General features: G+C 65.1%; 54 protein-coding genes, 1 pseudogene and 1 riboswitch (1 of these 56 only partly in view). Of the genes and pseudogenes, 33 read left to right on the forward strand and 22 right to left on the reverse strand.

Translation table 11 applies throughout. The features are described 5' to 3' along the window. The 5 genes from ACYVB7_RS11200 to ACYVB7_RS11220 form a co-directional block, all read right to left on the reverse strand. Positions 1-352, reverse strand: partial view of a circularly permuted type 2 ATP-grasp protein gene (locus ACYVB7_RS11200; RefSeq protein WP_460507475.1) — the 5' portion only. It extends 1,088 nt beyond the left edge of the window; only the first 352 of its 1,440 coding nucleotides appear in the window; its start codon is at positions 350-352; its stop codon lies beyond the left edge, outside the window. 93 nt (positions 353-445) lie between these two features. After that, positions 446-1,966 (reverse strand): metallophosphoesterase family protein, encoded by a 1,521-nt coding sequence (locus ACYVB7_RS11205; protein WP_460507477.1) that lies wholly within the window; start codon positions 1,964-1,966, stop codon positions 446-448. Positions 1,967-2,101: 135 nt separating this feature from the next. Then, entirely contained in the window at positions 2,102-2,677 is a 576-nt protein-coding gene (locus ACYVB7_RS11210) for a YceI family protein (RefSeq protein ID WP_460507479.1), read from the reverse strand. 41 nt (positions 2,678-2,718) lie between these two features. Further along, positions 2,719-3,363, reverse strand: coding sequence for a YceI family protein (locus ACYVB7_RS11215; protein ID WP_460507482.1), 645 nt, complete (start codon positions 3,361-3,363; stop codon positions 2,719-2,721). Between the two features lie 36 nt (positions 3,364-3,399). Beyond that, positions 3,400-3,981, reverse strand: a complete 582-nt coding sequence (locus tag ACYVB7_RS11220; RefSeq protein ID WP_460507485.1) for a cytochrome b — start codon at positions 3,979-3,981, stop codon at positions 3,400-3,402. Between the two features lie 501 nt (positions 3,982-4,482). Here ACYVB7_RS11220 and ACYVB7_RS11225 point away from each other — a divergent pair. Beyond that, a complete protein-coding gene (locus ACYVB7_RS11225) occupies positions 4,483-5,034 on the forward strand; it encodes a GNAT family N-acetyltransferase (protein ID WP_460507488.1) in 552 nt (183 codons plus the stop codon). A gap of 340 nt (positions 5,035-5,374) precedes the next feature. Here the strand turns inward: ACYVB7_RS11225 and ACYVB7_RS11230 are convergent, their stop codons facing one another. Then, positions 5,375-6,757: a type II toxin-antitoxin system HipA family toxin gene (locus tag ACYVB7_RS11230; RefSeq protein WP_460507491.1), complete on the reverse strand. Its 1,383-nt coding sequence runs from the start codon at positions 6,755-6,757 to the stop codon at positions 5,375-5,377. Then, entirely contained in the window at positions 6,747-7,097 is a 351-nt protein-coding gene (locus ACYVB7_RS11235; RefSeq protein WP_460507495.1) for a helix-turn-helix transcriptional regulator, read from the reverse strand. Before ACYVB7_RS11235 ends, ACYVB7_RS11230 begins: the two co-directional genes overlap by 11 nt. 221 nt (positions 7,098-7,318) lie before the next feature. On the opposite strand from ACYVB7_RS11235, the gene ACYVB7_RS11240 reads away from it, so the two are divergent. From ACYVB7_RS11240 to ACYVB7_RS11250, 3 genes are all read left to right on the forward strand, one after another. Then, positions 7,319-7,792 (forward strand): HipA domain-containing protein, encoded by a 474-nt coding sequence (locus ACYVB7_RS11240; protein ID WP_460507497.1) that lies wholly within the window; start codon positions 7,319-7,321, stop codon positions 7,790-7,792. Between the two features lie 349 nt (positions 7,793-8,141). Further along, positions 8,142-8,606 carry an ankyrin repeat domain-containing protein gene (locus ACYVB7_RS11245; RefSeq protein WP_460507499.1) on the forward strand — a complete coding sequence of 155 codons (465 nt, stop codon included), beginning with the start codon at positions 8,142-8,144 and terminating at the stop codon, positions 8,604-8,606. An 81-nt stretch (positions 8,607-8,687) separates the two neighbouring features. Beyond that, entirely contained in the window at positions 8,688-9,326 is a 639-nt protein-coding gene (locus ACYVB7_RS11250) for a hypothetical protein (protein WP_460507501.1), read from the forward strand. Between the two features lie 65 nt (positions 9,327-9,391). Here ACYVB7_RS11250 and ACYVB7_RS11255 read toward each other — a convergent pair whose 3' ends face one another. Both ACYVB7_RS11255 and ACYVB7_RS11260 read right to left on the reverse strand, forming a co-directional pair. After that, positions 9,392-10,393: a response regulator gene (locus tag ACYVB7_RS11255; protein ID WP_460507503.1), complete on the reverse strand. Its 1,002-nt coding sequence runs from the start codon at positions 10,391-10,393 to the stop codon at positions 9,392-9,394. Next, positions 10,380-14,174 (reverse strand): ATP-binding protein, encoded by a 3,795-nt coding sequence (locus ACYVB7_RS11260; protein WP_460507505.1) that lies wholly within the window; start codon positions 14,172-14,174, stop codon positions 10,380-10,382. Before ACYVB7_RS11260 ends, ACYVB7_RS11255 begins: the two co-directional genes overlap by 14 nt. Positions 14,175-14,264: 90 nt before the next feature. On the opposite strand from ACYVB7_RS11260, the gene ACYVB7_RS11265 reads away from it, so the two are divergent. From ACYVB7_RS11265 to ureG, 11 genes are all read left to right on the forward strand, one after another. Further along, a complete protein-coding gene (locus tag ACYVB7_RS11265) occupies positions 14,265-14,567 on the forward strand; it encodes an urease subunit gamma (protein ID WP_460507507.1) in 303 nt (100 codons plus the stop codon). 24 nt (positions 14,568-14,591) lie between these two features. After that, the gene (locus ACYVB7_RS11270; protein WP_460507509.1) at positions 14,592-15,110 is read left to right on the forward strand and encodes a HupE/UreJ family protein; all 519 of its coding nucleotides are present in this window, start codon (positions 14,592-14,594) and stop codon (positions 15,108-15,110) included. Between the two features lie 46 nt (positions 15,111-15,156). Then, complete coding sequence (locus ACYVB7_RS11275) at positions 15,157-15,756, forward strand: HupE/UreJ family protein (protein WP_460507512.1); 600 nt, start codon at positions 15,157-15,159, stop codon at positions 15,754-15,756. 6 nt (positions 15,757-15,762) lie between these two features. Beyond that, a complete protein-coding gene (locus ACYVB7_RS11280) occupies positions 15,763-16,071 on the forward strand; it encodes an urease subunit beta (protein WP_460507515.1) in 309 nt (102 codons plus the stop codon). Further along, positions 16,068-17,813 (forward strand): urease subunit alpha, encoded by a 1,746-nt coding sequence (gene ureC, locus ACYVB7_RS11285; protein WP_460507517.1) that lies wholly within the window; start codon positions 16,068-16,070, stop codon positions 17,811-17,813. The genes ACYVB7_RS11280 and ureC overlap by 4 nt, the downstream gene beginning before the upstream one ends. A gap of 80 nt (positions 17,814-17,893) precedes the next feature. After that, the gene (locus ACYVB7_RS11290) at positions 17,894-18,148 is read left to right on the forward strand and encodes a type II toxin-antitoxin system Phd/YefM family antitoxin (RefSeq protein ID WP_460507519.1); all 255 of its coding nucleotides are present in this window, start codon (positions 17,894-17,896) and stop codon (positions 18,146-18,148) included. Continuing rightward, positions 18,145-18,405 (forward strand): type II toxin-antitoxin system YoeB family toxin, encoded by a 261-nt coding sequence (locus ACYVB7_RS11295; RefSeq protein WP_460507521.1) that lies wholly within the window; start codon positions 18,145-18,147, stop codon positions 18,403-18,405. Before ACYVB7_RS11290 ends, ACYVB7_RS11295 begins: the two co-directional genes overlap by 4 nt. Positions 18,406-18,413: 8 nt before the next feature. Further along, the gene (gene ureE / locus ACYVB7_RS11300) at positions 18,414-19,142 is read left to right on the forward strand and encodes an urease accessory protein UreE (RefSeq protein WP_460507523.1); all 729 of its coding nucleotides are present in this window, start codon (positions 18,414-18,416) and stop codon (positions 19,140-19,142) included. A 16-nt stretch (positions 19,143-19,158) separates the two neighbouring features. Continuing rightward, a complete protein-coding gene (locus ACYVB7_RS11305; RefSeq protein WP_460507525.1) occupies positions 19,159-19,878 on the forward strand; it encodes an urease accessory protein UreF in 720 nt (239 codons plus the stop codon). A gap of 68 nt (positions 19,879-19,946) precedes the next feature. Further along, a complete protein-coding gene (locus tag ACYVB7_RS11310) occupies positions 19,947-21,371 on the forward strand; it encodes an ATP-binding protein (RefSeq protein WP_460507528.1) in 1,425 nt (474 codons plus the stop codon). Between the two features lie 61 nt (positions 21,372-21,432). Beyond that, positions 21,433-22,092, forward strand: coding sequence for an urease accessory protein UreG (gene ureG / locus ACYVB7_RS11315; protein WP_460507531.1), 660 nt, complete (start codon positions 21,433-21,435; stop codon positions 22,090-22,092). Here the strand turns inward: ureG and ACYVB7_RS11320 are convergent. The 3 genes from ACYVB7_RS11320 to ACYVB7_RS11330 form a co-directional block, all read right to left on the reverse strand. Next, positions 22,058-22,771, reverse strand: coding sequence for an HNH endonuclease (locus tag ACYVB7_RS11320; RefSeq protein ID WP_460507534.1), 714 nt, complete (start codon positions 22,769-22,771; stop codon positions 22,058-22,060). The genes ureG and ACYVB7_RS11320 overlap by 35 nt on opposite strands. Positions 22,772-22,990: 219 nt before the next feature. Then, a complete protein-coding gene (locus ACYVB7_RS11325; RefSeq protein ID WP_460507536.1) occupies positions 22,991-23,398 on the reverse strand; it encodes a type II toxin-antitoxin system VapC family toxin in 408 nt (135 codons plus the stop codon). Positions 23,399-23,400: 2 nt separating this feature from the next. Then, positions 23,401-23,643 carry a ribbon-helix-helix domain-containing protein gene (locus tag ACYVB7_RS11330; RefSeq protein WP_460507538.1) on the reverse strand — a complete coding sequence of 81 codons (243 nt, stop codon included), beginning with the start codon at positions 23,641-23,643 and terminating at the stop codon, positions 23,401-23,403. 70 nt (positions 23,644-23,713) lie between these two features. Between ACYVB7_RS11330 and ACYVB7_RS11335 the strand changes: the two are divergent. The 3 genes and pseudogenes from ACYVB7_RS11335 to ACYVB7_RS11345 all read left to right on the forward strand — a co-directional run. Beyond that, positions 23,714-23,806: pseudogene (locus ACYVB7_RS11335) on the forward strand (urease accessory protein UreG); the annotation flags it as partial. 155 nt (positions 23,807-23,961) lie between these two features. After that, positions 23,962-24,567, forward strand: coding sequence for a type IV toxin-antitoxin system AbiEi family antitoxin domain-containing protein (locus ACYVB7_RS11340; RefSeq protein WP_460507541.1), 606 nt, complete (start codon positions 23,962-23,964; stop codon positions 24,565-24,567). Continuing rightward, positions 24,564-25,439, forward strand: coding sequence for a nucleotidyl transferase AbiEii/AbiGii toxin family protein (locus ACYVB7_RS11345; RefSeq protein WP_460507544.1), 876 nt, complete (start codon positions 24,564-24,566; stop codon positions 25,437-25,439). The genes ACYVB7_RS11340 and ACYVB7_RS11345 overlap by 4 nt, the downstream gene beginning before the upstream one ends. Before the next feature lie 28 nt (positions 25,440-25,467). On the opposite strand, the gene ACYVB7_RS11350 is transcribed toward ACYVB7_RS11345, so the two are convergent. Beyond that, entirely contained in the window at positions 25,468-26,934 is a 1,467-nt protein-coding gene (locus ACYVB7_RS11350) for an aminotransferase-like domain-containing protein (RefSeq protein ID WP_460507546.1), read from the reverse strand. A gap of 187 nt (positions 26,935-27,121) precedes the next feature. On the opposite strand from ACYVB7_RS11350, the gene ACYVB7_RS11355 reads away from it, so the two are divergent. Continuing rightward, complete coding sequence (locus ACYVB7_RS11355; RefSeq protein WP_460507549.1) at positions 27,122-27,454, forward strand: hypothetical protein; 333 nt, start codon at positions 27,122-27,124, stop codon at positions 27,452-27,454. Here ACYVB7_RS11355 and ACYVB7_RS11360 read toward each other — a convergent pair. Further along, the gene (locus tag ACYVB7_RS11360) at positions 27,440-27,988 is read right to left on the reverse strand and encodes a hypothetical protein (protein ID WP_460507551.1); all 549 of its coding nucleotides are present in this window, start codon (positions 27,986-27,988) and stop codon (positions 27,440-27,442) included. The two genes, ACYVB7_RS11355 and ACYVB7_RS11360, sit on opposite strands and share 15 nt — an antisense overlap. 372 nt (positions 27,989-28,360) lie before the next feature. Here ACYVB7_RS11360 and ACYVB7_RS11365 point away from each other — a divergent pair, with 372 nt between their 5' ends. The 4 genes from ACYVB7_RS11365 (at position 28,361) to ACYVB7_RS11380 (ending at position 31,947) form a co-directional block, all read left to right on the forward strand. Continuing rightward, entirely contained in the window at positions 28,361-29,524 is a 1,164-nt protein-coding gene (locus tag ACYVB7_RS11365) for a GGDEF domain-containing protein (protein WP_460507554.1), read from the forward strand. After that, entirely contained in the window at positions 29,521-30,153 is a 633-nt protein-coding gene (locus ACYVB7_RS11370; protein WP_460507557.1) for a GNAT family N-acetyltransferase, read from the forward strand. Before ACYVB7_RS11365 ends, ACYVB7_RS11370 begins: the two co-directional genes overlap by 4 nt. A 101-nt stretch (positions 30,154-30,254) precedes the next feature. Next, positions 30,255-30,422, forward strand: coding sequence for a LiaI-LiaF-like domain-containing protein (locus ACYVB7_RS11375; RefSeq protein WP_460507559.1), 168 nt, complete (start codon positions 30,255-30,257; stop codon positions 30,420-30,422). A 199-nt stretch (positions 30,423-30,621) separates the two neighbouring features. Beyond that, on the forward strand, positions 30,622-31,947 hold the full coding sequence (locus ACYVB7_RS11380) for an enoyl ACP reductase FabMG family protein (RefSeq protein ID WP_460507562.1): 1,326 nt from the start codon (positions 30,622-30,624) through the stop codon (positions 31,945-31,947). A gap of 40 nt (positions 31,948-31,987) precedes the next feature. Here ACYVB7_RS11380 and ACYVB7_RS11385 read toward each other — a convergent pair whose 3' ends face one another. From ACYVB7_RS11385 to ACYVB7_RS11400, 4 genes are read right to left on the reverse strand one after another with little or no spacing between them, the layout of a single operon-like run. Beyond that, on the reverse strand, positions 31,988-32,686 hold the full coding sequence (locus ACYVB7_RS11385) for a DUF2894 domain-containing protein (protein ID WP_460507564.1): 699 nt from the start codon (positions 32,684-32,686) through the stop codon (positions 31,988-31,990). Then, positions 32,679-33,344: an OmpA family protein gene (locus ACYVB7_RS11390; RefSeq protein WP_460507784.1), complete on the reverse strand. Its 666-nt coding sequence runs from the start codon at positions 33,342-33,344 to the stop codon at positions 32,679-32,681. Before ACYVB7_RS11390 ends, ACYVB7_RS11385 begins: the two co-directional genes overlap by 8 nt. Continuing rightward, a complete protein-coding gene (locus ACYVB7_RS11395; protein WP_460507566.1) occupies positions 33,344-35,500 on the reverse strand; it encodes a DUF802 domain-containing protein in 2,157 nt (718 codons plus the stop codon). Before ACYVB7_RS11395 ends, ACYVB7_RS11390 begins: the two co-directional genes overlap by 1 nt. Continuing rightward, a complete protein-coding gene (locus ACYVB7_RS11400) occupies positions 35,497-36,204 on the reverse strand; it encodes a DUF3348 family protein (RefSeq protein WP_460507568.1) in 708 nt (235 codons plus the stop codon). Before ACYVB7_RS11400 ends, ACYVB7_RS11395 begins: the two co-directional genes overlap by 4 nt. A 109-nt stretch (positions 36,205-36,313) precedes the next feature. On the opposite strand from ACYVB7_RS11400, the gene ACYVB7_RS11405 reads away from it, so the two are divergent. Together ACYVB7_RS11405 and ACYVB7_RS11410 are read left to right on the forward strand one after the other, a co-directional pair. Next, positions 36,314-36,580, forward strand: coding sequence for a hypothetical protein (locus ACYVB7_RS11405; RefSeq protein WP_460507571.1), 267 nt, complete (start codon positions 36,314-36,316; stop codon positions 36,578-36,580). Next, the gene (locus ACYVB7_RS11410) at positions 36,552-37,817 is read left to right on the forward strand and encodes a diguanylate cyclase domain-containing protein (protein WP_460507574.1); all 1,266 of its coding nucleotides are present in this window, start codon (positions 36,552-36,554) and stop codon (positions 37,815-37,817) included. The genes ACYVB7_RS11405 and ACYVB7_RS11410 overlap by 29 nt, the downstream gene beginning before the upstream one ends. Positions 37,818-37,861: 44 nt before the next feature. Here the strand turns inward: ACYVB7_RS11410 and ACYVB7_RS11415 are convergent, their stop codons facing one another. Beyond that, positions 37,862-38,605: an IclR family transcriptional regulator gene (locus ACYVB7_RS11415; RefSeq protein ID WP_460507578.1), complete on the reverse strand. Its 744-nt coding sequence runs from the start codon at positions 38,603-38,605 to the stop codon at positions 37,862-37,864. 80 nt (positions 38,606-38,685) lie between these two features. Between ACYVB7_RS11415 and ACYVB7_RS11420 the strand changes: the two genes are divergently transcribed. From ACYVB7_RS11420 to ACYVB7_RS11445, 6 genes are all read left to right on the forward strand, one after another. Next, positions 38,686-39,618 carry a hydroxymethylglutaryl-CoA lyase gene (locus ACYVB7_RS11420; RefSeq protein ID WP_460507580.1) on the forward strand — a complete coding sequence of 311 codons (933 nt, stop codon included), beginning with the start codon at positions 38,686-38,688 and terminating at the stop codon, positions 39,616-39,618. Beyond that, positions 39,615-40,838, forward strand: a complete 1,224-nt coding sequence (locus tag ACYVB7_RS11425; protein ID WP_460507583.1) for a CaiB/BaiF CoA transferase family protein — start codon at positions 39,615-39,617, stop codon at positions 40,836-40,838. The genes ACYVB7_RS11420 and ACYVB7_RS11425 overlap by 4 nt, the downstream gene beginning before the upstream one ends. Positions 40,839-40,903: 65 nt before the next feature. Continuing rightward, positions 40,904-41,012: riboswitch (TPP riboswitch) on the forward strand. 65 nt (positions 41,013-41,077) lie between these two features. After that, entirely contained in the window at positions 41,078-41,926 is an 849-nt protein-coding gene (gene thiM, locus ACYVB7_RS11430; RefSeq protein WP_460507586.1) for a hydroxyethylthiazole kinase, read from the forward strand. 7 nt (positions 41,927-41,933) lie between these two features. Beyond that, on the forward strand, positions 41,934-42,611 hold the full coding sequence (gene thiE, locus ACYVB7_RS11435; protein ID WP_460507588.1) for a thiamine phosphate synthase: 678 nt from the start codon (positions 41,934-41,936) through the stop codon (positions 42,609-42,611). Continuing rightward, a complete protein-coding gene (gene thiD / locus ACYVB7_RS11440; protein WP_460507591.1) occupies positions 42,608-43,477 on the forward strand; it encodes a bifunctional hydroxymethylpyrimidine kinase/phosphomethylpyrimidine kinase in 870 nt (289 codons plus the stop codon). The genes thiE and thiD overlap by 4 nt, the downstream gene beginning before the upstream one ends. Positions 43,478-43,481: 4 nt before the next feature. After that, complete coding sequence (locus ACYVB7_RS11445) at positions 43,482-44,741, forward strand: purine-cytosine permease family protein (RefSeq protein ID WP_460507594.1); 1,260 nt, start codon at positions 43,482-43,484, stop codon at positions 44,739-44,741. Positions 44,742-44,848: 107 nt separating this feature from the next. On the opposite strand, the gene ACYVB7_RS11450 is transcribed toward ACYVB7_RS11445, so the two are convergent. Further along, complete coding sequence (locus ACYVB7_RS11450; RefSeq protein WP_460507597.1) at positions 44,849-45,931, reverse strand: TRAP transporter substrate-binding protein; 1,083 nt, start codon at positions 45,929-45,931, stop codon at positions 44,849-44,851. 153 nt (positions 45,932-46,084) lie between these two features. Here ACYVB7_RS11450 and ACYVB7_RS11455 point away from each other — a divergent pair, with 153 nt between their 5' ends. Both ACYVB7_RS11455 and ACYVB7_RS11460 read left to right on the forward strand, forming a co-directional pair. Further along, entirely contained in the window at positions 46,085-47,149 is a 1,065-nt protein-coding gene (locus ACYVB7_RS11455) for a type 1 periplasmic-binding domain-containing protein (protein ID WP_460507600.1), read from the forward strand. A gap of 57 nt (positions 47,150-47,206) precedes the next feature. Next, positions 47,207-49,975, forward strand: coding sequence for an EAL domain-containing protein (locus tag ACYVB7_RS11460; protein WP_460507602.1), 2,769 nt, complete (start codon positions 47,207-47,209; stop codon positions 49,973-49,975). Between the two features lie 18 nt (positions 49,976-49,993). Here the strand turns inward: ACYVB7_RS11460 and ACYVB7_RS11465 are convergent, their stop codons facing one another. Then, positions 49,994-53,077 (reverse strand): efflux RND transporter permease subunit, encoded by a 3,084-nt coding sequence (locus ACYVB7_RS11465; protein ID WP_460507604.1) that lies wholly within the window; start codon positions 53,075-53,077, stop codon positions 49,994-49,996. Beyond that, a complete protein-coding gene (locus ACYVB7_RS11470; protein ID WP_460507607.1) occupies positions 53,074-54,276 on the reverse strand; it encodes an efflux RND transporter periplasmic adaptor subunit in 1,203 nt (400 codons plus the stop codon). The genes ACYVB7_RS11465 and ACYVB7_RS11470 overlap by 4 nt, the downstream gene beginning before the upstream one ends. Positions 54,277-54,489 lie beyond the last annotated feature (213 nt).

The raw sequence follows: 54,489 nt of genomic DNA on the forward strand, positions 1-54,489 counted from the left end.
GAACGATGCCGGCCTTGATGATTTCCTGCCCGTGGTACACGTCGTGGATGAAGCGGTTGAGCGCCGTCACGCGCTGCACCAGACCGGCCTCCATGCTTTTCCACTCGTGGGCGGGGATGATGCGGGGGATCAGGTCGAAGGGAATGAGCCGCTCGGTGCCTGCACCGTCTTCGTCCTTGGCCCCGTACACGGCAAACGTGATGCCCACGCGGCGGAAGATCATCTCCGCCTCTTCGCGGCGGGCCCGCATCACATCATCGGGTTGCTCGGCCAGCCAACGCGCGTATTGGGTGTAGTGCGCCCGCACCTGCTCGGGCGAGGCGTGCATTTCGTCAAACTGTTGCAAACGCATGAATCAGCACCTTCGTTGAGACAAGACTCAGGATAGCAATATCCAGGCCATGCTGCTTGCGCGAGGGGCCTTTTCCATGCGTTGGCGCCCCCGTCAACAGGTCCAGACCGGCGTGGTGTTGCCCATGTCGAAAAACGCTTCGGACAGGGAGTTGGCGTCCAGCGTGAGCATGGCAAAACCGTTGGTGGCACGCGGTGCCGTGTGCACCAGGGCCTGGAGCCGCTGGCCGGCGTCCAGCGGGGTGTGGGCGTACCAGTCCACGGCGGGGCAACCGTCCATCCCCGGGGGCACGGCAAACGGCATGGAACTGTGGCCCACACACCGGACTTGCATGCCGCCCGATGCGGCCATGGCGTTGTAGACCATGCCCAGGTGGGTGTGGCCCCAGTACCAGTAGTCCGGCACCAGCTGGCCGGTGTGGGTGACGTCGCTCCACAGCGGATTGTTCAGGCTGCTGCCGTCGGTGCTGATGCCGGTGTGGTGCGACATGAGAATCACCTTTTTGCCCGCTGCCTTCAGCTTCGCCATTTGCTGCAGAAAGGCGTATTGGGGATTGGATGTTTTCCCCAACCCGCCATCCATGTACAGGCCGGATGGGTCGAAATACGCCGAATCAATGCCCGCCAGAATCCAATTGCCAAATTCCAACGCGAAATAACTGCAGCCCTGCTGCGCACTGAACAAGGGATGGGCCAATGCCATGTCAAAGTAGCCATAGGCACCGCCATACATTTCGTGGTTGGAATTCAGCGTAAAGCATTTGCCCGGTTGGGCCACCGTGGGGTATTGAGTCAAAACATCCAACAGGTTTTGCGACTCTTCGCTCTGGGGCGAGCGATTGGCCCCGGTGCCCGAGTAATACGTGTCCCCCAGGTGAACAATGTAGTCGGGCGGGTTGGGCAGCTGGCGCAGCGTGTCCATCACCGCCACCGCCGGGCCTTTCGGGTTGGCCAGGCCATTGAGCTGGTAGGGCCCCGAGCCCCAATCGCCAATGATGGCGATGCGCACCTTGCCATCGGCCCCCGGCTGCAAGGCCACGGGCTGCGACCAGGTGTTGTGCACAAAACTCCGGATGCCACAGCCGTGGCCCATCCACTTGGGCAGGTGGTTCAACAGGTCGTTTTTCAGCGTCCAGGCCCAGCCAATGTCCAGCTGCTCATAGGTGCCAAAGCCATAGATGTCGCCCCACTTGTTGCAATACACCTCCGAGCCCTGGGCCAGGGTCTGCTGAAGGTTTTGGAACTGGCTGGGGGTGAAGGCCGGTTGGGGGGCCACCAGGGCCAGCGAATCCCACAACAGCTTCAGCGCGGGAATGGCGTCGATTTCGGCGCGCAATGCTGGGGGCGGGTTGTGCAGGTGGTACAGCAAAAAGGCCAGCTCGCCATGGCCCTCCCAGTCCTCGCCGGGCTGTTGGGCTTGCAAGGCATTGAGGTGGGCGCTGGCCCCCACATGCTGGCGCTCCAGTTCCGCCAGAATTCCACCCAATTTGCCCGACAGTTCGGCCACCGAAAACTCGGCCACCCCTTCGATCTTGTCGAGAAAAGACGGTAAGTTCTCAAACCCCGACGACAACAATGCGTGCAATTTCGCGCTGTATTCTTCCTGCGTGGCCATGACTTCCTCCTTGAATGAATTGATTCCTCTGCGGCCATGGCATTCAGCCGCATTGAAACCAGTATGGCACACGCACACACAAAAAAGCCCGACCGGTTGCCGGGTCGGGCTTGGATGCGATGGGAAGGGGTCAGATCACTGGCGCACGGCTTCCACCTGCACCACCACGCGCACGTTCTTGGGGAAGCCCCAGTCCACGCCGTAGTTCATGCCCCAGGTGGTGCGGTCGATGGTGGCTTCGAAGTCGCCGCCGCACACTTCGCGCTTGAGCATGGGGTTTTGGTAGCAGTTGAACTGGTTGGCCTTGAGGGTGACGGGGGCGGTTTTGCCCAGCAGCGTCAGGTTGCCGGCCACGGCGGTGACCTTGTCACCGTCGAACGTGAACTTGTCGCCCACGAAGCTGAAGGTGGGGTGCTTGGCGGTGTCGAACAGGTCGGCGCTTTGCAGGTGCTTGTCAAACGCAGGCGTGCCGGTGTTGATGGAGTTGGCTTCGAAGGTCACTTCCACCTTGCCGGTCTTGGCGGCGCGGTCCAGGGTGATGGAGCCGGTTTTCTTGTCGAAACGGCCGCGGTTGGTGCTGGCACCGAAGTGGCCGATTTCAAACGTGGCAAAGGTGTGGGTGGGCTCGACGGCGTAGTTGACGGCTTCGGCCTGGGCCAGCGATGCAGACAGGGCGGCCACGGTGGCCAGGGCAATCACGGAAGAACGCATGGAACAAACTCCTGGTTAGAAAAACACAACAAAAAAAGGAATCAAATCTTGGGCACGCCGGTCAGGGCCAGCTTGAACTTGACCTGCACCTCGTCAGCCACCATGGAGGTGTCGGCCCATTCGTCCTCACCCACCTTGAAGGCCAGGCGCGCAATGGCCAGGGTGCCGGTGGCCGTGGTGGCCAGGGCGGCACCGCTGCCGGTCTGGGCCAGGGTCACGGGCACCACCACGTCGCGGCTGTTGCCCTTGATGCTCAGCTTGCCCGCCACCTCAAACTTGCCCCCGCCCAGCGCCTTGATGCCGCTGGACTGGAACACCGCCTGCGGAAACTTGGGCGCGTTGAACCACACGGGTTTGGGCATCTCGGCGTCGGCTTCCTTGGAGCCCATGGTGGCGCTGCCCACGTCCACCGTGAAGCCAATGCGGCTGGTGGCCAGCTTGGCGGGGTCGAACTGCACCTGCGCATCGAACTTGCGGAACTGCCCTTCCACCGGCACCCCCATCTGCTTGATGACAAAGGCCACGCTGCTTTGCGCGGGCACCAGCTTTTGCGCGGAGGCCGCAGCGGTCTGGGCCTGGGCGGGTGCCGTCAACGTGGCCAACCCCAGCGACAGGCCCCAGACCGCAGCGGCCACAGACGCCGACGACAAGCCACGGCGCAACGGAGAAAAAGAATGGTTCCACATGGTCAACACCTCTGAAATTCGGTCAAAACAAACGGGTCAGCGCCCCGGCCACATGCGTTGCAGCAGGCCGTCGCGGTCAATGAGTTGGTGCTTGAGCGCCGCGGCCACATGCAGGGCCACCAGGGCCACCAGGGCAAACGCACTCAGCTTGTGAAAGGGCTTGAGGGCCTGCGCCAGATCGGGGCTGGGCGACACCCAATCGGGCAGGGGCAACACCCCAAACCACACCACCGGGAACCCGGCCGCCGAGCTGTAGGCCCAGCCCAGCAGGGGCACGGCGGCCATCAGCCCATACAGGCCCGCGTGGGTGGCATGGTGGGCCAGGCGCTGCCAGGCGGGCATGGCCGCCTGCATGCCCAAAGGCAGCGCGGGAGGGGGACTGAACCAGCGCCACAGCGCCCGCAGCACCAGCAGGGCCAACAGCGTCATGCCCGCCCACTTGTGCCAGTTGTAGTACTTGAGGCGGGTGGGCGAAAACGGCAGATCGGTCATGTACACACCAAAAACGATCAGGCCCAGCAGGCCCAGCGCCATGACCCAGTGCAGGCCCATGGCCAGCAGGCTGTAGCGCTGCACCGAGGCCCCGTGGGCATTGGAAGCAGGAATTGTTTGCGACATGCCCGGCAGTCTAGGCAGCGCACCATTCACGAAAATTGATTGAATTTGTTGATTGGATTCAAATTTTTTGTGAAACCAATCCAGCGGAGCGAACACCGCCGGGGTGCGTCAGCGGGAGGACGGAGCCCAGGCGGGGCAAGCTGAGAGGCGGCGGCGCGGCCATGTGGGCCGTGATTGAGGCCTGGCCGCGGGCGGGCGTTTTCATGGGGCGGGCGTTGCCCTGTTGATGGGCGCGGAACTTTGGATCAAAAACGGCTATAGCGCTTGTATTGAAAGCGTGAACAGCTATGAGATTTGAACCATTCACTGAAAGCCTGAAACGGGCAACCAGTGCGGCAGAATGGTGCCGAGTTTGCAGGTCTTTTATTCAGCTGTCGGTGCTGCATACCGCTGACAAGCGGTTGATTTTCAAGAAAAAAACAGGAGGAAGTCGTGACCAGAATATCTCGCACTGTCCGGGATACATAGAGTGTTTGGCATCACAGAACAAGCGCCGTCACTATGCCAACAGCCGACGAATACATCACCCGCCGCTTCGTACCGGAAGATGCAGGCCCCTTCCTCGCAGCAGTACGCGCATCCCTGCCAGACTTGGCTCACTGGATGCCATGGTGCAAAGCCGACTACTCGCTTGAAGACGCCGTCGCCTGGATTACCTTCACGCAAGCAGCCTGGTCCGAACGCACCGAGTTTCCGCTGGGGATCTTCGACCGAAACTCTGGTTCTGTAGTTGGCGGAACTGGAATCAACCAGATCAATTGGATTCATTCAATCGGCAACATTGGCTACTGGGTCAGCACACCTCACACAGGACGTGGAGTCGCCAAATTTGCAGCAAAGCAGGCGGCGCTCATGGGCTTTGGCGAGCTTGGTCTTTCGAGACTCGAGATCGTTGCCCTGACAAGCAATCTCGCTAGCCAACGTGTGGCTCAGGGTATTGGCGCAACTTTTGAATGCACGGCACGAAATCGGCTGCACTTCCAAGGCAAGCCACATGACGCTGCCGTTTACTCGCTGACCCTACAAGACACAGAGCGTTGGCAACGCGAGTGATGCCCAACCCCCTCGCATATGGACTCCCCCACAAGGGCAAGAAACTGACTGATGTTTTGGCTGTAGGGGAAACGCCTGCAATCGCATATCCGGCATCTGATGTGGACTCTGTTGTGGTCAGTGCCAGCATGGAGTCTGCGGGACCGGCGCGCCAAACAATACAAGCGGCTGCGGATGAGCCGGAAGAGTTATCAGCGTCAGACGGTCTGAGGCGTGCCCGGTTGGCCATGTGGGTCCATCAATCTCGTCGCAAACGGCGTGGGTGAACGGTTTTCTTTTCTGGTGACGCGCCCGGGCAATTCCCACAGTACCACCCCTGTCTGCACCAAGGGCGGAATCCCTACATGGCGCGCAACTCGGCTTGCAGCATGGGGCTGGCCAAGTCGCTCAAGCGGCGAATGGCCCCAGTGAGGTAACGCATGTCCAGATCCGAGGCCCCGAACCGCTCGAAATGCCGCATCCAGTCTCGCGTGCTCACCCAGACCCGGTGCACCACCGCCAAAGCGTCCTGCCTTGACGTGAAAAACGCAGGCCACTTGGACAGGGCGTTGTCCAGCGTTGCCAGTCGCCCCTGCGCTCCCACGTTCAGGTGCAAAAACCGCTCTGTGGCCACCGTGTTCATCGGCAGGACATCGTAGAGGGGGCTCAGCCGCCAACCCTTCTGCGCGGTGTCGTACACGAACGCGTGGTTGCGCAAGTGATCGTCGTTGTTGTGGGTGATGATGTTCAGGATCATCCGAGCAAACACTTCCTCGATGTCCCGCTCGATGAAGCGGTGGATGCAGCGCTTGCGAATGGCCTCGGCGATGGCCGCATACGAACTGTTCCTCGCGTCGCGCTCGTCCATGCCCAGCAGCGTCAGGGCGGAGCAAAGCCCGATTCGGCCTTCGGTCTGCCCCAGCTGATCGTCGGGTTCAACCGCCCAGCTTTCCTGCCCTGTCGGCAGGATGTCCCCCGCAGGTGCCCAGTAGCGGTCAAACCGTCGAATGAGCAAGACCTTCTGGCTCCCGACCGTGCGGACTTGGATCGGTGGAACCCGGATGCCAGCGGTGCGGGCCATCTCCAATGCCCCGCCCTCCAAGATCGCGTTGCAGGCCTTGTCCTTCTGAGCGGGAAACTTGGCCAGCCAAAGCACCCCGCGCTCATCCCGAACGCTGGCCTTTGGTCGTGCGCCGCCCGCGGTGCCCAGGCCGTTGAAATACGGAACAAACTCGTCTGGCACGACCTCGTTCGATTCAATCTTGTCGGCCAGTGCCATCAGGCGCTCCAGGTCCACCACCGAATGGGCAGGCTGCGTCGGCAAGCTGGTCAAGGCAAGGCGAACGTCCAACGCACCCACGCGGTCGCTTCCTGCTTCGAGCAGGTAAGCGATTTCGGGAAGGTCCGTCCCTGCGGCCTTGAGCTTGTTCTCGATGACCCGCCGACCCCAGGCATCGGGGGCGGCATCTCGAATGCCACCAAACTCATCCAGCCCCACATGCACTTCGCGGGGAATGCCGCCCTCCTCCGCGGCCAACGGCAAGGCAACGGGGTCGATTTCGACCGGGTGTGCCCGCTGCACATAGCGCCGACCGTAGGTGAATGTGGCGTCCCGCCCTTTGTCGAGGTGTTCCAGCAAGCCTGCGGGAACGAACTGATGCAGCCCCCCGTCGGCCACATGCGCAAACACGGCCACCGATGTGGGCGGCTTGGCATAGGGGTGGTGTTTCGGCTTAGAAGTCATACCGCTCGGCCTCGGTAAGGTCGCGGGCCGTGGACGACCGGATCCGCTTTGGCACGGCCTGCGCTTGAGCAATGCGCAGCGCGGGCACATCACCCGACAGCAGGCTCAGCAGCGTGGTGCCGCTGGAAATGGCATCCAGGTAGCGCAGCACTTGGGCCAGGGTCCGGCTGGGGTCACCGGCTTCAATCAACACCGCTGTTGATCGGGAAACCCCCGCACGCGCCGCCACTTCGGCCTGCGTCATCCGCTTGGCTTTGCGCAGCACCGCCAGCTTGCGGCCGACTTCGGCAGCTTCGTCCACGCGCAGCTGTGGTGTGCGATGCGTTTCGTCATACTTCATGCCCGAAGGGTAGCAAATTCATGTCGCCAAAGACAGTCCATATTCACTTTAACGACTGTTATTGGATACATTTTCAGCGAAATCTGCACACAACGCTCCAAAAACCATGGCGCACATGGGTATCGACTTCATCCTGACCAAGGCCAAGGGTGGGAACAGGTGATTTTGTGAAGAAAAAATGGCTCTGGCGCTTTTTTAGAAAGCGTGAGCAGCTATGAATTTTGAACCGACCCGCACCGGCCATCCGCTGCCCCCCCCCAGCGCCACCTGTTTGCCAGCAAGACCTGCACGAACTGTGGCGGCGCATGACCTGCAACGCCGTGGTGGGCAACCGCGACGACCACCCCCGCAACCACGGTCTGCTGCACGACGGCACGGGTTGGCGCTTGTCCAAAGCCTTCGACATCACGCCCCCGCCCACCTTCACGGCCCGCAACCTGCTGGGCTCTGCACCCCATTTCGGCCTGGACCTGCACGATGCGGCCACCTGGCTGGGCCATGCCGCCCGGCGTGTGGCCGAACAATGGCAGCCAACACTTCAGTCTGTGGGTGTTCCCGCTGGCCACACAACTCCGTTCGAGCCCGCATTTGCCTTGGCCTCCGAGTGGGCCAACGCCCCTCAACGCCTGGATGAAGCCATCACGGACATCGAGCAAACCCAACGAGCGGGCCGAAAGCGCCGAAAAGGCATTTGAATTTGATGGCGGCTCACCATGGCCGCAGCCGCGGTGCGGACGTGCATGAACTGCACTTTGGGCAAGGGTGGGGGAAGGTTGATTTTATGGAGAAAAAATGACTCTAGCGCTTTCATATAAAGCGTGAGCAGCTATGAATTTTGAACTGCCGACGGGTGACTTGAAGCAGGCAGGCAATGCGGCAGAATGGTGCCGGATTTGCAGGTCTTTTCATTGAGCTGACGGCGCGGCAGGCTGCTGACAGGTGATTGATTGACAAGAGAAAACAGGAGGAAGTCGTGAACAGAATATCCCGCAACGTCCGTTTTATACCGCAGGGTTTGCGGGATACATTGAGTTGGATGCTTTGATGTCCCCAGAACTACTGAGATTCTTTGAACAGGCAAAAGACTTGCTACTGCTCGAATCACCAAGCCTCGATAACATAAATGCGATCAACTGCGAGGGCGAAAATGCGCTGCATCTTGCCATTCACCAGAACAACATCGAGATTGCAAGGCAACTGATCAAATCGGGCATCAATGTCAATCAGCCTGGTGATCTCGGCCATACACCGCTGCACGAAGCCTGCTCGCTAGGGAATCTTGAACTAATCAAATTGCTGCTCGATGCGGGGGCTGACCCATTCGCTTTGACTGAAGGAAAACCACCGTTTACCTTGGCACGCTACGGAGGCCATGATGAGGTATGCAACTTCTTGGCCGTCGAGATGAAGAAGCGCCAAGACCAAGATCCAAAGATTTGGATTCGAGCTCGCATTCAGCAGTTGCGTATGGAAATCGACCGACTGGAAAGAAGGTTGAGCCAAGAGTGAACCCCGACCCTAACATTCCATCTAGAAGGACTGCCTGCAAGCTCCACTTGCTGGCCCCCTTCATTCATTCGTTAGGCACAGATGACATACATTCTTCTTTTTTGGACCGTCCTACTTCTCACACCAATTGCCGTTGGTGCAGGACTTATTTACACACTTTTCCAAGCCCACAAAAGACTTTCACGCAGCAATTTCCTGATTTTGGTTTTTGCTCTCGTAGCAATCCCGTATGCCGCATTCAAAAACTGGGAGTCAAACCGCATGCTGAGCGTCGTCCCAGATGCGCTTAACGTTTCGTCAATTTCGTACACACTAGAAGAGTCGTGGGGCTTTGGCCCCGGGGGAAACGAAGCAGGCATAAGAACCTACCCTCTACCAGGATCGATCGCAAACGACATATCGAAACGGGGAATTGATTTCTTCATCAACATGCCGCCAAATCAAAACCAAAACAGTAGAGAATGGCGCGGGATTTATGGCGATTGGACATCAACACCCATAAGGCCAAATGATCAATGGAAATGGAATGAAAAAAATGCCCGCATGGAAATTTATGACTACATCTGCGCGTACGGCTTTTGCATCGACATCAAACCAGAGGTGACCGAGGAAGCAAATGCAATCATCAATAGCACTGGAAGCTATTATGCACATGGAAGAGTTGGCATCATTGTCGTGTGCCCCAGCAAGAAATTAGTTCTCTATTTTTATAATGGTTGATTCCATGCCTAGCTGTCGCGTCCCAAACGCCCCCACCCCAACCCATATCCTCTCCCCGCAACCCCTCAAGGCTGCAACATCCGCACCCGATTGATCGCCATGGCCGCCGCGGCGGTGCGGGTTTCCACGCCCAGCTTGGGCAGGATGCGTTCCAGGTGTTTTTTCACCGTGGCGGGGCTGGAGCCCACGATGTCGGCAATGTCGCGGTTGATCTTGCCCTGCACCACCCAGTAAAGCACCTCGGCCTCGCGGGCGGTCAGGCCAAAGGCCTGCACCAGCGCCTCGATGACGCTGGCGTCGTTGGTCTCTTGCATCACCACCAGCCACTCGCCTTCGGCGGGGTCGTTCTCGCCGTTGTCGCCGCCCTCGCCCACCTGGCTGTGCAGCCTGAAGGTGAGGCGGCGGGGGCCTTGCTCCAGCGTCAGGCGTGGGGGTTCGGCCCCTTGCCACGCGCCTTCGGCCCATTGGGCGGTGACGCGTTGCAGCCAGTGCAGCACGGCTTGGGGGGCGTGGGCGCTTGGGGGGCCTTCGCTGCCGTAGCGTTGCAGCAGCTCGCGGGCCAGCGGGGTTTGCCACAGCAGCTTGCCGTCGCGCACGCGCACGGTGATGCTGGCGTAGCCAAAGGCGTCCAGCGCGTTGCGCACCTGGCTGCCTTCGCGTTCGCCTTCGGTGGTGCGGCGGGCGGTGTGGATGTGCACGCCCATGCGGGCCATCACCTCGCGGGGTTTGACGGGTTTGGTCACGTAGTCCACCCCACCCGCTTCCAGCGCGGCTTCGAGGTGTTCGGTTTCGGTGAGCCCGGTCATGAAGATGATGGGGATGGCGGCGGTGTCGGGGTTGGCCTTGAGCAGGCGGGCCACTTCAAAGCCGTCCATGCCGGGCATGACGGCGTCGAGCAGCACCACGTCGGGCCGGGCCTGGGTGGCGCGGCGCAGGGCGCTTTCGCCGTCCAGCGCCACCAGCACGGTGTAGCCGGCTTCGTCCAGGGCGTCGTGCAGCAGGGCCACGTTGTCGGGCACGTCGTCCACCAGCAGCACCACGGTGTCTTGGGGGTCAGTTCGGGGCATGGGCGGGGTCTCCAACGGCGGCGGGGGTGTCAGGCCCGGCCTGAACCCAGCGTTCCAGCTCGGCCAGGCGGAAGGCCTTGAGCAGCGAGCGGGCGTGGGCGATGAACCCGGCGCAGGCCGGGTGGGTTTGGGCCAACACCTCCAGCTGCTGGCCCACGCCTTTCACATGGCCCAGTTGCAGGCTGTGCAGCAGGGGTTGCAGGGCGTGTGCGGGCGGCCAGGTGGCCACGGGCTGGGGCGCGGGGATGGGCGGCAGGGCCTCGCCCCGCACCCATTGCAGCGAGAGGCGGCGGCCCAGCCAGTCCAGCAGGTCGTCGCGGCGCACGGGTTTGACCAGGAAGTCTGCCGGGGTGATGCCTGCGTCGTTGTCCTGCCCGTGGTCGAAGGCATTGGCCGACACCACGGCGCAGGCCATGGCGGGTTCGGTCACGCCGGGGCCGCCGCGCAGGCCCAGGGCGGCGATGCGGCGCAGGGTTTCCCAGCCGTCGATGCCGGGCATGGCCAGGTCCATGAACACCACCCGGGGCCGCAGGCCCTGGTGCAGCAGGCGCAAGGCGTCTTCGCCGTGGGTGGCCAGCACCACGTCAAAGCCCAGGGGCTCCAGCCAGCGTTGCAGCAGCACGCGGTCGGACTCTTCGTTGTCCACCACCAGCACTTGCAACCGGGGGCCTTGGTAGCCGGTGCGGGGGGCTTGCTCGGCGGGCAAGGCTGGCAAGGCGGACACGGTGGGGGCTGCGCCCCGGCGGCCTGTGGCGTCCAGCGCCACCTCGGGCAGAAACAGTTTCACCTTGAAGGTGGTGCCCTGCCCCGGCGTGCTGTGCACCGAGAGTTCGCCGCCCATCAGGTCGGTCAGCATCTTGGCGATGGTGAGCCCCAGCCCCGTGCCCTGGGGCTGCCCGGCGGCGGTGCTGCCGCGGGCAAAGGGTTCAAACACGCGCTCGATGTCGGTGGCCGACATGCCGGGGCCGGAGTCGATCACCTCGAACAGCGCCATTTCGCGGGCGTGGGCCACGCGCAGCACCACGCTGCCGCGCTGGGTGAACTTGACGGCGTTGCCCAGCAGGTTGATGAGGATTTGGCGCACCCGCTTTTCGTCGGCGCGCACCCAGGGCGGCAGGTGGCCGGTGGCCTCGAAGCGAAAGCCCAGGCCCTTGGCGCGGGCCTGCAACTCGAACATGCCCGCCAGCTCGTCCAGCAGCGTGGCCAGCGCCAGCGGCTTGACGTTGAGGGTGAGCTTGCCCGACTCGATGCGGGCCACGTCCAGCGTGCCTTCGATGAGCGACAGCAGGTGCTCGCCCCCGCGGTGGATGACCTGGATGGCCTGCGCCCGGTGTGGGGGCAGTTCGGTGCCGCCGCGGGTTTCTTCGTGCAGCAGCTGGGCATAGCCCAGGATGCTGTTGAGCGGTGTGCGCAGCTCGTGGCTGATGGTGCTGATGTAGCGCGTCTTGGCCTGGTTGGCCTGGTCGGCCAGGGCGCGGGCCTGTTCGGCGGCTTCGCGGGCGCGTTCGGCCACCTCGCGGGCTTGTTGCAACTGTTCGTCGGTGCGGCGGTGGGACTCGATTTCCTGCATCAGCAGCTCGGTCTGGCGGTTGGATTCCTGCTGGGCCACCTCGCGGCTTTTGTGGGCCAGCACCAGCCACCACGCCACCAGCCCGGCCACCAGCATCAGCACCGCATACACCCGCAAAAAGCTGGTGCCCAGCACCTGGGCCCAGGCGGTGCCCACCGGCCCGCCCAGCGCTGCGGGGGCGGGGGGCACGTCGGCCATCAAGCCCTGGGAGGCGGCCAGCAGGCCCTGCACGTCCTGCCGGTACAGCAGGCCCAACACGGCGGCCAGCAGCGGGGCGATGACGGCCATCAGCAACAGGTAGTGGGCCAGCCCGGCCTCCAGGTAGGGGGCCACCGAGCGGGGCAACACCCGCCGCAGCAGCGCCGCCCACTGCACCAGCAGCCGGGCCTGGGGTTTGCACAGGTCGCCGCAGCGGGCGTCCAGTGTGCAGCACAGCGAGCAGATGGCCCCCTGGTAAGCGGGGCAATGGGCCATGTCCGGCCCCTCGTACTCGCGCTCGCAAATCACGCAGCGTTGCAGGCGCTGGCCGAGGTAGCAACCGGGGTCCGAGCCAGCGCAGGGCCGTCCCAAGCTGGCGAGCGCCCCCTCGGGGGGCAGCGCAGCCCCACCAGGGGCAAGCGTGGGGGCCACGACGTCTCTGGCGATGTAATAACGCCCGCCCGTGGCCCAGGCCAGCAGGGGCGACACCACCAGCGCCGTGACCAGCGCAATCAGCGCCGAAAACGCCTGGGCCGTGGGGCCCATCAGCCCCAAATGGGCCACGAACGACAGCACCGACGCCGCGCCCATGGCCCCCACGCCCACGGGGTTGATGTCGTACAAATGGGCGCGTTTGAACTCGATGCCCGGGGGCGACAGCCCCAGCGGCTTGTTGATGACCAAATCGGCCACCACCGCCATGATCCAGGCAATGGCCAGGTTGGAGTACAGCCCCAGCACCTGCCCCAGGGCCTGGAACACGTTCATTTCCATCAACAAGAAGGCAATGAGGGTGTTGAACACCACCCACACCACCCGCCCCGGGTGGCTGTGGGTGAGGCGCGAGAAGAAGTTGCTCCACGCCAGTGAACCAGCATAGGCGTTGGTGACGTTGATCTTGAGCTGGCTCACCACCACAAACACCGCGGTGGCCGCCACCGCCCAGCCGTAGTGGCTGAACACGTATTCGTAGGCGGCCAGGTACATCTGGTTGGGGTCCACCGCCCGGGCCACCGGCACCATGTGGGTGATGGCCAGGTGCGCCAGCACCGCGCCGCCCAGCATCTTCAGCACGCCCGGCACCACCCAGCCCGGCCCGCCGGTGACCACCGCCGCCCACCAGCGCCAGCGCTCGCGGCGGGACACCTGCCCTTGCGCGTCGGGCACCGGGGCGGGCAGAAAACGCAGGTAGTCGGCCTGCTCCCCCATTTGGGTGATGAGGGCAATGCCCACGGTCAATGCGGCACCAAACAAGTGCACATCAAACACCGTTCCGCGCCCCGATTCACCTCCGTAGTGCAAAACGCTGACAAATGCACCAGGCTCGTGCCAGGCCACGGCCACGTAGGGCACCACCAGCATCAGCAGCCACAGCGGCTGCGTCCACACCTGCAAGCGCCCGATGACCGACACCCCGTGCGTGACCAGCGGCAGCACCACCAGCGCACACACCAGGTAGCCCCAGGCGGGCGGGATGCTGAAGGCCAGCTCCAGCGCGTAGGCCATGACGGCGGCCTCCAGCGCAAAAAAGATGAAGGTGAAGCTGGCGTAGATGAGCGAGGTGAGCGTGGACCCGATGTACCCAAACCCCGCCCCGCGGGTGAGCAGGTCCATGTCCACCCCATGGCGGGCGGCGTACACGCTGATGGGCAGCCCGGCCAGAAAAATCACCAGCCCCGTGGCCAGGATGGCCCACAGCGCGTTGACAAAGCCGTACTGCACCAGCAGCGTGGCCCCCACGGCCTCCAAGATCAAGAACGACGACGCCCCGCCCAGCGCCGTGTTGGCCATGCGCCAGGCCGACCAGCGCCGAAACCGCTGCGGGGTGAAGCGCAGCGCATAGTCCTCCATGGTTTCACTGGCCACCCAGGCGTTGTAGTCGCGCCGCACCTTCACGATGCGCTGCACCGGCGCACGGGGGTGTACGCCATTGGGCGCATGGTCAGGCGGGGTGGGTTGGGTTGAAATGCAGGCGTCGGTCACGACGGTGTCAGGGTGCAGTTTCCGTGCCATGGCAGCATGCATGGCACACGGCTTGCTGCACGCTGGCCGTCACGCCTGCCCGCCACCGTTCGCCCCCTGTTCGCCGCATCTGAGGCCCCCATGGAACTGACCCCCCGCGAAAAAGACAAGCTCCTCATCTTCACCGCCGCCCTGCTGGCCGAACGGCGCAAGGCGCGCGGGCTCAAGCTCAACGTGCCCGAGGCCATTGCCCTCATCACCGCCGCGGTGATGGAAGGTGCTCGTGACGGCAAGACCGTGGCCCAGTTGATGAGCGAAGGCCGCCGCGTGCTGACCCGCGACGACGTGATGGACGGCGTGGCCGACATGATTCCCGACATTCAGGTGGAAGCCACCTTTCCCGACGGCACCAAGCTGGTGACCGTGCACCAGCCCATTGCCTGAACCGCAGAAAGGGCCAACCGCGTGATGACCGGACTCTCCCTGTTTGGCGTGGGCCATTTCATGACCATGCTGGCCGTGGGCGTGTGGGGAGCCCTGGCCACGCGCCCGCAAACGCCCGCGCAAATCCGCCAGCGGATCTGGCAGGCCCCGCTCACCATGGCCAGCGTGATGTGGCTGGGCACCCTGGTGGGCCGCGCTGGCTGGCAGTTGCCGGGGGTGGAGCCACTCACGGCCTTGTCGGTGCTGGCCGTGGGCCTGCTCATTGCGTTGTCGCGTGGCATGGCGCTGGTGAGCATGGTCACGCTGGTGGGGCTGTACGCGTTTATCCGGGGCATGGCGTTTGTGACCGACCTCCCCCACGCCACCCAGCCACGCATGGACGTGGCGATGCTGCTGGTGCTCACCGCCGCGCTGCAAGTGACGGGCATGGCCCTGGGCCACACGCTGCGCCAGCAGTTTGTGCAGCGCCGCATGTTGATGCAGCAGGCCGTGGGCAGCGGTGTGGCCGCCTTGGGCGTGTACACCCTGCTGCACACTTGGTGAAGTGACCGTTTTCGCCCCGTTTTCACTCATTTTTCAGGAGCAAACCATGCAATCAAATCAAGCGGCAAAGCGCATTTTGGCTTTTGTTTTGTTGGCCACGGGATCGGCCCTGGCGCTGGCCCACACGGGCGAAGGCACGCCGCACGACCACGGCGCGTTCCTCGACGGGTTGCTGCACCCCGTGTCCGGCCTGGACCACCTGGTGGCCATGCTGGCCGTGGGCGTGTGGAGCGCGGTGGCCCTGCCCAACAAAATCTGGCAGCCGCCGCTGGCCTTTGTGGCCATGCTGACGGTGGGCACGCTGGTGGGCTTCACCGGTTTCGAGCCCATGGGCATGGAGGTGATGGTGGCGGGATCGCTGCTGGCCTTCGGTTTGATGATTGCCTTGGCCCGGGGCCTGAACCTGTGGGCCATGCTGGGTGTGATTGGCGTGTTTGCCTTCTTCCACGGCGTGGCGCACGGTGCTGAACTGCCTGCCCAGCAAGGCTTGCTGGCCATGGCGGGCATGGTCCTCACCACCTCGGCCCTGCACCTGGCGGGCATGGGTGTGGGCCACTTGGTGCTGCGCCAGCGCAAAGTGTTGCAGCAGCTGGTGGGCGCCGGGGTCACCCTGCTGGGTGGTTATTTGGTCAGCCAAGCACTGTGAGCCACCATGACCCCCGGTGAATACCTTGTTGACGACGGCGAGCTGACCCTGAACCCCGGCCGCCCCACCCTCACGCTGGTGGTGGTGAACACGGGCGACCGGCCCATTCAGGTGGGCTCGCACTACCACTTTGCCGAAACCAACCCCGCCCTGGGTTTTGACCGCGCCGCCGCCCGCGGCATGCGGCTCAACATTGGCAGCGGGCTGGCCGTGCGCTTCGAGCCCGGGCAGCAACGCACCGTGGAACTGGTGCCGCTGGCCGGGGGCCGTGCGGTGTACGGCTTTCGTGGCGACGTGATGGGAGCCCTGGAATGAGCACGATCAGCAAAAAAGCCTACGCCGAAATTTATGGCCCCACCGTGGGCGACCGCGTGCGCCTGGCCGACACCAGCCTGCTGGTGGAGGTGGAGGCCGACTACACCCTGCGCGCCGGGGGCTACGGTGAAGAGGCCAAGTTTGGCGGCGGCAAATCCATCCGCGACGGCATGGCCCAAAGCCAACGCACCCGAGCCGAAGGTGCGGTGGACACGGTGCTGACCAACGCCCTCATCATCGACCACTGGGGCATCGTCAAGGCCGACATTGGCCTGAAGGACCACCGCATCGTGGCCATTGGCAAGGCGGGCAACCCGGACACGCAGCCGGGCGTGGACATCGTCATCGGGCCGGGCACGGAAATCATCAGCTGCGAGGGCAGCATCGTCACCTCCGGGGGCATGGACAGCCACATCCACTTCATCTGCCCGCAGCAGATCGACGAGGCCCTGGCCAGCGGCGTCACCACCATGGTGGGCGGCGGCACCGGCCCGGCCACCGGCACCTTTGCCACCACCTGCACGCCCGGCCCCTGGCACATCGAACAGATGCTGCGCGCCGCCGATGCCTTCCCCATGAACCTGGGTTTTCTGGGCAAGGGCAACGCCAGCCTGCCCGCCGCGCTGCACGAGCAGATCAACGCCGGGGCCATTGGCCTGAAGCTGCATGAAGACTGGGGCACCACCCCCGCCGCCATCGACTGCTGCCTGACCGTGGCCGACGAAACCGACACCCAGGTGGCCATCCACACCGACACGCTGAACGAGTCGGGTTTTGTGGAAGACACCATTGCCGCCATCAAAGGCCGCTGCATCCACACCTTCCACACCGAAGGCGCGGGCGGCGGCCACGCCCCCGACATTCTGAAAATGGTGGGCGAGCCCTATGTGCTGCCCAGCAGCACCAACCCCACGCGCCCCTACACCCGCAACACGCTGGACGAGCACGTGGACATGCTGATGGTCTGCCACCACCTCGACCCGGCCATTGCCGAAGACCTGGCCTTTGCCGAAAGCCGCATCCGCAAAGAAACCATTGCCGCCGAAGACGTGCTTCACGACCTGGGTGCCATCAGCATCATGAGCAGCGACAGCCAGGCCATGGGCCGCGTGGGCGAGGTGCTGATCCGCACCTGGCAAACGGCCGACAAAATGAAGCAGCAGCGCGGCTGGCTGCCCCCCGCCGCCGGGCGGACGGAAGCCACCGAGGCCAACCCGCGCAACGACAACTACCGCGTCAAACGCTACATCGCCAAATACACCATCAACCCCGCGCTGGCCCACGGCATGGCGCACGAAATCGGCTCGGTGGAAGTGGGCAAGTGGGCCGACCTGGTGGTGTGGAAACCCGCCTTCTTTGGCGTGAAGCCCTCACTGGTGCTGAAGGGCGGCACCATCGCCCTGGCCGCCATGGGCGACCCCAACGCCAGCATTCCCACGCCGCAGCCGGTGCACTTCCGCCCCATGTTCGGCAGTTTTGGCGGCAGCCTCACGCAAAGCAGCATCACCTTTGTGTCAAAAGCGGCCCTTGCGCTTGATGTGAAAGGGAAGTTTGCTCTCAAAAAGCAAGTGTCCGTGGTGAAGGACATTCGCCAGGTGAAAAAGGCCGACATGGTGCACAACGGCACCGCCCCGGCCATGAGCATCAACGCCCAAAGCTACGAAGTGCGCGCCGACGGCGAGCTGCTCACCTGCGAAGCGGCCACGGTGCTGCCCATGGCGCAGCGGTACTTCTTGTTTTGAGGGGTGGTGCCCTGAACCCTGGCAAACGTACAATTCAATGTACGTACAAAATTCTGTACGCGCACTGATGTGAGCCTGCCATGCAAACCCTCAGCTACTCGGAAGCCCGCGCCAACCTGTCCAGCCTGATGGACAAGGTGAACGACGACCACGCCCCCATGCTGGTCACCCGCCAGCGGGGCCGCCCCGTGGTGGTGATGAGCCTGGACGACTTCACCGCCTGGGAAGAAACCACCTACCTGCTGCGCAGCCCCGCCAACGCGCAGCGGCTGACCCAGGCCATGGCCGCACTGGACGGCGGTGCAGGCCAGGTCCGTGAACTGGTGGAACCATGAGCCTGCCACTGCGGTTTGCTCCGCAGGCCTGGGATGACTACCTGCACTGGCAAGCCACTGACAAGGCCCTGGTGAGGCGCATCAACGAGTTGATCAAGGCCATTCAGCGCGAGCCGTTTGCAGGCGTGGGCAAGCCCGAGCCGCTGAAGCATCATCTGGCTGGCTGGTGGTCTCGCCGCATCAACGACGAACACCGCATCGTTTACCGCATCCACGATGGCACGCTGGACATTGCCCAGCTTCGCTATCACTACTGAAACACCCCATGCTCACCTGCTCCAAACTCATCCCCCAAGGCCAGGGCCTGGCCGCCGTGCTGCTCAAACGCGCCGCCACCGTGCAACTGGACTGGGACGTGCGCCAGAAAAGCCGCTTTGACGCCACCGACAGCCAGGGCCGCCACCTGGGCGTGTTTTTGCCCCGCGGCACCGTGGTGCGCGGGGGCGACGTGCTGGTGGCCGAAGACGGCTCCATGGTGCGCGTGGAAGCCGCGCCGCAAACCGTGCTGCGCATCACCGCGTGCAGCCAGCACGGCTCGCCCTTCGACCTCACCCGCGCCGCCTACCACCTGGGCAACCGGCACGTGCCCATCGAACTGCAACCCGACCACCTGAAGATCGAGCCCGACCACGTGCTGGCCGACATGCTGCGCCGCATGCACCTCACGGTGATCGAAACGCAAGAAGGCTTTGAGCCCGAAGGCGGTGCCTACGGTGCAGGCTCGGGAACCGAAGGCCACGGCCACCACGGGCATGGCCACGACCACGGGCACCAGCACGACCATTCTCACGAGCATGACCACACGCATGAGCACGGCCACAACCATGAGCACGGCGAATGCTGCGGCCATGACCACAGCCATGACCAACACAGCCACGCCGCCCCAGCGGCAGCACCCGCACGCGGCAAGCCCTTGTCGGTGCCCGTGAAGGCCGCGCCCGCCGCGGCGGAGCCGCATGTGCATGGCCCCGGCTGCGGTCACCACCACCACTGAGCCCGGGTCCCGCCCCATGAACCCCACGCCCCCGGGAGATGACCGTTTCAACGCCAGCCTGAGCCAGCTGCAACTGATGTGGCTGGCCTCGCCCGCGCTGCCCGTGGGCGGGTTCTCGTACTCCGAAGGACTGGAAGCCGCGGTGGACGCCGGGCTGGTCACCCACGACGCCCAGGCCGCCGACTGGCTGGCCGACCAGCTCTGGCTGGGCCAGGCCCGCAGTGACCTGGCCGTGCTGGCCCAGGCCATCCCCGCGTGGCGGGCGGGCGACTTGGCCCGCGCCCGCGAGCTCAACGACTGGGTGCTGCACACCCGCGAAACCTCCGAGCTGCGCCAGCAAACCCTGCAAACCGGGCGCTCGCTACTGGAGTGGCTGCGGCAACTGCCGGGCACGCCCCCGGCGGTGCTGGAACACATCCGCGCCCTGCAGCCCTGGCCCCCCACCTGGCCCGTGGCCTTTGGGCTGGCCGCGGCGCAAACCGCCGCCCCGGTGCGCGACTGCCTGCTGGCCTGCGCATTCGGCTGGGCCGAGAACATGGCGCAGGCCGCCATCAAATCGGTGCCGCTGGGCCAGACCGCGGGCCAGCGCATCCTGGCCCGGCTGGTGCAGGAAATCCCCGGTGCGGTGGACCACGCCATGGGCCTGACGGACGACCAGCGCCAAGCCTTCACCCCCATGCTGGCCATTTTGTCGGCCCGGCACGAAACGCAGTATTCGCGGCTGTTCCGCTCCTAAAACAAGATCAATCGATTGATCTTGTTTGATCTATGATGAAGCCAAGTTCAATCGATTGATCTTTCATCATGCTTGCCATTGCCAAAGACGACATCCTGGCCCGACTGGCGTTTGACAACCCATGGTGGGACACCCAGTCCCAACGCCCCATTGCCTTTGAAGAGCAGCCCAGACGCAGCTACTTCGAGCCCTTTTACCGCACGGTGACCAACCACAGCCTGCGCCGTGCCGTGGTGCTGATGGGACCGCGACGGGTGGGAAAGACCGTGATGGTCTACCACTGCATCAAGGCCTTGCTGGACAGTGGTGTTTCACCCCAATCCATCTTCTACGTCTCGTTGGAAACCCCGATCTACACCGGGCTGCCACTGGAAAAGCTCCTGAACCATTTTCACGAGCTGTTTGGTCACGGACGTGATGCCCCCCTGTATGTGTTCTTTGACGAGGTGCAATACCTTCGGCAGTGGGAAATCCACCTCAAATCCCTGGTGGATTCGTACCCCAGCCACCGCTTTGTCGCCACAGGGTCAGCCGCCGCCGCGTTGCGACTGAAAAGCCAGGAATCAGGGGCAGGCCGCTTCACCGACCAGGTGCTGCCCCCCCTGACGTTTGCCGAATACCTGCGTTTCATTGGCCGGGAAGCTGAGCTGGTCGAGCGGACCGATGACCGGCAAGCTCACCCACTGAGCCGCCGGGTTCGCGACATCGACCAACTCAACCACGAGTTCGTCAACTACCTGAACTACGGCGGCTACCCAGAGGCGGTGTTCTCCCGAACCGTGCGGGCCGATCCGGGCCAGTACATCAAAAGCGACATCATCGACAAGGTGCTGCTGCGTGACCTGCCCAGCCTGTATGGCATCACCGACATTCAGGAACTCAACCGGCTGTTCACCACGCTGGCCTACAACACCGGCAATGAAGTCAGCCTGGACGAACTGTCCAAAACATCCGGTGTGGCCAAAAACACCATCCGCCGTTACCTGGAATACCTGGAAGCCGCTTTCCTCATTCGGCGGGTGGAACGCATCGACCAAAACGCCAAGCGCTTCAAACGCGCCACCGCGTTCAAGGTGTATTTGAACAACCCATCCATGCGGGCCGCACTGTTTGGCACCATCCAGCCCGACTCGCCCGCCATGGGGGCGTTGACCGAAACAGCCATTTACAGCCAATGGCAACACCACCAACAAGCCGAGCTCTATTACGCCCGCTGGAACACCGGCGAGGTGGACATTGTTCACCTGGGGGGGCCAGAACTCCGCCCACAGTGGGCAGTGGAAGTGAAATGGAGCGACCGCCCCTACCAGTCGCGGGGAGAGCTGGACAACTGCGTGGAATTTGCCGCCAAGCACCCCGCCATCAAAACCCCGATGCTGATCACCAGCAAAACCGTGACCGATCCACTGGTGTCCTACAAAGGCATGAACTTCAAATTTGCCCCCGCCAGCCTGTACGCCTACGTGTTGGGTGCCAACCTCGTTCTCGGTTGAATCACTTTCAGCAAAAACAGCCTCTACCGCTTTTTATACAAACACAACCAGCTATCAAAAAATGACCGCTTTGCACCACATTCCAAACCGCACCAAAAAGCTCCCCCCGCTGCGCGTGGGCATTGGCGGCCCCGTGGGTTCGGGCAAGACCACCCTGCTGGAAATGCTGTGCAAGACCATGCGCGAGCGTTACGACCTGGTGGCCATCACCAACGACATCTACACCAAGGAAGACCAGCGCCTGCTGACCGTGAGCGGCGCGCTGCCCGCCGAACGCATCATGGGCGTGGAGACGGGCGGCTGCCCGCACACCGCCATCCGCGAAGACGCTTCCATCAACCTGGAAGCCATTGACCGCATGCTGGAGCAGTTCCCCAACGCCGATGTGGTGTTTGTGGAAAGCGGCGGTGACAACCTGGCCGCCACCTTCAGCCCCGAGCTGAGCGACCTGACCATTTACGTGATCGACGTGGCCGCGGGCGAAAAAATCCCCCGCAAAGGCGGCCCCGGCATCACCAAGAGCGACCTGTTCGTCATCAACAAGACCGACCTGGCCCCCCACGTGGGCGCTGACCTGGCCGTGATGGAAGCCGACACCATCCGCATGCGCACCACGCCCCAGGGCCTGAAGCCCTACGTGATGACCAACCTGAAAACCCTGGCCGGGGTGGAACAGGTGGTGAAGTTCATCGAGCAGCGGGGGATGTTGGGGGTGGGGTGAGGGAATGGGGAACCCCAGCGAGCATGGCCTTAACCTCTTCTATGGAGCGGGGTGGCGTGACACTGTGAATCACGGCATGGCAGTTCGGACACACGGGCACCAGGTCCTCAATCGGATTGACTTCGTGCCGGGCCTTCACGGACGCCAGCGTCTTGAGGTGATGAACATGGATGAATCCTTCCATGGCTGAACCGTAGGCAAGGCCAAAGTCGAACGTACAGGCCGCACATCTATATCCATGGGCCCTTATGCACCTGGCCCGTGCATCAAGATCCCTCTCATAAATGTTGGCTGTGACTTGGCGCACTGCGCCTTCGACCAACACATCGGATTCACCCCCTTCGTGGGGCGTTGCCAGACCCGCAACAACCTCGTCACGCAGTTGCCAAACGAATCCCCGGCCTTTTGTGAACTTGCCTGTGGCAATGACATGCCACCACTCATATTCCCCATCTGCAAGCCCATCAGGGTGTGCACCGAACACAGCACGCACTCTGCGCCCGACATAGCCAACGACCGCATTGACCTGGACAACAGACCGCACCCCAAGCACGGCTTTGAGCTCACCCGCACTCGCAGCATGATTTTCAGCGGCAAAAAGTGCGTCCAGCACACGCCTCTGAGAAGGCTCCAGTTCACGGACGACAGTTTCAATACTCTCAATGAACTTCGTTCTCATGGTGGCCCCGGTGAATGAAAGGAACTTCCCCGCCCCGAGAGCTCAACGCGGAGACGACATTCGGTCACTGTCGCATCCAATCGCTCGTTGACAGAGAAGGAAGAAATCCATGGCCATTCTCAGCATCGACATCGATTTCGGAAACAACGTCTTCACCATGCATGCCATAGGTACCACTACCTGATCCCAAGCACATGACTGGGACACGGTAGCGCCATCTCACCCCACCTCATGCCAATTCACCCACTGCAACCCCGCCACCCGCGAAAACTCCCGCACATTGCGGGTCACCAGCGTGGCTTGGTGGCGCAGTGCGGTGGCGGCAATCAGGGTGTCGTGCGGGCCGATGGGGTGGCCCGCGGCCTCCAGCTCGGCACGCAGGCGTGCGGCGATGGCGGCGCACTCGCTGTCAAACGGCAGCATCTGCATGGGGCGCAGCAGCTGCGCCAACGCCGCCAGGCGTGGGGCTGAAGCCTCGGGTGGCAGGCGCAGCAGGCCGTAGCGCAACTCGTATTCCACGATGGCAGGCACGCCCAGATCGGCGGGGCGCAGCGCTTGCAACTGCGGCACCACCGCCGGGTCGCCCCTGAAGTAATAGCTGATGGTGTTGCTGTCCAGCACCAGCATGCTCAAAACCCCAGCCTGGGCACGTCAGCCGCCATGGGGCCTGCGCCATTGGCATCACCTGCATCACGCAGAGGAAAGTCGGCAAAGCGCCCGGCCAGCGCCAGGCAGTCTTGCGGCCACTCGTGGGCGGCGTACTTGCGAATGATGTCGGCCACCCAGCGGCTTTTGGACAGGCCATGGGCCTTGGCGGCCTGGTCCACCAGGGCTTGGGTGTCATCGTCGAGATAAAGCGTGATTTGTGCCATCCCAGCACTCCTTGGGCGCAAAGCAAAAGCGCCAAACAATTATATGTACAAGTATATTTTTCGAACATGAAAAACGGGTGGCTGCCCGCAGACCGCCATCTGCGAAGACGCCTCCATCCACGGGGAAGCCTTCGACCGCTTGCTGGAGCAGTTCCCCAATGCCGTTTTTTTATAGAAAAAAGGTTTATACCGCTTGATATGCAAGCGGTGTTTGCTATTCATTTTGGTTATTTCTTGAACCGACCCCATCCTGGGCTCAGTGTTCCGTTTTGTCGTTCATAAGTTGCATTCAACGAAAAAACGGAACATACTCCGCCCATGCTCTCCAGCACCCACCATCAGCGCGTCCTTGATCTGGCCAGCCAGAAGGGGCTGCTGCGCGCCAGCGATCTGGACGCCATCCACGCGCCTCGGGTTGTTCTGACGCGACTGACCGCTGCGGGTCTGCTACAGAGGGTGGAGCGTGGCCTGTACCGCCTGCCGGATGCACAGGTTTCGGAGTTCGAGAGCCTTGGCACCGTCGCCACCAAGGTGCCTCAAGCGGTGTTCTGCCTGCTGACGGCGCTGCAGTTTCATGAGCTGACCACGCAGCTGCCGCGTCAAATCTGGATCGCCATGCCAAGGGGCAGCCACCCGCCCCGTGTGGATTACCCGCCCGTCAAGATGGTGCAGTTTACAGGTGATGCCTACTCGGCAGGGGTTGAAGAAGTCGAACGCGACGGTGTCAGGCTCCGGGTGTACAGCGTGGCCAAGACCGTGGCGGACTGCTTCAAGCACCGCAACAAAATCGGGCTGGATGTGGCGTTGGAGGCGCTGAAGGACGCCCGGGCACGCAGCAAGGCCTCCATCGACGACATCTGGCGTTTCGCCCAGATAGGCCGTGTGGCCAACGTGATGCGCCCCTACCTGGAGAGCATTGGATGAGCCCGGCCACCCCGAATGTCGCTGCGTCCGTCCGTGCGCGTCTGCTCAATGTGGCCAAGGCGCAAAGCGTCGATTTCAATCAGGTTCTGGTGCGCTTTGCCTTGGAGCGCATCCTCTATCGGCTGACCCAGTCGCCGCACGCGGACCGTTTTCTGCTCAAAGGGGCGTTGCTGTTCACGCTGTGGTACGACATGCCCCACCGGGCCACACGCGATGCCGATTTGTTGGGTTTCGGTGCCAGCGATCTGGAGTCCGTGGCCCAAGCATTCCGGGACATCTCAGCCGTATCGGTTGACGACGGCATCGTGTTCGACCCAGCATCCGTCACGGTCGAGGAAATTCGCAAAGAGGCTGGCTACGGTGGCGTTCGCGTGATGATTGCGGGCGATCTGGCCCGAGCACGCTGCAAGACCCAGATTGACGTCGGCTTCGGCGACGCCGTCACCCCGGCACCTGTTGAATCGGTCTACCCAGTGCTGCTGGCAGACATGCCCGCACCACGACTGCGGGCCTATCCAACGTACACCGTCATCGCAGAAAAGCTCCACGCCATCGCCTTGCTGGGCATGACCAACAGCCGCCTGAAGGACTATTTCGACCTGTCGGTGCTGTTGGAACGGGAAACGCTGGACACCGATCTGCTGGCCCAGGCGATCAAGGCCACGTTCGAAAGACGGGGCATGGCGGTTCGGGACGCGCTGCGCGGAGGGTGGTTGATGGGCCTGACGGACGAGTTTGCGCACGACGCTTCGCGCCAGGCGCTGTGGCGGGCATTTCTCAAGAACAACGAACTTCCGCCCGAACCCCTGCCCGACATCGTGGGTCGCTTGCGCGTGGCATTGGCACCCGTGTTGAACACCGTCATTCGTTGAACGGCCCTTCAAGAGGGCATGTCAATGCTCACGGGGCTGCGCCATTTTTGCCATCCTCATCCCCCAAAGCCCCACACAGCTGCCCAAGGCGCTTCACGGCCTGGTCGATTTCCGGGCTGTAGGGCCAGCCGCAGTTCAGGCGGACGAAGTGCGCAAAGCGGTTCGAGTTGGAAAACATGATGCCCGGCGCAATCAGGATGCCTTCGGCCAGCGCCGCGTCGAACAACCGGGCCGATGACAGCTGGCCGGGCAGCTCCACCCAAAGTGAGAGCCCGCCCCGGGGCTGGTTGAGCCGGGTGCCCGTGGGAAAGTGGTTGACAACGGCCGCCGCCGCTTGTTCGCGCTGGTTCGAAAGCGCCACCCGAAGCCGCCTCAGGTGCCGGTCGTAGCCGCCCGAGCCCATGAAGTGGCTGGCCGCTTGCTGCGACAGTTCTTCGTTGTTACGACTCTGCACGTGCTTGAGCATTTCCACCCGCCCCTGCCAGCGGCCCGCGCTCATCCAGCCCAGGCGCAGGCCGGGGGCCAGCACCTTGTGCAGCGAAGCGCAGTGGATGACGTTGCCGGTCTTGTCCCACGATTTGAGGGCCTTGAGCGGAGCGTCTCCGTCGGCCAATGCGCTGTAGGTGTCGTCTTCGATCAAGGGGATGCCATGGCGGGCACAAAACTCGACCAGCCGGGCCTGATGGGCCTCGGGCATGATGCTGCCCAGCGGGTTTTGCAGGTGCGGCACCACCACCAGCGCGGCAATGGACTCGTGGGTTTGCGTTGCCAGCTCCAGCGCCTCCAGCGAAATGCCGGTTTGCGGGCTGGTCGGGATTTCCAGGGCGCGCAGGCCTTGGCTTTCCAGGACCTGCAACAAGCCGTGGAAGGTGGGTGATTCCACCGCCACGATGTCGCCCGGCTGGGTGACCGCGCGCAGCGCCAGGTTGAGCGCCTCAATGCAGCCCTGGGTGACCACGATGTCTTCAGCGGCAATCAGCATGCCGTTGACCATGGCGCGGCGGGCCAGCACGTTGCGAAACGCCAGGTTGCCGTTGTGGGGCGACACCTTCACCATCAAATCGGGGTCTTGCCGCAGCGCACGGGTGGCGGCGTTTTTCAGGGCCTCGCCGGGGTAGAGCGAGGGCGCACACCGGGCCCCCGACAGGTTGACCTTGACCTGAGCTTGCCGCCCCCGGGCAATGAACTCGGACACTCGGGCGTTGATCCCGACGTATTGGGCCGGGTCCAGCGCCTGGCCGGGCGGGGGTTCCGACAAGGCGTTTCGGCGGCCCCGCAGCGGCTGGCGCACGAAGTTGCCCGAGCGGGGGCGGGCTTCCAGCCAACCATCGCTTTCCAGTTGTCGGCACACCTGCACGGCGGTGGACAGGCTGATGTCGTGGCGGGTCATCAGCGCACGCATCGACGGAAAGCGGTCGCCAGTGGCAAGGGTGCCCGCTTCGATGGCTTCCCGGTAATGGCTGGCCAGGCGGCGGTAGAGGGGGGTGGGGTCCATGCCCTATCTTCACCCGGCACAGGGGTGTGGCAGCAGATACAGATGGCCGATTTTTTCACCAGAACAACGGCTCACAGGCGCATCTGCTTCGGTGCAGACAGGCTGGTTCTGCGTCTGTTTCAACGGGGCGTTGCTTCCTACCATTTTTCCACCGCCCCGCATCGGGGCCACTCGATGGAGAAAGACCATGGTGGATCAGCGTTTGATGAAGCTCGTGCTGGGCAAAAGTGAGTCGCAAAGGGTTCTGGTGGAAGCCAGGAGCACCGTGCTGGTGGTGTCCGGGCAACTGGTGCTGCGCGGCCCCCTGGCCTGGCAGGCTGAAAACATGATCGCCCTGGAGCACACGCTGTGCGCCGAAGAATCGCTGCTGGTCGAGGATGGCGGCTGGATCGACCTGCGTGCCCGCGATCGCGTCGAGCTGATGCTGCTGCCCCCCGAGCCCAGTGCGTTTTGGCGGCAGGTGGGGCGCTGCCTCGGCAAGCTGACGGCACCACCCCCCAAGGCCTCAAACCTGACGTGATGCCCCACACCCACCCGCTTGCTGGGTGTGATTGGGGAGGGAGTCGGGGGCTTGTGGTGAGCGCTCGGGTTCCTGCAACCAGCGATTGAGCACCTCTGGCGCGGCGAGAACGTTCACCGCGAACGTGTCGTGGTTGACCAACACCAGCTTGTTCACTGAAACAAGTGCAGACCTTGGAATGGCGAAATGCAGGCTGCGCACGTACTCGCACTTGGTGTTGAACAGCCTGACACGCGGGAGGTTGACCCACACATGGACTTCGGCGGTGCCATCGGGTGCCATGGTGAGGATCGGATTCGGCACGAATCCTGGCGCGTGGAAGACCTCCAACTTCTCAACGTGCAGCGCTCCAGCCTGCATGTACGTGTGCACTTCAAACGAGGCGTTCGCCGGCGAATCCGACGGAGGCGAAGCGCTGAAGTCCGTCAGTTCTGTTCCTGCGGCAGCTTCAACGGGCGCTGGTGCGTCCAAACTGACGAAATACGCAGCCGTCGGGAGGACAACGGCGCAAGTGGCAAGGAGGATGCGTCGCAATGCAGTGCCTAACGAACTTCAAACAAAAAACAGGCTCTACCGCCTTATTTGAAAGCGGTAGATGCTATTGATTTTGACATACCTCGGGACAGCCTCATGCTGAGCTTGGTTCGCCAGCACCACCCCACATCGACCTGAGCATTTCCAGGTCCATCCTTGAGGTACGGAAGTACGTGGTGGTGGAAATCTGAGTGAGACGACGGATGCCCGTTTGCTTCATCGCAGAGATGATGTGGGCCATGCCATGCATGATCGGTCAGTGTCTCCGCACCCTCATGCGGTTGGCACCCAGTGCACGGGTGTGTGCCTCCGAACCTGGGCGGATCGAAGGCCACGAGGTACTCCTACCACCCATCCGTATGATCGTCACCCATGAAGATCGTTGAGACGCTGCGCCGCTGGGCCAGTGAAGATGCGCAGGTGCAGGCCGCCGCGGCCCGGCGCAACCTGCATGTGCTGGGGGTGGCGGCCTGGGTGCTGTTGGCGTTGAATGGGGTGCATGTGCTCGTGTTCAGCCTGCTGCGGTTCGACCTGCCGCAGCAAACCGCCTGGGCACACCAGATTGCCTGGGCGCACGCCTCCATGGCCGTGTTGATGGTCGCGGTGGGTGGCCTGACCCGCCGGGCGCAAGCCCAGCCGGAGGTGGGGAACCTGGGGCGTTGGCTGCCCGAGGTGACCTCCCTGGGGGTGTTGCTGTGGGCGGTGGCGCTCACGCTGATGGACCAGGCCATTGGCAGTGGCATCAGCGCCTTCATCAACGCCTCGCTGGCCGTGGGCATGGTGCTGTTGCTGCGCCCCCGCACCACGCTGCTGCTGCAGCTCTCAGCCTGGCTGGTCTTGGCCTTGCTGCTGGGCTGGACCACCGACGATCCCGCCCGCCTCACCACCCTGCGCATGAACGCCGCCACGGCCTGCGCCCTGGCCCTGCTGGTCAGCACATTGCTGTGGCGGCGTTATGTGCAGGCCGAACTGCTGCAACGCGCCCTGGCCGACACCAACCGCCAGCTGGAGCAGCAACGGGCCGAACTGGAGACCCTGGCCACCCGCGACCCACTGACCGGCGTGTTCAACCGCCGCGAGTTTGTGCACCGCGCCCAGCAGGCGCTGGCCCAGGCCCAAAGGCACGGGCACGAGCTGGCGGTGCTGATGGTGGACCTGGACCATTTCAAATCCGTCAACGACCGTTTCGGCCACCCGGTGGGCGACGAGGTGCTGCGGCAGGTGACGCGCCTGATGCTGCAAAACGTGCGCCAAACCGACTGCCTGGCCCGCCTGGGCGGGGAGGAATTTGCGCTGCTGCTGCCCTGCACCCCCGCCAGCAACGCCCTGCACCTGGCCGACAAGCTGCGCCAGAAGCTGGCCGACACCCCCATCGAGCCGCTGGGCGAGCCCATCACCGCCAGCCTGGGCCTGTCCTGCCTGACCGCCGGACAGCAACTGACGCTGGACACCCTGCTGCAACGCGCCGACCAGGCGCTGTACCGCGCCAAGGAGCTGGGCCGCAACCGCACCGAGGTTTGGACCGACACCCCATGAACACCCCTCCCCTTCCCCTGATCCGACCGGCCACCGAGGCCGACTGCGCCAGCCTGGCGCTGGTGAACGACGCCGCCACACGCAGGCTGGCATCTTTCCTGTGGGCGCAGTCGGCCGCGGTGGGCCAGTCGCCTTTCGAGGTGGGGCGGTCGCTGATCCGGCACGAGCGGGAGCACTTTTCCCACTTCTCCAACTGGGTGGTGGCCGAGGTGAATGGTCAGGTGGCCGGGGCCATGAACACCTGGCGCTTGCCCGCCGAGGTGCCTGCCGACTACATCGCCCGCAGTCACCCGGTGTTGCAGCCGCTGAACACGCTCAAGGTGGTGGCTGGGGGCACCTGGTATGTGGTGGCGGTGTCGGTGTTTCCCGAATGGCGTGGGCACGGCGTGGCGCAGGCGCTGCTGGCCGAAGCGCAAGCGCAGGCCCAGGCGCAGGGCATTTCGCGGCTGACGCTGATGGTGGGCAGCTTCAACACCGGGGCGCGGCGCTTGTACGCGCACCTGGGGTTTGAGGAATGGGATCGCCGCCCGTTCACGCCGTTTCCGGGTTCCGACCCGGCGGGCGACTGGCTGCTGATGCGCAAGGACCTGGTGCCCCAACACCCCGCCCACGCCGCCCACACCCCTTGAACGGCGTTTGGCGACGCCAGCGGGCGCTTGGTCGCACAGCGCTGTGCGCAGCGCCCAGGCGTGGGCACAGTGAGGCCATCGACATTCACTTGGAGCCTCACATGAAACCCGTTTTCCGCTTCTTCCCCGTGGCCCTGATCGTGGTGGGTCTCGTGCTGCTGCTTGCCCAGCAAGGCCTGATCACCCTGCCCAGCTTCAAAGGCTGGTGGCCCTTGGTGCTGGTGGCCGTGGGCGTGCAGGGCCTGTGGCGTCGCCTGCCGACATGCTGAATCAAAATAGCACCTAGCGCTTTATTGTCGTCATTTTTTGCTTCTTTTTACATAGCATCTGACACCCTGACGCGTGGAGCCACCCGGCCCAGCGCCTGGGGTGTGGTGGGTGGCAGGCCCCCTGGGGGCGGCACACAGGCGTTGAGCACCGCTAAACTGCCGGGCTTTAGCCAACTGTGGGCGCCACTTGCAAGTCAACATGAACCATCTGCCGTCTCTGAATCAACTGCCATCCGCTGACCAAGCCAAGTTCTTCCGTCAGGGTGATGTGTTTGTGCTCTTTGGCGAACTTTTCGGGCGCGGTTACGCCACCGGCCTCATCAGCGAAGCCCGCAAGGCGGGCATGCAGATCATCGGCATCACCGTGGGCCGCCGCGAGAAGGACAACACGCTGCGCCCGCTGACCGACGAGGAACTGGCCGCCGCCGAAGCCAACCTGGGCGGCAAGATCATCAACGTGCCGCTGATGGCCGGTTTCGACCTGGACGCCCCCGCGGGCGAGCCCACCCCCACCGACCTGCTGGGCGGCATGACGCTGCAGAACTGGACCACCAGCACCATCGACTGGGCGCACGTTGAAAAATGCCGCCAGATCGGCGTCAAGCGCTTCCAGGACGGTGTGGCCGAGGTCATGGCCACGCTGAACGGGCTGATTCCCGACGGGGCCAACGTGTTTTTTGCCCACACCATGGCCGGTGGCATCCCCAAGGCCAAGGTGTTCCTGGCCATTGCCAACCGCATCTACAAGGGCCGGGGCGACCGCCACATGTCGTCGCAGGTGCTGCTGGACAGCGACCTGGGCAAGCTCATCCTGCAGAACTTCGACGAGGTGTCGGCCAACACCTTCGGCCACCTGATCGAAGGCAGCGCCGCCATCCGCGCCCGTGTGCAGGCCAGCGGCGGCCAGGTTCGTTATTCGGCCTACGGCTACCACGGCACCGCCGTGCTGGTGAACGGCGAATACGTGTGGCAGACCTACACCAACTACACCCAGGGCTACGCCAAGATGCGCCTGGAGCGCATTGCCCGCGAGGCGTGGGACCGCGGCATCCAGGCCACGGTGTTCAACTGCCCGGAAATCCGCACCAACTCGTCGGACGTGTTTGCCGGCGTGGAGCTGCCACTGTTCGCCCTGCTCAACGCCCTGCAAAAGGAAAACGGCGGGGCCTGGGCGCAGGCCCAGTGGCAAGCCTGCCGCGACCTGCTGAACGACGGCGTGACGCTGGAAAGCGTGCTGCAGACGGTGGAGCACTTCCACCAGAGCGAGGTGATGAAGACCTTCCGCAACTTTGAAGCCTGGCCCATGGCCAACGCGCCCGAGCAGGCCGAGCTGACCATTGGCACGTCCGACGACATCGTGCGCCAGCACAAGGACGGCAAGGCCCTCATCACCGATCTGCTGAGCGCCCTGGTGGTCGAATCCACCGGCAACCTGATGTTTGGCACCATGGCCCAGCCGCAAGGCCCAGTGCTGTGGCTGAACCACGACATCATTGCCCGCCAGCTGAACCAGGCCCACGCCTGAGGTTCATCCCGCCACGGCTCAGCTGCCGGTCGGTCGCCGATCAGCCGCCCTTGCGGGAGCGGCGCAGCGGGCGGCGGTCGGGCGGCGTTTGCTCCAGCCACAACAACGTGTCCACCTGCGACAGGAAACGGCGCAGGTAGTCGGGCGACAGGTCGCGCATCAGGCTGAGGGCGCGCAGCATCAGCCGGTGCGAGTTGAGCGGACCGGCGTTTTCCGGGCCACGGTCCAGGGCGCGGTCCACCTGCTGCTGCGCCGACACCTTGGCCCACACCTCCCCAAAACGCCGCACGCTGCCCAGCTCGGACAGGCTGGCACCGTCGTCCTGCGCCAGCAGCGGGGCTGGGGCCTGTGCCGCCTTGGTGAGCCCCTGGGCCGCTGGGGCTGCCCCTGTGGGTTGGCCGCTGGGTTGAAGCTCGCGCAGCAGTTGCGCCAACGGTCCCCCCTGGGCGGCGGGTGCCACCGAGGGTGAGGCCGCGGGCTTGCCCCGCACGCTGTGGGCGTGGCGCTCGCCATCCGCTTGAACCTGCGCCACCCGTTGGGCCAGGCGCTGGGCCAGCACCCGTTGCACCGCCGGGGTTTGCTCGGGCAAGCGGCGGGCCAGCACCTCCAGGTGGTGAAACCGCACCGGGTCCCACCGCTCTGCCCCCAGCGCCCGCAGGGCGTCCAGGTCTGACAACGCAGACACCTCGGGCGTCGCGGACGCCACGGGGGTGGAAGGCAGCGCCAGCACGTCAGTCATGACCAGGGGTAGCGGGCCGGGGCACGGGGGCCATTTCCACCCGGCGGTTCTGGGCGCGACCTTCTTCGCTGGTGTTGGAGGCCACAGGCTGCTCGGCCCCGAATGCGGCGGCAAACACCTGGGCCGAGGGCATGCCCTCGTCAATCAGGGCGCGGGTGACCGTCAGCGCCCGCTGGGCCGACAGTTCCAGGTTGTCGGCAAAGCGCGGGCTGAAGCCCTGACGCAGGGGCTTGTTGTCGGTGAAGCCGCTGACCATCAGCATTTCGTGGCGTTCGCCCAGGTACACCCGCAGCGGGGGCACCAGGCTTTGCAGCAGTTGGCGGCCTTCGGGGCGCAGTTCGTCCGAGCCGGGCGCAAACAACACGCTGCCGCTGATGCCGATGCGCCCGTTGATCACCGTCACCCGGCCACTGGCCAGCGGGATGGCCAGGGCTTTTTCCAGGGCCATGCGGCGCTGTTCTTCCTGCTGGCGCTTGGCCACCTCCTGCTTGAGGCTGGTGACCAGCTCCATCTGCACCACCAGCACGCCCACCAGCACCAGCACAAAGGCACCCAGCAGGCCGGCCATCAGGTCGCCGAACACGGCCCAAACGGTCGCGGTTTCGGGGGCGGTGTCGGTGGCCTCGGCCAGGTCGGCGGCCTCTTCCTCCAGCACCATCATGCGGCCACCCCTTGGGCGGCCTGGCTGTGCAGGCGGCGCAGGTCTTCCACAATGCCCTGCTGGGCGGTGATGCTGAGGTCGATGACCTCACGCGCCTGGGCCACGTAGTAGGCCAGTTGCTCGTCGCTGCGGGCCAGCGATTGGCCCAGCGCCGATTCAATGCGTTGCAGGCTGTCCACCAGCTTGTCGTTGCCCGCGTTGAACAGGCCCACGCCGTGGCTGAAGGCTTCGCCCAGGCTGGAGAGTTCAACGGCACTGGCCGCGCCCAGCGTGGCCGATTCCTGCACCGTCTGGAGCAGGTCCCGCAGTTGTTCGGCCAGCGCGGTGCGCTCGGCCAGGGCCTGGTTGTCGCGCTCGGCCAGTGCGGTCATTTCGTGCTTGAGGCGGGCAATGACTTCGGCGGCGGCCTGCGGCACGTCGGACGCGGTTTGCAGCATGCGGGTCATGGGCGCTTCGAGCGAGCTGCCCAATTGCCCCAGGTGCTGCGCCACCGCGGCTTGCAAGCGGTCCAGGTGCTGGGCCATGGCGGTTTGCAGGGCATCGAGCCGGTCCACGGCGGCCTGGCCGCGCTGGGCCTCGGCGTCGCGCAAGGTGTTGAGTTCGGTGCGCCACACCCCGGCCAGCTGGTCCATGCGCTCGCGCTGGGCCTGCACCCATTGGGCCTCGGACGCCATGCGGGTGTGCACCAGGGCTTCGGACTGTTCCAGCAGGCGGCTCACACCCAGCAGGGTCTGACCCACGTGTTCCCCGGCGTGTTGGGTGATCTGGCCTGCGGCGGTTTCCAGCGCACGCAGCACGGTCTGTTGCTGGTCCAGGGTCTGCTGCCCCACGCGCTGCCATTCGGTGGCCAGGGTGTCGGCGGACGCGGCCATGCGCTGATGCCAGGCGTCCAGGCGCTGCTGGTCGGCCTGGGTTTGCTGCGCCTGCGCCTGTTCGGCGGCCTGTTGCAGTTGCGCCAGCACGGCCTGGGAATGCTGCTCCAGCGTGAGGTTGAAGCCCGCCAGGCTGCGCTCCAGCCCCTGCACCAGGGCCGTTTGGGTCTGTTCGTGCTGGTGCAGGGCCTGGGTCCAGGTGTCGGACACGGCCTGGGCGGTGCCCGACCACTGGGCGGTGAGACCCTGCGACACGTCTTGCCACTGCGCGGCCAGGCTGTGGGACAGGCCCTGCCACTGCGCCTGCATGCCTTGCGACAGCCCGGTCCATTGCGCCTGTGCGGTGTCGGCCAACTGCTGGTGGGCCTGGGCAGACGCCTGGGTCAGGCTGGCCATGGCCTGCTCCACCATGGGGCGCAGGGTGTCGCTGGCCTGCCGGGCGCTGGCGGCCAGGCTGTGCTCCAGCGAGCTGCCCACGCGCTCGGCCAACTGGGTGTAGGCCGCCGTGGCGTCGCGGTGAAACGTGTGTTGCTGCACCAGCAGCTGGTCGTTGAGCTGGGCGTGGCGGCGTTCCAGGCCGTCCATCAGCGCTTGCAGGCGCTCGGCAATCAGCGGCAGGGCCTGGGCCTGGGTTTGCAGGGCCAGCAGGGTGTCCTGGCGCTGCTGCGCGGGTGAGAACGGGCGCAACTGGCTGCCCATGCGGGCGTCCAGCAGGCGCACGGCCAACAAGCGCTCGCGGCGGCACAGGGCCGACAGCAGGCCCAGCATGGCGGACGTGGCCACCCCCGCCACCGAGGTGCCAAACGCCAACCCCAGCCCTTTGATGGGGGCGGCCAGCGCGGCACGGATGGCGTCCAGGTCGGTGGAGCCTTCCAGCGCAAACACCGCGCCCTTGAAGGTGGCCACCATGCCCAGGAAGGTGCCCAGCATGCCCAGCATGACCAGCAGCCCCACCAAGTAGGGGGTGAGGGTGGGCCCGGGCAGTGCCCCGCGGTCGCCGCCAATGCGCTGGCGCACGGGGCTTTGCAGGGCCTGCGGCAGGCGGGACAGCCAGGCGTCCAGGTCGGTCAGGGGCTGGGGCATGTCGGCCAGGGCGGCGCTCAGACCCACCGTGGCCGCCCGGTGCTGCCACAGCTCAACGGCCCCCAGCACATAGACCCCGGCCATGACCACGGTCATCAGCAAGGCCATGGGGCTGGTGGCGACAAAACCCCAGCCCACCCAGGCCAGCGCGGCCAGGCCCAGGGCAAAAACTAGGGTGTGGAGGTGCTTGTGGTTCATGCGGTTTCCAAATTCGGGTGCGCGGGGCGGCGGCCCAGCGCGTGCTGCGCGGCTTCCACCAAGCCCACGATGGGTTGCAGGCGCGCTTGCAGCTCGGCGTGCAGCAGGGTCCGCAGGTCGTGCGTCAGGGCCGACGGTGCGCCCCCGGCCGCCTGGCGCTGGGCCAGGTGAGCGGGCAGGCTGCCCCACAGCCGGGGTTCGCGGGCCGACAGCAGCATCTGTTCCATCACCGCGTCCAGGGAGGCCAGGCGGCGCAGGTCGGGCGAGGCCTGCGCCAGCTGCTGGCGCACCAGGCTGCGCAAGGCCCCCAGCCGTTGGGTGAAGGCCCGCTGCACGCCCTGGTAGCGCTGGTTCAGCAGGGCTTGGTCGATGGTGGGGTCGGTGCCATCCAGGTCGTCGGCGGTGGCGGCGGCCACCAGGGCTTGCAGTTCGGCCTGCACCCGAGCCACGGCCTGGGCCAGGGCGTCGGGGTCCAACCGGGCGCGGGCCGCCGGGGCCATGCTGATGGGGGCCGCGCTCGCCGGGGCGGGCGTGGCCTCCAGGGCACGCAGCGAGGCGTTGAACCGATCGGCATCCAAGGCCCCCAGCCAGGGGCTCAGGCGCTGCGCCACGTCCTGCCGGGCCGCAGGCTCGTGGGCGGACTGCCGCCATTGCTGGAGCAGCAGGACCAATCGAGAGCGGTTGAGGCGGTGGTGCAGTGTCATCCCTGAAAGCAATCCGCCTGCGGCGGGCAAAACCGCGTATTTTCCTTCAGAAGCGCTGAAGCCCGGTCTGCGCCCCCGCCACGCGCTCCCTCCAGCACGGACCTAGGAAATGCCTTACACCAAGATCGGCACATCCCGATGGAGCTTTCCCGCACTTTGGCTCAACATGACGCTGCAGCAGACCCTGCTGTCTGGATCACGGGCCACCACCATGGCTGACCGCCGCATCACCTTTCATCTCGGCAAAACCGAGTCTGATGGCTACCATTGGTTGTGTGCTGTGCCGCGGCACAGCATTCCCCTCACACTTCCCGCAGACGTTCGCGCGCCCGTGCGGGCTGTAACCCATGACCCGGATTGCCCACTGGTTCCGTGACCTGCCCATTGAGCACAAGCTCAGCACCATCACCAACTGCGTGGTGCTGGCTGCCTTGCTGCCGTTTGCAGGCATCACCCTGGCCTATGAATACCTCACCGTGCGGCGGGCCAAGGTGCAAGAGGTGCAAATCCAGGCCAACATCATCCGGGACAACACCGCCGCGGCCCTGGCGTTTCGGGATGCGTCTTCCGCCCGCGAAGTGCTGGACACGCTGCGGGCGTCTCCCGGCATTGTCCAGGCGGTGCTGACGCTGCCGGATGGCAGCGTTCTGGCCCACTACGTGCGCGAACCCGCTGCCCATGACCGCGCAGCGCCTGCGCTGCGCCATGTGGAACAGGCACTGGTCACCAGCACCGCCATCCAGGTGGAGCGGCAGGTGGAACTCAAAGGCCAGGTGGTGGGCTGGCTGCTGCTGGAGAGCAACCTCGACGCCTTGCACGAACGCATCAACCTGTATGCGCTGTTCATCGCCCTGAGCAGCCTGGCCGCGCTGGGGCTGGCGCATGGTTTGTCCCGCCGCCTGATCGGCAGCATCACCCGCCCGCTGTCGCGCCTGGTCAAGTTGACCCACGATGTGGCCCGCCAAGGCGACTACACCCTGCGCGAGACGGTGGACAGCCGGGACGAAATCGGGGATTTGTCGCATGCCTTCAACACCATGCTGTCGCACATCCACGACCGTGACGTGCGCTTGCACCAGTTGGCCTACCGGGACAACGTCACGGGCCTGACCAACCGGCACTTCTTCAAGGAACGGGCTGAAGAGGCCATCAGCCGCGCCCAAAGCACCGGCAGCCGGTGCGGCCTGATGTTCATTGACCTGGACCGGTTCAAGGCGGTCAACGACACGCTGGGGCACGACATCGGGGACGAACTGCTGCAAGTGGTGGCCTTGCGGCTGAGCGCGCTGCTGCGCAGCAGCGACGTGATCTGCCGCATTGGCGGTGACGAGTTCGCGGTGATCCTCGAAAACATCCACGACCTGGCGTTTGTGTCCTCCCTGGCCGAGAAGATGGTGGTGGCAGCCACCGAAACGGTGCTGCTGCGGGGGCACAGCATCGGGGTGGGGGCCAGCATCGGCATCAGCGTCTGTCCTGACCATGCCACCACCATGTCCGACCTGCTGCGCTGTGCCGACCAGGCCATGTACCAGGCCAAAGCGCAGGGACGCGGCCAATACTGCGTGTATGGCGGCCCTGCCGTTCCTGCTGGGGCGAACATGGCCGCCCACTGAAGACCTTAAGGTTTTTTGGCCTCCCGCGCTTTCATTGCTTGGTCTTATTGCTCTGATTTTTGATATTCCGCAGGCACCACGCCACCCAGCTGGTGCGTGAGCTGCGTGGCGGCTTGGCGCAACGCGTCCACCTGCGAGGGCTGCATGCGCGGCTCGGGCACCGTGAGGGTGAGCGCCCCCACCAGCTGCCCCCCCGCGTCCCACACCGGAGCCGAAATGCCCACCAGCCCGGGCACGCGGTCACCTGTCAACACCAGGTGGCCCTGGCGGCGGATCTGGTCGTACAAATGCCCCGCCGCCCCTGAAAACGCCAGCAGCACCCGCCCCCCGGCACCACGGTCCAGCGGCAGCACGTCGCCCGCGCGGACGTGGTCACGCAGCAGCTGGGGCGAATCCACCCGGTACAGCACCAGCCGCTGATCGCCCTGGCGCACGTGCAGCGCCACGCTTTCCTGGGTGCGTTCCACCAGCGCCCGCATGACGGGCAAGGCCACCGCCTCCAACGAAAACGAGGCGGTGTACAGCGCCGCCAACCGAGCCACCTCGGCCCCCAAGGCCCAGCGCCCATCCGCCGTGCGCTGCACCAAACGCCCGTGCGCCAGCGACGCCAGCAGGCGCAGGGCCGTGCTTTTGTGCAAGCGGGTGCGCTGCGCCAGTTCGGTGACGGACAGAGCGGCATCCCCCAGGCGGAACGCCGCCAGCAGGCTGACGGCACGGTCCACCGCCGCCGCGCCCCCCGGGCTGGCGTGTTCGTCGGCCACCGACGTTTGGGCTGATTTTTTGGGCATGGCAGGGTTTGACGACGACACCCCAACCGCCTTACGATTGAGTCATCTTACAGAATTGAGTTCCATCTTACAGAACAACCATGACTTTGCACACCCCCACAGCCCCGGTGCGCATCAGCGAAGTGGGCCCGCGCGACGGGCTGCAGAGCATCTCCACGGCCATGCCCACCGCCCACAAACTCGCTTGGATCGACGCCTTGCACGCCGCGGGCCTGCGGGAAATCGAGGTGGGCTCCTTCGTCCCGGCCCAGCTTCTACCCCAGATGGCCGACACGGCAGACGTGGTGCGCCACGCCCTCACCCTGCCCGGCCTGACCGTGATGGCCCTGGTGCCCAACCTGCGCGGGGCCCAGGCCGCCTTGGCCGCCGGGGTGCACAAGCTCACCCTGCCGGTGTCGGCCAGTGCGGCCCACTCGCTGGCCAACGTGCGCAAAACCGTGGCCGACATGGTGGCCGAGGTGGCCCGGGTGGTGGCCTGGTGCCGCGAACAGGCCCCGCAGGTGCAGGTGGAAGTGGGCATTTCCACCGCCTTTGGCTGCACCTTGCAAGGGGCGGTGCCCGAGGACGACGTGGTGCGCCTGGCCGCAGCCCTGGCCCAAGCCGGGGTGCACGAAGTGGGCCTGTCCGACACCACCGGCATGGCCAACCCGGCGCAAGTGCGCCGCCTGTTCCAGCGGGTGCGGGCGGAAATCGGCCCCCTCACCGGGGCGGCCCACATGCACAACACCCGGGGGCTGGGCCTGGCCAACTGCCTGGCCGCCCACGACGTGGGGGTGCACACCTTCGACGCCTCGCTGGGCGGGCTGGGCGGCTGCCCCTACGCCCCCGGCGCCAGCGGCAACGTGGTGACCGAAGACCTGGTGTTCATGTTCGAGTCCATGGGCATCCCCACCGGGGTGGACCTGCCCCAACTGCTGCTGGCCCGCATGCCCCTGCAAGCCGGACTGCCCGGCGAGCCGCTGTACGGCATGACGCCCGAGGCCGGGCTGCCCCCACACTGGAGACCCGCTTGAACGCCCCCACCCCAACACCCCACGCGCCATCGGCAGCCAACGCCCCCACCCTGCCCTATGCGGGCATCCGGGTGGTGGAGTTCACCCACATGGTCATGGGCCCCACCTGCGGCATGGTGCTGGCCGACCTGGGGGCCGAGGTCATCAAGGTCGAGCCGGTGGGCCACGGACGGCATGGTGACGCCACGCGCGAGCTGCTGGGTTCGGGCGCGGGCTTCTTCCCCATGTTCAACCGCAACAAGAAAAGCGTGGCGCTGGACCTACAAACCCCACAGGGCAAGGAGGCCGCGCTGCGCCTGATCGCCACCGCCGACGTGGTGAGCGAGAACTTCAAGCCCGGCACCATGGCCAAGCTGGGGCTGGACCACGCCACGCTCAAGGCCCTCAACCCGCGGCTGATCTACGTCAGCCACAAGGGTTTTCTGCCCGGCCCCTACGAGCACCGCACCGCGCTGGACGAGGTGGTGCAGATGATGGGCGGCCTGGCCTACATGACCGGCCGCCCTGGCGACCCGCTGCGGGCGGGCACCAGCGTGAACGACATCATGGGCGGCCTGTTCGGGGCGCTGGGCGCCATGGCGGCACTGGCCCAGCGCGACAAGACCGGCCTGGGCCAGGAGGTGCAAAGCGCCCTGTTCGAAAACAACGTGTTCCTGGTGGCGCAGCACATGATGCAGTACGCCGTCACCGGCCAACCCGCAGCCCCCATGCCGGCACGCATTTCGGCCTGGGCCATCTACGACGTGTTCCAGGTGAAGGATGGCGAACAGATCTTCCTGGCCGTGGTCAGCAACGCGGCCTGGGACGTGTTCTGCCAGGCCTTCGGGTTTGACGACCTGCACAGCGACCCGCAACTGCAAACCAACAACGACCGCGTGCGCGCCCGCGCCTGGATGATGCCGCTGCTGCGCGAGCGCATGGCCTCCTTCAGCGCCGCCCACATCGCCAGCGTGTTCGAACAGCACGGTCTGCCTTTTGCGCCCATCACCCAGCCCCACGAGCTGTTCGACGACCCGCACCTACAGGCCACGGGCGGCCTGGCCCCCATCACCCTGCCCGATGGCCGCCCGTCTCAGGTGGTGCTGATGCCGCTGACGCTGGACGGCCAGCGCCCCGGCGTGCGCCTGTCGCCCCCGAAGTTGGGCGAACACACCGCCGAGGTGCTGCGCGAACTGGGCTACGACGACGCGGCCATTGAGGCCTTTCTGGCCGTGGGTTGATCACCCCCACGGCCACCCGCGCCGCGCCCGGCCTCATTACAATCCGTCGCGCACGGCCCGCCGCCGTGCACCGCTGGGGGTGTTGACCCCGGTCCCAGACCGGAGGCCGACTGAGAAAGTCCCTTTGAACCTGATTGAGGTAATCCTCGCGCAGGGAAGCTGACCAGCCCATTGCCGACCCGGCCCCGTCGGCGCACGGCCACGTCCTGCCCCCTGCCATTCCGTCTTGAAAGCACGCAATGGCCCAGTCCCAACCCTGTTCCGTCTCCGCCAACGACCTGTGGACCGACATCGAAGCGGTCCGCGCCCAAGCCCCCCTGGTGCACAGCATCACCAACTTCGTGGTCATGGCGTTCAACGCCAACGTGCTGCTGGCCGCCGGGGCCTCGCCCGTGATGGCCCATGCCCATGAGGAAGTGGCGGCCATGGCGGGCATTGCCCAGTCGCTGGCGCTCAACATCGGCACGCTGGACCCGTATTGGGTGCAGAGCATGACGCTGGCCCTCCAGACCGCCAACGCCCGGGGCATTCCCGTGGTGCTGGACCCGGTGGGCGCGGGGGCCACGCCCTACCGCAACCAGACGCTGGAGGCCCTGCTGACCGCGGGCACACCCACAGTGATCCGGGGCAATGGCTCGGAAATCATGAGCACCGCCGGGGCCGCCATCCAGACCAAAGGGGTGGACAGCAGCGCCGCCGCCAGCGACGCCCTGGGAGCCGCCCGCGCCCTGGCCGAGCGCACCGGGGGCACGGTGTGTGTGAGTGGTGAGACCGACCACATCCTGGACGCCGCCGGACGTCACGCCACGCTGCACAACGGCCATGTGTGGATGACCCGCATCACCGGCGTGGGCTGCTCGCTCACCGCCCTGGTGGGCGCGTTCTGCGCCGTGCAGCCCGACGCCTGGCGCGCCACCCTGGCCGCCGCCGCGCTGATGAGCGTGGCCGGTGAACTGGCCGCCGAACAGGCCCAGGCCCAGGGCCGCGGCGTGGGCACCATGGCCGCGCTGCTGATCGACGGGCTGCAACTGCTCACCCAGGAAGAGTTCCTGTCCCGTGTGCGCCTGAACACGGTCCCCCTGGCCTGAACACCCCATGACCGCCTGGACCCCGCCCGCCCTGCGCCGGGCGTTGCGCGTGTATTTGGTGACCGACCACGGCCTCACCCTCGGACGCCCGCTGGAACAGGTGGTGCACGCCGCCGTGCGCGGCGGGGCCACCTGTGTGCAACTGCGCGAAAAACACCTGCCCACCCGCGACTTTGTGGCCCGCGCACGCGCCCTGAAGGCGCTGCTGGGCCCGCTGGGGGTGCCCCTGGTCATCAACGACCGGGTGGACGTGGCCCTGGCCTGCAACGCCGACGGCGTGCACCTGGGCCAGAGCGACATGGACGTGGAAGACGCCCGCCGCCTGCTGCCGCCACAGGTCTTCATCGGCTGGTCGGTGGAAACCCCGGCCGACGTGGCCCGCGCCGCCCGCCTGCCCGTGGACTGCCTGGGCGTGAGCCCGGTGTTTGCCACCCCCACCAAGACCGACACCCACACCCCCTGGGGGCTGGACGGGCTGCGCCAGGTGCGCACCGCCACCGCCCTGCCACTGGTGGCCATTGGCGGCATCCACGCGGGCAATGCCACCGCGGTGTTGCGCCACGGGGCCGACGGCCTGGCCGTGGTCAGCGCCCTCTGCTCGGCCCCCGACCCGCAGGCCGCCGCGGCTGAACTGGCGGCGCTCTGTGCAGCCCACTTTGCGTCCCCGTTCAAGGACACCCCATGACCCCGCCCCCCTTCACCCACCGCTACCCGCGTGTGCTGTCCATCGCCGGATCGGACAGCGGCGGTGGTGCCGGCATCCAGGCCGACCTGAAAACCTTTGCCGCCCTGGGCTGCTTTGGCATGACCGCCATCACCGCCCTCACGGCCCAGAACACCACCGGCGTGCGCGCCATCCACGGCGTGCCGCCCCAGATGCTGCGCGACCAGATCGACGCCGTGGTGGAAGACATCGGCACCGACGCCGTGAAGATCGGCATGCTGCACGCCCCCGACATCGTGCACACCGTGGCCCAGGCCATCGACCACCACCGGCTGGCCCAGGTGGTGCTGGACCCGGTGATGATCGCCACCAGCGGCGCGGTGCTGATCGCCCAGGACGCCGTGCAGGCCCTGGTGCAGCAGCTGTTCCCGCGCGCGGTGCTGGTCACCCCCAACCTGGACGAAGCAGGCTTTCTGGTGGGGCGCACGCTGTCCACCGAGGCCGACATGCAGGCCGCCGCCCACGAGCTGCTGGCCCGGGGTGCCCGGGCCGTGCTCGTCAAAGGCGGGCACCTGGCGGGCGACCAGGTCAGCGACCTGTTCCAGACCGCTGAAGGCGAGGCACCCGGCCAAAGCTTCTGGCTGCATGCCCCGCGCATTGCCACCGCCAACACCCACGGCACGGGGTGCACCCTCTCCTCGGCCATTGCCGCCCACCTGGCGCTGGGGCATGAGCTGCCGCAAGCCGTCCGGCTGGCCCATGCCTATGTGCGCCAGGCCCTGCAGGCCGGTGCCCCGGTGCGCACCGGCAAAGGCAGCGGCCCGCTGAACCACAGCGCCGCACCCGTGGCCATGCAAACCATCCCCCTGCCCTCTTCCAATGCCTGAACCCATGCCTCAGAACCACTCCCCCTCCGTTGCCTTGCAACCCGTGCCCGCCGACCAGCGGGTGTTTTCTGGCTGGTCTCATGCCTCGCTGTGGTTCAGCCTGGGCGTGGGCCTGCTGGTGATGCAGGTGGGCGCTTACCTGGTGCCCGCCGTGGGCACGCGCGATGCGCTGTGGGCCATCGTCATCGGCTCGGTGCTGGGCTCGGGCCTGCTGGCCTGGACCGCCCGGGTGGGTTGCGACACCGGCCTGTCCAGCGCGGGCCTGATGCACCGGGTGTACGGCAGCGCGTTCGGGCATTTGCCTGTGCTGCTCAACATCGTGCAGCTGGTGGGCTGGACCACGTTCGAACTGGTGGTCATGCGCGAAGGCATGCAGGCCATCGTCAAGCAGGTCACTGGCACCGAGGTGCCGCTGCTGGTGGCCACGCTGCTGTGGGGCGGCGTGCTGACGCTGCTGATGACCGGCTCCATGCTCACGCTGGTGCGCCGCTTTGTCAGCCGCATCGGGCTGCCGCTGGTGATCGGCTCGCTGCTGTGGCTGACCTGGCACTTTGTGGGCGTGGCCCAGGCCCAAGGCTGGCAGGCCTTCATGGACGCCCCGGGCGACGGCAGCATGGGCTTCCCCTCGGCCATCGACCTGGTGATGGCCATGCCCGTGTCGTGGCTGCCGCTGGTGGCCGACTATGCGCGCCATGGCCGCTCGGGCGGGTCCACCTTGCGCGGCACCTGGCTGGGCTACACGCTGGCCAACATCTGGTGTTACGCGCTGGGCGTGCTGGTGGCCCGCGTGTCGGCCCCCGGCACCGAGTTGCTGACCGCCCTGTTGCTGGCCCAAGGCGGCCTGCTGGCGCTGGGCCTGATCCTGCTGGACGAGCTGGACAACGCCTATGGCGATGCCTACTCCGCCGCCGTGTCGGCCAACTCCATGCTGCCGCGCTGGAGCCTGCGGCAGTGGGGGGTGGGCGGGGCCTTGCTGTGCACGGCGCTGGCCTGCGTGCTGCCCATGCACAGCCTGGAGCCCTTCCTGCTGATGCTCAGCTCGGTGTTCGTGCCGCTGTTCGGCGTGATCCTGGGCCGCCTGGGCTGGAAACTCGCCGCCCTGGACAGCGCAAGCGCCTCCCGCAAGGTGGACGCCACGGCGGTGGTCATCTGGGTGGTGGGCATTGCGGTCTTCCATGGCCTGGCCACCTGGGCCCCGCAGTTCGGCTCGGCCCTGCCCAGCCTGGCCCTGACCTTGGCCCTGGGTGCACTGACGCGGCGGTGAGTGCCCATGGCCCGCCCCCGCACACGGGCCATGATGGGGCAAAAGTTAAGAATATTTTTGGCACCTACCGCTTTAAATGCCTAGATAGTTTGCTATGAATTCAGAAGTCAGATCTTGGCGTTGCTGATGTAGCTGTCGTAGCGCCACTCCGAGAAGCGGTTCCACAGGATTTGCTCCCGCTGGAATGCACGCATGTCCTGGTGGATCTTCTTGAACTCGGGTGACTTGGCCTCGTGGGCGGCAAACACCTCCATCGAGGCGTTGAAGCCAGCGTCCATCACCTCTTTGGTGAAGGCGGTCAGCTTGGTGCCTGCGGCCACCAGGCGCTTGAGGGCGGCGGGGTTTTGGGCGTCGTATTTGGCGGTCATGTCACGGGCCGCCACAGCACCCGCGGCGCGGACGATGGCCTTGTTCTCTGCCGACAAGGCGTCAAACGCCTTCTTGTTGATGAAGAACTCCAGCTCGGCGCCACCCTCCCACCAACCGGGGTAGTGGTAGAACGGGGCCACCTTGTGGAAGCCCAGCTTCTCGTCGTCAAACGGCCCCACGAACTCGGTGGCGTCCAAGGTGCCTTTTTCCAGCGCCTGGTACACCTCGCCCGCGGGCATGTTCTGGGCCACCACACCCAGCTTGGCCATGGCCTCGCCGAACAGGCCGCCGCCCATGCGCATCTTCAGGCCCTTGAGGTCGGCCACGGTCTTGATGGGCTTGCGGTACCAGCCGCCCATCTGGGTGCCGGTATTGCCGCAGCTCATGGAGACGATGTTGTACTTGGCATAAAACTCGTCCAGCAGCTTGCGGCCGTTGCCGTGTTCCATCCAGGCGTCCATGTGGCGGGCGGTCAGGCCAAAGGGCACGGCACAGCCAAACGCAAAAATGGGGTCCTTGCCGGTGAAGTAGTAAGACGCGGTCTGCGCCATCTCCACGGTGTCGGCTTGCAGGGCGTCCACCACACCAAAGGGGGGCATCAGCTCGCCACCGGCGTGCACAGACACCTCAAATTTGCCGCCCGACAGCGCCTTGACGGTTTCGGAGAACTTCTCAGCCGCCCCAAAGATGGTGGGCAATGCCTTGGGAAAGCTGGAAGCCAGACGCCAGCGAATGGCGGCCTGGGCATGCACCGCAGGGGCAACGCCCGCGGCCAGAACACCGGCCAAGCCAGCGTTTTTGATCAAGGAACGACGATCCATGGGAAAACTCCTCATAAGGCGATATTAGGGAAAACCATAACAGATCAAACTTGCCCGCACCCTACGGCACCGTCACCCAGGTTGCACCAGCAGGCCTGATTTGGTTCAATGGGCATTCCGTGCGCGTCACTTCGCCAACGTGGGTGCTCCAACATGAAGATGCCGGGTCGCCGCCTGTGTTCATTCCTGCTCTGCGTGGCGCTGGGGTGGGTGGCGTCGTTGGCCCATGGCGCCAACGCCCTTCCCAACGCCGCCTCGACCTTCCCTGTCAACGTCCCACGGGTGATCCCGGGGCACAGCGTGGTCTTTGTGTCGGTGGACTACCGCAACGGTGGCGCCATGGGGGTGTTCAGGGGGCTGTCGGAGGCGGCACACGCCGTGGGCTGGAAGGTCACGGCGCTCGATGGCCAGGGTTCCATGGCGCGGATTTGCACCCTGTTGGCACAACCTCGCACCCTGGCCGCTGACGCGGTGGTGTTGGGCGGCTTTGACCCCGACACTTGCGAAACGCAACTGCGCACCCTGAGACAGCGCAACGTGGTGCTGGTGGGTTGGCACGCAGGCAGTGATGCCCATGTGCCGGGGTTGTACTTCAATGTGGCCACTTCGCCCATCGAAGTGGCGCGATTGGCCTTGGCCGAGGTGATGCGTGATGCCCTCGAACGCCAACGCCCGGTGGGGGTGGTGATTTTCAACGACGGGCGCTTTGACATTGCCAACGCCAAGACCCAGGCCATGGCCGATGGCGTCACGCGTTGCGCCCCCGGCCTGCGGTGCGAATTGCTGGCGGTGGTGGACGTGCCCATTTCAGATGCCGCACAACAAATGCCGCAGCAGGTGCAAACGCAGCTGGCCCGATGGGGTGAGCGGTGGACCTACGCCATGGCCATCAACGATGTGTATTTCGATCACATGGAAATCCCGCTGCAGTTGGCCCGTCGCAAAGACCTGGCCAACGTGGCCGCGGGGGACGGTTCGGTCAAGGCCCTGTCCCGGGTGCGTTCAGGGCGAGCGGCCCAGATCGCCACCATCGGCGAACCCCTGGACCTTCAGGGCTACCAATTGCTGGATGAAATCCAACGCGCCCTCAACGGCAGCCCCCCCAGTGGCTTCATCCAGGAACCGCTGGTCCTGAATACCCGCAGCTTGCAGCATTCCGGCGGAAACCCGTCCCGGGAAGCGCTCAAGCGCTGGTACCATGACCGCTGGCTGAAATAGCGTTGCACGTGACCCGAAGCAGGAGCACCAGTGCAGGAACCCCTCGCATTCCACCGCATGCATCAGGCCCGTGCACTGGCCGGGACGATGCTGGACAGGCTGCGCGTCTGGCAGCGCGGTCTGAGTGCGGGCGTCCTGATGGCCATGACGGTGGGCTTGCTGTTGCCCGCCCTGGGCGGAGCCCTGATGCTGTGGAACGTGCGTCAGGACCAGGCCCTGACCCTGCGCCAGCAGGTGCTGGACAACAAGGAAGAGGTTTTGGCCCGCGTGCTGGCCGAGCCCCTGTGGAACTTCGACATGGACGGTCTCACGACGGTGGGCAACACCGCCCTGCTGGACCCTGAGGTGATTTCGTTTCGGGTTCTGGACCTTGACGGCCAACCCCTGCTGGACTTGAAAGCGCCCCCCCGGCCACTGGAACACCAGCAAACCCTTCAGCGCAGCATCGTGCACGGCAACACGGTGATCGGGCTGTTCCAGATCACGGTGGATGACGCCGTCCTGCAACAGGAACTCCGCCGTGATCGAACCGTGTTCCTCTGGGTGCTGCTGGGGCAGTTCGTGGGGGGCGTGGCCTTGGTGTTCGTGGCCCTTCGGCGTCGGGTGCTGACCCCCGTGCGACGCCTGATGGGGTTTTCCAAGGAACTGGCCGCAGGACGCCTGGAAACCCCGTTCCAAGCCCATGCTCAGGATGAAATCGGCCAACTGGGTCGGCAACTGGTGCGCATGCGAGACGATCTCCTGGCCGCCTTCAATGAACAGAAGGCCGTGCTCAACAACATCCGGGTGGGCGTGCTGTTTGTGCGGGGCAACCGGGTGTTGATGGCCAACGCCGCCGCCGAGGAAATCTTTGCCTGCCCCGCCAACGGCCTGGTCGACACCCACACCCGGCAATTGCATTGCAGTGACGAGCAGTTCGACCATGTGATTCGAAACGCCGCTGCCGCATTTGGCCGGGGCTCGGTGGCCTACGAAACCGAACTGCAAATGGTCCGCCGCAATGGCGAGGTGTTCTGGGCCCACCTTCGAGGCTCGGTGCTGAACCGGCATCAGCTGAACCAGGGCAGTGTGTGGATCGTCGAGGACGTGTCCACCCAACGGCAGGCCGCCGAGCAGTTGCGCCTGTCGGCCACCCTGTTCGATTGCTCTGCCGATGGCGTGGTGGTCACCGACCGCCACCACCGGGTGCTGAAGGTGAACAACGCATTCGTGCGCCTCACCGGCTACGAACTCTCGGACTTTGCCGACCAGCCCCTGTCGGTGCTGAACTCGGCCCGCAACCCCCCCGACCTGGCCCAGCGCATGACCCGAGCACTCGACAACGGGGCTGGGCGCTGGGAAGAAGAAGTCTGGCTGCGTAAAAAAAACGGCGACACGCTGCTGGCCCTGCTGTCGTTCAGCACCGTGCATGACGACCGCGGACAAATCAGCCACCATGTGTGCACCGGACAGGACATCACCTACAAGAAAGCCAGTGAACACGAGATCCGCTTCCTGGCCTACCACGACCCGTTGACCAGCCTGCCCAATCGCCGGTCACTGCACGACCGGCTGCAATCCGCCTTGATGCCCCAGCTCGGTCAACCCCCCTACGGCGCATTGCTGCTCATTGACCTGGACAACTTCAAGATCCTCAACGACACACGCGGGCACGTCATGGGCGACCGTTTGCTGGTGGCCGTGGCACGGCGGCTGCAAGCGCGAATCAGTGGCCAGAACATGGTGGCCCGCATGGGTGGCGACGAGTTTGTGGTGCTGCTGACCGGTTTTGCATGCCCCGCCGACTTGCAAACCCAAGTACCGCCCCTTGCACAAGGCCTGCTGGAGGGCCTGGCCAAACCCTATCGGCTGCATGTCCATGGCATGGAACAAGACCGACACCAGGAATTGCACCACCGGTGTTCCGCCAGCATTGGGGTGGCCCCCTTCCATGCGGGCCATGTGTCGGCTGACGAACTCATCAAACAAGCCGACATGGCGATGTACCGCGCCAAAGCCACCGGGCGCAACACCGTGGTGTGGTACGCCCCCGCCATGCAAGACGAGGTGGTGGCCCGCGCACACCTGGAAGCTGAGCTGAACACCGCCCTCCGTGAACAGCAGTTTGTGGCGTATGCCCAACCGCAAGTGCATGCGTCCGGACGGCTGCAGGGCGCGGAGTTGCTCATCCGCTGGCAGCACCCCCAACAGGGGTTGGTGTCGCCCATGGCCTTCATCCCGTTGGCGGAGGAAGTGGGGCTGATCGTGCCCATCGGGGCCTGGATCATCGACCAGGCCTGCGCCCTGTTGGCCAAATGGGCCCACCTGAAAGACTTTGACACGTTGACCTTGGCCGTCAATGTGAGTGCCCGCCAGTTCCTGGACGAAGGGTTTGTGGCCATGGTGCTCAATGCCCTGGACCGCCATGGCGTGCCCCCCGGGCGGCTGAAACTGGAAGTGACCGAGAGCCTGCTGTTGACCAACATGGACAACGTGACCCGCACCATGAACCAGCTCAAGGCCCATGGCCTTCAGTTCTCGCTGGATGACTTTGGCACCGGGTATTCGTCCCTGTCTTACCTGCAGCACCTGCCCTTTGACCAGTTGAAGATCGACAAGTCGTTTGTCAGCGCCCTGGACGGCAGCGGCCAGCCGTCGCCCATCGTTTCCGCCATCGTTGCGCTGGGCCAGAACCTCAACATGGCCGTCATTGCCGAAGGGGTGGAAACCGAGGCCCAACGTGACCAGCTCGTCCAAAGCGGATGCGAGCACTACCAGGGCTACCTGTTCGGTCGCCCGACACCGGTGTCCACCTTCGAGGAACAGGCCTGCCGCGTTGCGCTTTGAGGGGGCGGGGCACGAAGCTCAGGTGTGAAGCGCCTCCGGCGTCACATCGGGGCCACTGCCGCTGAAGCGATCCAACGCCAGGTAAATGACCGGCGTGATGTAGAGCGTGACCGCCTGCGAAAACACCAACCCGCCCACCACCGCCAAACCCAAAGGCTGGCGCAACTCGGCCCCCGCACCCAGCCCCAAAGCCAGCGGCAAGGCCCCCATGAGGGCCGCCAGCGTGGTCATCATGATGGGTCGAAAGCGCAGGATGCACGCTTCGCGGATGGCTTGCGCCGGCGTCATGCCCCCGTGGCGTTGGGCGTCCAGGGCAAAGTCGATCATCATGATGGCGTTCTTCTTCACGATGCCGATCAGCAGCAGGATGCCGATGGTGGCGATCAGCGTCAGGTCCTGCTTGAACAGCATCAGCGTGCCCAGCGCCCCCACCGCCGCTGACGGCAAGCCCGCCAGGATGGTGAGCGGGTGGATGTAACTCTCGTACAGCACCCCCAGCAGCACGTAAATGACCAGCAGTGCCGCCGCGATCAGCACCACCTGGTTGCCCTGCGAGTTCTTGAACACCGCCGCGTCCCCCCCGTAGCTGGTGATGATGGACGACGGCAGGCCGATGTCGGCCCCCAGCTTCTCCAGCCGGTTGGTGGCATCCCCCAGGGCCGCACCCGGGGCCAGGTTGAACGAGAGGGTGATGGCCTGCAACTGCCCCACGTGGTTGATGGCCGTGGGGCCCACCGCACGCTCCACCGTGGTGAAGGCGGACAACGGCACCAGGGCCCCGGTGGATGCGCGAACGTACACACTGCGCAATCCGGCCTCGTCCTGCTTGGCGTCGCCCGCCAACTCCAGGATGACCTGGTAGCTGTCGGTGGGCAGGTAGATGGTGGACACCTGCCGCTCGCCAAACGCGCTGAACAGGGCCACACGAACGGCATCGATGGACACGCCCAGGGTGTTGGCGCGGTCGCGGTCGATGTTGAGCTTGGCCTGCAGGCCACGCAGCTGCGAGTCGCTGGTGACGTCGCGGAACAGCGGATCGGTGCGCAGGTTCTGCTGGAGCTTTTGCGACCACTCGTTGAGCTCGTCCGCCTTGATGCTTTGCAGGATGTACTGGTACTGCGCCTTGCTCTGGCGTCCGCCCAGTTGCAGGTTTTGCACAGGCCGCATGAACACCCGCAAGCCCGGCACCGCCCGCAGCTTGCCGCGCAAGCCTTCAATCACCGCCTTGGCCGATTTGCGCTCGGCGCGGGGCTTCAACCCCACGAACATGCGTCCGGTGTTTTGGGCACCACTGCCGCCGTTGAACGAGCTGACGCGTTCCACCGCCGGGTCGGATCGGACGATGGCCGCCGCCTGCTCCTGCAAACGCACCATTTCGGGAAAGGACACGTCCTCGGCCGCCTCGGTGGACACGGTGATCTGACCAATGTCCTCCTCGGGAAAAAAACCCTTGGGGATGACCATCAACAACCACGCCGTGGCCACCAGGGTCAGCAAGGCCACCAGCAACACCGTCTTGCGCCAGGCCAGCGCCCCGTCCAGCGTGCGGGTGTACAGACCGGCCAGGGCGTCAAAGCCACGCTCGAAGGCCCGAACCACCACCCCCGGCCTCTTGTGCATGTCCTCCACCCGCAGCAGGCGGCTGGCCAGCATGGGCACCAAGGTCAGTGACACAAACGCCGACACCAGGATGGACAGCCCCACCACCACCGCGAACTCGTGGAACAGCAGCCCGATGACCCCGGGCATGAAAAAGATGGGAATGAACACCGCCACCAGTGAGGTGGAAATGGAAATGATGGTGAACCCCACCTCCCGCGAACCCCGCAGCGCGGCCTGGAAGGGGCGCTCGCCGTTTTCCACATGCCGCATGATGTTTTCCAGCATCACGATGGCGTCGTCCACCACCAGGCCCACGGCCAGCGTCAGCCCCAGCAGGGAAATGTTGTCCAGGCTGTAATGCAGCCCCCACAACAAGGCCACCGCGCCCATCAACGACACGGGCAACGACAGCGTGGGGATGATGGTGGCCACCACCCGGCGCAAGAACAGGAAGATGACCAGCACCACCAGCGCAATGGTGCCCGCCAGGGTCAGCGTCACGTCGTGCAGGGCTTCACGCACCGACACCGAACGGTCGTTGACCGGCGTCATCTGCACCGATTGCGGCAACTGCGCCTGGATCTGCGCCAGCGCCGCCTTGACCGAATCCACCACCCGCACGGTGTTGGCCCCGGGTTGGCGCAACACCGCCAGGGTGATGGACGGCTCGCCATTGAGGTTGCCATGGGTCTTGAGCGTTTCCACGCTGTCCACCACCTCGGCCACGTCGCGCAAACGCACCGGGTTGCCCCCACGGTTGGCGATGATGAGCGCCCCAAATTCCGCCGCGTTCTGCAACTGGCGGTTGGCCTGCAAGGTCAGGGTCTGCTGCGGGCCGTCGAGTGTGCCCACGGGCGTGTTGACGTTGGCCGCACGCAAGGCGGTGGCCACTTCGTCCAAGCCCATGTTGCGGGCCACCAGGGCCTGCGGAATCACCCGCACGCGCACGGCAAACCGCTTGGAGCCAAAGATGTTGACCTGCGCCACCCCATCCACGGTGGACAAGGTGGGGGAAATCAGGTGTTCGGCATAGTCTTGCAGCTCGGACGGCGGCAGTGACGGCGACGTGAGCGCCACCAGCAGAACCGGTGCATCCGCCGGGTTGACCTTGCGGTACGACGGCATCTGCGTCATGTCGGCAGGCAGCGAGCGTTGGGCGCGCAGCAGCGCGGCCTGCACGTCCAGTGCGGCACCGTCGATGTTGCGGCCTTCCACGAATTCCAGCGTCAGCGAGGTGTTGCCCAGCGTGCTGGTGGAGCTGATCTGCGACAGCCCGGGAATGGTCTGGAACTGCTTTTCCAGCGGCAAGGCCACCGACGAGGCCATGGTTTCCGGGTTGGCCCCGGCCAGGTTGGCCGACACGTTGATGACAGGGGTGTCGTAACTGGGCAGCGCCGCGACCGGGATGGACCGATACCCGATCACCCCGGCCAGCAACACGGCCAGGTTCAGCAGCACCGTCATCACCGGACGGCGAATGAACAACTCGGACAGGTTCATGACGCCGCCTTCTCAGCGGCTTTGTCACCCGCTTTGTCACCAGGTTTGTCACCGGGCTTGCCTGGGGCCTTTTCCGTCACCGGGGTGCCGGGGCGCAGGTTCTGGCGACCGTTGACCACCACCTTGTCGCCCTCGTTCACGCCCGACACGGCGGCCACTTCGCCCTGGATGTTCAGCACCTTGACGGGCCGCGGTGCGGCCTTGCCTTCTTCCACCACATACACCAGGGGGCCACGGGCGCTCTGGATGACGGACACGGTGGGCACGGTGACGGCTTCGTCCAGCGTGCGCAGCGGCAGACTCACCTTGACGTAGGCCCCGGGCCACAAGGTGTTGTCCTTGTTGTCGAAGCGGGCCTTCACCTTCACGGTGCCGGTGGCGGCATCGACCACGCTGTCCACAAAATTCAGCCGCCCCGTCAACACCGTCTTGCCGTCGGGCATGCTGGCCTTGACCGGGGCCTTGCCTGTGGCCAACAGGCCCAGCACGTCGGGCAGGTTGGACTGCGGCAGGCTGAAGCTCACGTCCATGGTGTCGAGTTGGGTCAAGGTGGTCAGCGTGGTCTGGTTGGCCTGCACCGCCGTGCCCACGTACACCGGCACCAGGCCCACCCGGCCGGCACTGGCCGCCGTGACACGGCCATACGACAACGGCACCTGGGCCGCAGCCAGCGCGGCCTTGTCAGCCGCCAGCGTGGCCTGCTGCGACTCCACATTGGTTTGTGCCGTGTCCACCGCCCCTTGGGACACGAAGTTCTTGGACAGCAGCTCCCGCGCACGCGCCCACTGGCGCTGGGCATCGGCCAGCAGCGCCTCGTCCTTGCTGATCTGGGCCTTGAGCTTGGCCACGTTGGCCTCGTCGGCCCGGGTGTCCAGGGTGAACAGCAGTTGCCCGGCACGAACCGCCTGCCCTTCTTTCACATGCACCTGGGTGACCACCCCACTCATCTGGGCCTTGACATCCACCTGCGACAACGGGGTGGCGGTGCCGGTGGCTTCGGTGGCCACATTCAGGCTCTGGCGCTGGGCCAAGGCCGTGGTCACCGGCACGGCGGGTGGGGTGGCAGGCTTGGCGGCATCGGCGGGGGCTTGCGTCTGCGCGGCGGCTTCTGGCGTTGCCGTGTCCGTTTTGCTGCCACAGGCGGCCAGCAAACACAAACAACCAACGGTCAGCAACGACAACTGTTTTTTTTGTTTCATGGTTTCGGGAGAGGGGAAGGTCAAGCCGGGCTTTTTAGCCCGCTATCTTCTCAGGCGTGTGTAAACAAGGGTGAAGACATTGCGCAGGCTGATTGTGATGGTGTGCAGCCCTTTGCCGCCAAGGCGGTGAACGCCACCGTGATCGACCTGCCGCACCACGCCTGAGCCCTGCCCACCGCCCACATGGTTTTAAGCACTTTTGGCATCTAGCGC

The sequence above is a fragment of the Hydrogenophaga soli genome (assembly GCF_054777695.1).

What these genes read in the sequence shown, in the direction of transcription:
- ACYVB7_RS11205 (WP_460507477.1), bottom strand. Translation starts at nt 1,966, where the DNA reads ATGGCCACGCAGGAAGAATACAGCGCGAAATTGCACGCATTGTTGTCG.
- ACYVB7_RS11210 (WP_460507479.1), bottom strand. Translation starts at nt 2,677, where the DNA reads ATGCGTTCTTCCGTGATTGCCCTGGCCACCGTGGCCGCCCTGTCTGCA.
- ACYVB7_RS11215 (WP_460507482.1), bottom strand. Translation starts at nt 3,363, where the DNA reads ATGTGGAACCATTCTTTTTCTCCGTTGCGCCGTGGCTTGTCGTCGGCG.
- ACYVB7_RS11220 (WP_460507485.1), bottom strand. Translation starts at nt 3,981, where the DNA reads ATGTCGCAAACAATTCCTGCTTCCAATGCCCACGGGGCCTCGGTGCAG.
- ACYVB7_RS11225 (WP_460507488.1), top strand. Translation starts at nt 4,483, where the DNA reads ATGCCAACAGCCGACGAATACATCACCCGCCGCTTCGTACCGGAAGAT.
- ACYVB7_RS11230 (WP_460507491.1), bottom strand. Translation starts at nt 6,757, where the DNA reads ATGACTTCTAAGCCGAAACACCACCCCTATGCCAAGCCGCCCACATCG.
- ACYVB7_RS11235 (WP_460507495.1), bottom strand. Translation starts at nt 7,097, where the DNA reads ATGAAGTATGACGAAACGCATCGCACACCACAGCTGCGCGTGGACGAA.
- ACYVB7_RS11245 (WP_460507499.1), top strand. Translation starts at nt 8,142, where the DNA reads ATGTCCCCAGAACTACTGAGATTCTTTGAACAGGCAAAAGACTTGCTA.
- ACYVB7_RS11250 (WP_460507501.1), top strand. Translation starts at nt 8,688, where the DNA reads ATGACATACATTCTTCTTTTTTGGACCGTCCTACTTCTCACACCAATT.
- ACYVB7_RS11255 (WP_460507503.1), bottom strand. Translation starts at nt 10,393, where the DNA reads ATGCCCCGAACTGACCCCCAAGACACCGTGGTGCTGCTGGTGGACGAC.
- ACYVB7_RS11260 (WP_460507505.1), bottom strand. Translation starts at nt 14,174, where the DNA reads ATGGCACGGAAACTGCACCCTGACACCGTCGTGACCGACGCCTGCATT.
- ACYVB7_RS11265 (WP_460507507.1), top strand. Translation starts at nt 14,265, where the DNA reads ATGGAACTGACCCCCCGCGAAAAAGACAAGCTCCTCATCTTCACCGCC.
- ACYVB7_RS11270 (WP_460507509.1), top strand. Translation starts at nt 14,592, where the DNA reads ATGACCGGACTCTCCCTGTTTGGCGTGGGCCATTTCATGACCATGCTG.
- ACYVB7_RS11275 (WP_460507512.1), top strand. Translation starts at nt 15,157, where the DNA reads ATGCAATCAAATCAAGCGGCAAAGCGCATTTTGGCTTTTGTTTTGTTG.
- ACYVB7_RS11280 (WP_460507515.1), top strand. Translation starts at nt 15,763, where the DNA reads ATGACCCCCGGTGAATACCTTGTTGACGACGGCGAGCTGACCCTGAAC.
- ureC (WP_460507517.1), top strand. Translation starts at nt 16,068, where the DNA reads ATGAGCACGATCAGCAAAAAAGCCTACGCCGAAATTTATGGCCCCACC.
- ACYVB7_RS11290 (WP_460507519.1), top strand. Translation starts at nt 17,894, where the DNA reads ATGCAAACCCTCAGCTACTCGGAAGCCCGCGCCAACCTGTCCAGCCTG.
- ACYVB7_RS11295 (WP_460507521.1), top strand. Translation starts at nt 18,145, where the DNA reads ATGAGCCTGCCACTGCGGTTTGCTCCGCAGGCCTGGGATGACTACCTG.
- ureE (WP_460507523.1), top strand. Translation starts at nt 18,414, where the DNA reads ATGCTCACCTGCTCCAAACTCATCCCCCAAGGCCAGGGCCTGGCCGCC.
- ACYVB7_RS11305 (WP_460507525.1), top strand. Translation starts at nt 19,159, where the DNA reads ATGAACCCCACGCCCCCGGGAGATGACCGTTTCAACGCCAGCCTGAGC.
- ACYVB7_RS11310 (WP_460507528.1), top strand. Translation starts at nt 19,947, where the DNA reads ATGCTTGCCATTGCCAAAGACGACATCCTGGCCCGACTGGCGTTTGAC.
- ureG (WP_460507531.1), top strand. Translation starts at nt 21,433, where the DNA reads ATGACCGCTTTGCACCACATTCCAAACCGCACCAAAAAGCTCCCCCCG.
- ACYVB7_RS11320 (WP_460507534.1), bottom strand. Translation starts at nt 22,771, where the DNA reads ATGAGAACGAAGTTCATTGAGAGTATTGAAACTGTCGTCCGTGAACTG.
- ACYVB7_RS11325 (WP_460507536.1), bottom strand. Translation starts at nt 23,398, where the DNA reads ATGCTGGTGCTGGACAGCAACACCATCAGCTATTACTTCAGGGGCGAC.
- ACYVB7_RS11330 (WP_460507538.1), bottom strand. Translation starts at nt 23,643, where the DNA reads ATGGCACAAATCACGCTTTATCTCGACGATGACACCCAAGCCCTGGTG.
- ACYVB7_RS11340 (WP_460507541.1), top strand. Translation starts at nt 23,962, where the DNA reads ATGCTCTCCAGCACCCACCATCAGCGCGTCCTTGATCTGGCCAGCCAG.
- ACYVB7_RS11345 (WP_460507544.1), top strand. Translation starts at nt 24,564, where the DNA reads ATGAGCCCGGCCACCCCGAATGTCGCTGCGTCCGTCCGTGCGCGTCTG.
- ACYVB7_RS11350 (WP_460507546.1), bottom strand. Translation starts at nt 26,934, where the DNA reads ATGGACCCCACCCCCCTCTACCGCCGCCTGGCCAGCCATTACCGGGAA.
- ACYVB7_RS11355 (WP_460507549.1), top strand. Translation starts at nt 27,122, where the DNA reads ATGGTGGATCAGCGTTTGATGAAGCTCGTGCTGGGCAAAAGTGAGTCG.
- ACYVB7_RS11365 (WP_460507554.1), top strand. Translation starts at nt 28,361, where the DNA reads ATGAAGATCGTTGAGACGCTGCGCCGCTGGGCCAGTGAAGATGCGCAG.
- ACYVB7_RS11370 (WP_460507557.1), top strand. Translation starts at nt 29,521, where the DNA reads ATGAACACCCCTCCCCTTCCCCTGATCCGACCGGCCACCGAGGCCGAC.
- ACYVB7_RS11375 (WP_460507559.1), top strand. Translation starts at nt 30,255, where the DNA reads ATGAAACCCGTTTTCCGCTTCTTCCCCGTGGCCCTGATCGTGGTGGGT.
- ACYVB7_RS11380 (WP_460507562.1), top strand. Translation starts at nt 30,622, where the DNA reads ATGAACCATCTGCCGTCTCTGAATCAACTGCCATCCGCTGACCAAGCC.
- ACYVB7_RS11385 (WP_460507564.1), bottom strand. Translation starts at nt 32,686, where the DNA reads ATGACTGACGTGCTGGCGCTGCCTTCCACCCCCGTGGCGTCCGCGACG.
- ACYVB7_RS11390 (WP_460507784.1), bottom strand. Translation starts at nt 33,344, where the DNA reads ATGGTGCTGGAGGAAGAGGCCGCCGACCTGGCCGAGGCCACCGACACC.
- ACYVB7_RS11395 (WP_460507566.1), bottom strand. Translation starts at nt 35,500, where the DNA reads ATGAACCACAAGCACCTCCACACCCTAGTTTTTGCCCTGGGCCTGGCC.
- ACYVB7_RS11400 (WP_460507568.1), bottom strand. Translation starts at nt 36,204, where the DNA reads ATGACACTGCACCACCGCCTCAACCGCTCTCGATTGGTCCTGCTGCTC.
- ACYVB7_RS11405 (WP_460507571.1), top strand. Translation starts at nt 36,314, where the DNA reads ATGCCTTACACCAAGATCGGCACATCCCGATGGAGCTTTCCCGCACTT.
- ACYVB7_RS11410 (WP_460507574.1), top strand. Translation starts at nt 36,552, where the DNA reads ATGACCCGGATTGCCCACTGGTTCCGTGACCTGCCCATTGAGCACAAG.
- ACYVB7_RS11415 (WP_460507578.1), bottom strand. Translation starts at nt 38,605, where the DNA reads ATGCCCAAAAAATCAGCCCAAACGTCGGTGGCCGACGAACACGCCAGC.
- ACYVB7_RS11420 (WP_460507580.1), top strand. Translation starts at nt 38,686, where the DNA reads ATGACTTTGCACACCCCCACAGCCCCGGTGCGCATCAGCGAAGTGGGC.
- thiM (WP_460507586.1), top strand. Translation starts at nt 41,078, where the DNA reads ATGGCCCAGTCCCAACCCTGTTCCGTCTCCGCCAACGACCTGTGGACC.
- thiE (WP_460507588.1), top strand. Translation starts at nt 41,934, where the DNA reads ATGACCGCCTGGACCCCGCCCGCCCTGCGCCGGGCGTTGCGCGTGTAT.
- thiD (WP_460507591.1), top strand. Translation starts at nt 42,608, where the DNA reads ATGACCCCGCCCCCCTTCACCCACCGCTACCCGCGTGTGCTGTCCATC.
- ACYVB7_RS11445 (WP_460507594.1), top strand. Translation starts at nt 43,482, where the DNA reads ATGCCTCAGAACCACTCCCCCTCCGTTGCCTTGCAACCCGTGCCCGCC.
- ACYVB7_RS11450 (WP_460507597.1), bottom strand. Translation starts at nt 45,931, where the DNA reads ATGGATCGTCGTTCCTTGATCAAAAACGCTGGCTTGGCCGGTGTTCTG.
- ACYVB7_RS11455 (WP_460507600.1), top strand. Translation starts at nt 46,085, where the DNA reads ATGAAGATGCCGGGTCGCCGCCTGTGTTCATTCCTGCTCTGCGTGGCG.
- ACYVB7_RS11460 (WP_460507602.1), top strand. Translation starts at nt 47,207, where the DNA reads ATGCATCAGGCCCGTGCACTGGCCGGGACGATGCTGGACAGGCTGCGC.
- ACYVB7_RS11465 (WP_460507604.1), bottom strand. Translation starts at nt 53,077, where the DNA reads ATGAACCTGTCCGAGTTGTTCATTCGCCGTCCGGTGATGACGGTGCTG.
- ACYVB7_RS11470 (WP_460507607.1), bottom strand. Translation starts at nt 54,276, where the DNA reads ATGAAACAAAAAAAACAGTTGTCGTTGCTGACCGTTGGTTGTTTGTGT.